Annotated in this window: 57 protein-coding genes (1 of these 57 running past the window's edge); 28 read left to right on the forward strand and 29 right to left on the reverse strand. The window is 63.1% G+C overall.

All coding sequences use genetic code 11. From position 1 onward, the window contains the following. Window positions 1-102: 102 nt before the first annotated feature. On the reverse strand, window positions 103-1,596 hold the full coding sequence (locus tag ABE456_RS13110) for an aldehyde dehydrogenase (RefSeq protein ID WP_003253510.1): 1,494 nt from the start codon (window positions 1,594-1,596) through the stop codon (window positions 103-105). Window positions 1,597-1,792: 196 nt separating this feature from the next. On the opposite strand from ABE456_RS13110, the gene ABE456_RS13115 reads away from it, so the two are divergent. Continuing rightward, window positions 1,793-2,152 (forward strand): cupin domain-containing protein, encoded by a 360-nt coding sequence (locus tag ABE456_RS13115; protein WP_346644298.1) that lies wholly within the window; start codon window positions 1,793-1,795, stop codon window positions 2,150-2,152. 95 nt (window positions 2,153-2,247) lie between these two features. After that, on the forward strand, window positions 2,248-2,451 hold the full coding sequence (locus ABE456_RS13120; protein WP_346644299.1) for a hypothetical protein: 204 nt from the start codon (window positions 2,248-2,250) through the stop codon (window positions 2,449-2,451). Window positions 2,452-2,517: 66 nt separating this feature from the next. On the opposite strand, the gene rpmG is transcribed toward ABE456_RS13120, so the two are convergent. Both rpmG and rpmB read right to left on the reverse strand, forming a co-directional pair. Next, the gene (rpmG, locus tag ABE456_RS13125; RefSeq protein ID WP_003253507.1) at window positions 2,518-2,673 is read right to left on the reverse strand and encodes a 50S ribosomal protein L33; all 156 of its coding nucleotides are present in this window, start codon (window positions 2,671-2,673) and stop codon (window positions 2,518-2,520) included. Window positions 2,674-2,684: 11 nt separating this feature from the next. Beyond that, complete coding sequence (gene rpmB / locus ABE456_RS13130; protein ID WP_003253504.1) at window positions 2,685-2,921, reverse strand: 50S ribosomal protein L28; 237 nt, start codon at window positions 2,919-2,921, stop codon at window positions 2,685-2,687. A 361-nt stretch (window positions 2,922-3,282) separates the two neighbouring features. Between rpmB and ABE456_RS13135 the strand changes: the two genes are divergently transcribed. Next, window positions 3,283-4,872, forward strand: a complete 1,590-nt coding sequence (locus ABE456_RS13135) for an ABC transporter substrate-binding protein (RefSeq protein WP_346644300.1) — start codon at window positions 3,283-3,285, stop codon at window positions 4,870-4,872. A gap of 182 nt (window positions 4,873-5,054) precedes the next feature. Here the strand turns inward: ABE456_RS13135 and radC are convergent, their stop codons facing one another. After that, window positions 5,055-5,735 (reverse strand): DNA repair protein RadC, encoded by a 681-nt coding sequence (radC, locus tag ABE456_RS13140; RefSeq protein ID WP_346644301.1) that lies wholly within the window; start codon window positions 5,733-5,735, stop codon window positions 5,055-5,057. Between the two features lie 127 nt (window positions 5,736-5,862). Here radC and coaBC point away from each other — a divergent pair, with 127 nt between their 5' ends. The 4 genes from coaBC to argB all read left to right on the forward strand — a co-directional run bounded on the left by coaBC (window position 5,863) and on the right by argB (window position 9,983). Beyond that, window positions 5,863-7,074 carry a bifunctional phosphopantothenoylcysteine decarboxylase/phosphopantothenate--cysteine ligase CoaBC gene (gene coaBC / locus ABE456_RS13145; RefSeq protein WP_003253409.1) on the forward strand — a complete coding sequence of 404 codons (1,212 nt, stop codon included), beginning with the start codon at window positions 5,863-5,865 and terminating at the stop codon, window positions 7,072-7,074. Window positions 7,075-7,079: 5 nt separating this feature from the next. Beyond that, window positions 7,080-7,535: a dUTP diphosphatase gene (gene dut, locus ABE456_RS13150; protein WP_110743413.1), complete on the forward strand. Its 456-nt coding sequence runs from the start codon at window positions 7,080-7,082 to the stop codon at window positions 7,533-7,535. 111 nt (window positions 7,536-7,646) lie between these two features. Then, window positions 7,647-9,047: a phosphomannomutase/phosphoglucomutase gene (locus ABE456_RS13155; RefSeq protein ID WP_346644302.1), complete on the forward strand. Its 1,401-nt coding sequence runs from the start codon at window positions 7,647-7,649 to the stop codon at window positions 9,045-9,047. Between the two features lie 30 nt (window positions 9,048-9,077). Then, on the forward strand, window positions 9,078-9,983 hold the full coding sequence (gene argB / locus ABE456_RS13160; protein ID WP_004575216.1) for an acetylglutamate kinase: 906 nt from the start codon (window positions 9,078-9,080) through the stop codon (window positions 9,981-9,983). A 190-nt stretch (window positions 9,984-10,173) separates the two neighbouring features. On the opposite strand, the gene pyrE is transcribed toward argB, so the two are convergent. Beyond that, window positions 10,174-10,815 carry an orotate phosphoribosyltransferase gene (gene pyrE, locus ABE456_RS13165; protein WP_003253405.1) on the reverse strand — a complete coding sequence of 214 codons (642 nt, stop codon included), beginning with the start codon at window positions 10,813-10,815 and terminating at the stop codon, window positions 10,174-10,176. Between the two features lie 80 nt (window positions 10,816-10,895). Here pyrE and ABE456_RS13170 point away from each other — a divergent pair, with 80 nt between their 5' ends. Beyond that, complete coding sequence (locus ABE456_RS13170; protein WP_003253401.1) at window positions 10,896-11,675, forward strand: exodeoxyribonuclease III; 780 nt, start codon at window positions 10,896-10,898, stop codon at window positions 11,673-11,675. Between the two features lie 30 nt (window positions 11,676-11,705). Here ABE456_RS13170 and ABE456_RS13175 read toward each other — a convergent pair whose 3' ends face one another. Both ABE456_RS13175 and rph read right to left on the reverse strand, forming a co-directional pair. Then, window positions 11,706-12,074, reverse strand: a complete 369-nt coding sequence (locus ABE456_RS13175) for a DUF4870 domain-containing protein (RefSeq protein ID WP_003253399.1) — start codon at window positions 12,072-12,074, stop codon at window positions 11,706-11,708. A gap of 23 nt (window positions 12,075-12,097) precedes the next feature. After that, window positions 12,098-12,820 (reverse strand): ribonuclease PH, encoded by a 723-nt coding sequence (rph, locus tag ABE456_RS13180; protein WP_346644303.1) that lies wholly within the window; start codon window positions 12,818-12,820, stop codon window positions 12,098-12,100. 228 nt (window positions 12,821-13,048) lie between these two features. Between rph and ABE456_RS13185 the strand changes: the two genes are divergently transcribed. After that, window positions 13,049-13,912, forward strand: a complete 864-nt coding sequence (locus ABE456_RS13185) for a YicC/YloC family endoribonuclease (protein ID WP_346644304.1) — start codon at window positions 13,049-13,051, stop codon at window positions 13,910-13,912. 13 nt (window positions 13,913-13,925) lie between these two features. Continuing rightward, the gene (gene gmk / locus ABE456_RS13190) at window positions 13,926-14,546 is read left to right on the forward strand and encodes a guanylate kinase (RefSeq protein ID WP_346644305.1); all 621 of its coding nucleotides are present in this window, start codon (window positions 13,926-13,928) and stop codon (window positions 14,544-14,546) included. Window positions 14,547-14,680: 134 nt separating this feature from the next. Here gmk and ABE456_RS13195 read toward each other — a convergent pair whose 3' ends face one another. The 3 genes from ABE456_RS13195 to ABE456_RS13205 form a co-directional block, all read right to left on the reverse strand. After that, window positions 14,681-16,222 (reverse strand): APC family permease, encoded by a 1,542-nt coding sequence (locus ABE456_RS13195; RefSeq protein WP_346644306.1) that lies wholly within the window; start codon window positions 16,220-16,222, stop codon window positions 14,681-14,683. A 119-nt stretch (window positions 16,223-16,341) separates the two neighbouring features. Beyond that, a complete protein-coding gene (locus ABE456_RS13200; RefSeq protein WP_346644307.1) occupies window positions 16,342-17,109 on the reverse strand; it encodes a gamma-glutamyl-gamma-aminobutyrate hydrolase family protein in 768 nt (255 codons plus the stop codon). 4 nt (window positions 17,110-17,113) lie between these two features. Next, the gene (locus tag ABE456_RS13205) at window positions 17,114-18,496 is read right to left on the reverse strand and encodes a glutamine synthetase family protein (RefSeq protein ID WP_003253387.1); all 1,383 of its coding nucleotides are present in this window, start codon (window positions 18,494-18,496) and stop codon (window positions 17,114-17,116) included. A gap of 206 nt (window positions 18,497-18,702) precedes the next feature. Here ABE456_RS13205 and ABE456_RS13210 point away from each other — a divergent pair, with 206 nt between their 5' ends. From ABE456_RS13210 to ABE456_RS13230, 5 genes are all read left to right on the forward strand, one after another. Further along, window positions 18,703-19,575: a LysR family transcriptional regulator gene (locus tag ABE456_RS13210; protein WP_346644308.1), complete on the forward strand. Its 873-nt coding sequence runs from the start codon at window positions 18,703-18,705 to the stop codon at window positions 19,573-19,575. Window positions 19,576-19,815: 240 nt separating this feature from the next. Then, entirely contained in the window at window positions 19,816-20,079 is a 264-nt protein-coding gene (rpoZ, locus tag ABE456_RS13215; RefSeq protein ID WP_003253383.1) for a DNA-directed RNA polymerase subunit omega, read from the forward strand. A gap of 59 nt (window positions 20,080-20,138) precedes the next feature. Further along, on the forward strand, window positions 20,139-22,247 hold the full coding sequence (gene spoT / locus ABE456_RS13220) for a bifunctional GTP diphosphokinase/guanosine-3',5'-bis pyrophosphate 3'-pyrophosphohydrolase (protein WP_346644309.1): 2,109 nt from the start codon (window positions 20,139-20,141) through the stop codon (window positions 22,245-22,247). A gap of 23 nt (window positions 22,248-22,270) precedes the next feature. Then, entirely contained in the window at window positions 22,271-22,651 is a 381-nt protein-coding gene (locus tag ABE456_RS13225) for a RidA family protein (protein WP_009684531.1), read from the forward strand. Window positions 22,652-22,710: 59 nt separating this feature from the next. Beyond that, window positions 22,711-23,442, forward strand: coding sequence for a hypothetical protein (locus ABE456_RS13230; protein ID WP_346644310.1), 732 nt, complete (start codon window positions 22,711-22,713; stop codon window positions 23,440-23,442). A gap of 48 nt (window positions 23,443-23,490) precedes the next feature. Here ABE456_RS13230 and ABE456_RS13235 read toward each other — a convergent pair whose 3' ends face one another. Beyond that, window positions 23,491-24,348, reverse strand: coding sequence for an SDR family oxidoreductase (locus ABE456_RS13235; protein WP_346644311.1), 858 nt, complete (start codon window positions 24,346-24,348; stop codon window positions 23,491-23,493). 190 nt (window positions 24,349-24,538) lie between these two features. On the opposite strand from ABE456_RS13235, the gene exbB reads away from it, so the two are divergent. The 6 genes from exbB (at window position 24,539) to ABE456_RS13265 (ending at window position 31,258) form a co-directional block, all read left to right on the forward strand. After that, window positions 24,539-25,513, forward strand: a complete 975-nt coding sequence (gene exbB / locus ABE456_RS13240; RefSeq protein WP_346644312.1) for a tonB-system energizer ExbB — start codon at window positions 24,539-24,541, stop codon at window positions 25,511-25,513. A 3-nt stretch (window positions 25,514-25,516) separates the two neighbouring features. Continuing rightward, window positions 25,517-25,945 carry a TonB system transport protein ExbD gene (exbD, locus tag ABE456_RS13245; protein ID WP_003253367.1) on the forward strand — a complete coding sequence of 143 codons (429 nt, stop codon included), beginning with the start codon at window positions 25,517-25,519 and terminating at the stop codon, window positions 25,943-25,945. Further along, on the forward strand, window positions 25,942-26,673 hold the full coding sequence (locus tag ABE456_RS13250; RefSeq protein ID WP_346644313.1) for an energy transducer TonB: 732 nt from the start codon (window positions 25,942-25,944) through the stop codon (window positions 26,671-26,673). The genes exbD and ABE456_RS13250 overlap by 4 nt, the downstream gene beginning before the upstream one ends. Before the next feature lie 94 nt (window positions 26,674-26,767). Next, on the forward strand, window positions 26,768-27,694 hold the full coding sequence (locus tag ABE456_RS13255) for a LysR substrate-binding domain-containing protein (protein ID WP_346644314.1): 927 nt from the start codon (window positions 26,768-26,770) through the stop codon (window positions 27,692-27,694). Window positions 27,695-27,697: 3 nt separating this feature from the next. Further along, the gene (gene recG, locus ABE456_RS13260) at window positions 27,698-29,776 is read left to right on the forward strand and encodes an ATP-dependent DNA helicase RecG (protein WP_346644315.1); all 2,079 of its coding nucleotides are present in this window, start codon (window positions 27,698-27,700) and stop codon (window positions 29,774-29,776) included. A 78-nt stretch (window positions 29,777-29,854) separates the two neighbouring features. Further along, a complete protein-coding gene (locus ABE456_RS13265) occupies window positions 29,855-31,258 on the forward strand; it encodes an HDOD domain-containing protein (protein WP_346644316.1) in 1,404 nt (467 codons plus the stop codon). Window positions 31,259-31,376: 118 nt separating this feature from the next. Here ABE456_RS13265 and ABE456_RS13270 read toward each other — a convergent pair whose 3' ends face one another. The 4 genes from ABE456_RS13270 to rubA form a co-directional block, all read right to left on the reverse strand. Further along, window positions 31,377-31,751, reverse strand: a complete 375-nt coding sequence (locus tag ABE456_RS13270; protein ID WP_346644317.1) for a helicase — start codon at window positions 31,749-31,751, stop codon at window positions 31,377-31,379. 148 nt (window positions 31,752-31,899) lie between these two features. Continuing rightward, on the reverse strand, window positions 31,900-32,199 hold the full coding sequence (locus tag ABE456_RS13275; RefSeq protein ID WP_013974808.1) for an HU family DNA-binding protein: 300 nt from the start codon (window positions 32,197-32,199) through the stop codon (window positions 31,900-31,902). Window positions 32,200-32,386: 187 nt separating this feature from the next. Beyond that, entirely contained in the window at window positions 32,387-33,535 is a 1,149-nt protein-coding gene (locus ABE456_RS13280) for an FAD-dependent oxidoreductase (protein WP_346644318.1), read from the reverse strand. 16 nt (window positions 33,536-33,551) lie between these two features. Then, window positions 33,552-33,719: a rubredoxin RubA gene (gene rubA, locus ABE456_RS13285; protein ID WP_016502244.1), complete on the reverse strand. Its 168-nt coding sequence runs from the start codon at window positions 33,717-33,719 to the stop codon at window positions 33,552-33,554. Window positions 33,720-33,951: 232 nt separating this feature from the next. Here rubA and ABE456_RS13290 point away from each other — a divergent pair, with 232 nt between their 5' ends. Together ABE456_RS13290 and ubiA are read left to right on the forward strand one after the other, a co-directional pair. Beyond that, window positions 33,952-34,509, forward strand: a complete 558-nt coding sequence (locus ABE456_RS13290; protein ID WP_346644319.1) for a chorismate lyase — start codon at window positions 33,952-33,954, stop codon at window positions 34,507-34,509. Then, window positions 34,509-35,399: a 4-hydroxybenzoate octaprenyltransferase gene (ubiA, locus tag ABE456_RS13295; protein ID WP_346644320.1), complete on the forward strand. Its 891-nt coding sequence runs from the start codon at window positions 34,509-34,511 to the stop codon at window positions 35,397-35,399. Before ABE456_RS13290 ends, ubiA begins: the two co-directional genes overlap by 1 nt. 100 nt (window positions 35,400-35,499) lie before the next feature. Here the strand turns inward: ubiA and ABE456_RS13300 are convergent, their stop codons facing one another. Next, window positions 35,500-35,871, reverse strand: a complete 372-nt coding sequence (locus ABE456_RS13300; protein WP_346644321.1) for a hypothetical protein — start codon at window positions 35,869-35,871, stop codon at window positions 35,500-35,502. Window positions 35,872-36,044: 173 nt separating this feature from the next. Here ABE456_RS13300 and phoB point away from each other — a divergent pair, with 173 nt between their 5' ends. The 3 genes from phoB (at window position 36,045) to ABE456_RS13315 (ending at window position 39,613) form a co-directional block, all read left to right on the forward strand. Then, window positions 36,045-36,734: a phosphate regulon transcriptional regulator PhoB gene (gene phoB / locus ABE456_RS13305; protein ID WP_003253341.1), complete on the forward strand. Its 690-nt coding sequence runs from the start codon at window positions 36,045-36,047 to the stop codon at window positions 36,732-36,734. 48 nt (window positions 36,735-36,782) lie between these two features. Then, window positions 36,783-38,090, forward strand: coding sequence for a phosphate regulon sensor histidine kinase PhoR (gene phoR, locus ABE456_RS13310; protein WP_346644322.1), 1,308 nt, complete (start codon window positions 36,783-36,785; stop codon window positions 38,088-38,090). A gap of 182 nt (window positions 38,091-38,272) precedes the next feature. After that, window positions 38,273-39,613: a hemolysin family protein gene (locus ABE456_RS13315; RefSeq protein WP_346644323.1), complete on the forward strand. Its 1,341-nt coding sequence runs from the start codon at window positions 38,273-38,275 to the stop codon at window positions 39,611-39,613. A 33-nt stretch (window positions 39,614-39,646) separates the two neighbouring features. On the opposite strand, the gene ABE456_RS13320 is transcribed toward ABE456_RS13315, so the two are convergent. From ABE456_RS13320 to ABE456_RS13355, 8 genes are all read right to left on the reverse strand, one after another. Further along, a complete protein-coding gene (locus ABE456_RS13320) occupies window positions 39,647-40,543 on the reverse strand; it encodes a peptidoglycan DD-metalloendopeptidase family protein (RefSeq protein ID WP_346644324.1) in 897 nt (298 codons plus the stop codon). Between the two features lie 197 nt (window positions 40,544-40,740). Beyond that, window positions 40,741-41,628: a response regulator gene (locus ABE456_RS13325; protein WP_346644325.1), complete on the reverse strand. Its 888-nt coding sequence runs from the start codon at window positions 41,626-41,628 to the stop codon at window positions 40,741-40,743. A gap of 166 nt (window positions 41,629-41,794) precedes the next feature. Then, window positions 41,795-42,565: a phosphate signaling complex protein PhoU gene (gene phoU / locus ABE456_RS13330; protein ID WP_346644326.1), complete on the reverse strand. Its 771-nt coding sequence runs from the start codon at window positions 42,563-42,565 to the stop codon at window positions 41,795-41,797. Between the two features lie 188 nt (window positions 42,566-42,753). Beyond that, entirely contained in the window at window positions 42,754-43,587 is an 834-nt protein-coding gene (gene pstB / locus ABE456_RS13335; protein ID WP_346644327.1) for a phosphate ABC transporter ATP-binding protein PstB, read from the reverse strand. 72 nt (window positions 43,588-43,659) lie between these two features. Further along, the gene (gene pstA, locus ABE456_RS13340) at window positions 43,660-45,276 is read right to left on the reverse strand and encodes a phosphate ABC transporter permease PstA (protein WP_346644346.1); all 1,617 of its coding nucleotides are present in this window, start codon (window positions 45,274-45,276) and stop codon (window positions 43,660-43,662) included. Between the two features lie 71 nt (window positions 45,277-45,347). Further along, complete coding sequence (locus ABE456_RS13345; RefSeq protein WP_346644328.1) at window positions 45,348-47,636, reverse strand: phosphate ABC transporter permease; 2,289 nt, start codon at window positions 47,634-47,636, stop codon at window positions 45,348-45,350. A gap of 139 nt (window positions 47,637-47,775) precedes the next feature. Further along, on the reverse strand, window positions 47,776-48,774 hold the full coding sequence (locus ABE456_RS13350) for a phosphate ABC transporter substrate-binding protein PstS (RefSeq protein ID WP_060499691.1): 999 nt from the start codon (window positions 48,772-48,774) through the stop codon (window positions 47,776-47,778). A 236-nt stretch (window positions 48,775-49,010) separates the two neighbouring features. Further along, the gene (locus tag ABE456_RS13355; protein ID WP_346644329.1) at window positions 49,011-50,300 is read right to left on the reverse strand and encodes an MFS transporter; all 1,290 of its coding nucleotides are present in this window, start codon (window positions 50,298-50,300) and stop codon (window positions 49,011-49,013) included. Between the two features lie 361 nt (window positions 50,301-50,661). Here ABE456_RS13355 and ABE456_RS13360 point away from each other — a divergent pair, with 361 nt between their 5' ends. Together ABE456_RS13360 and ABE456_RS13365 are read left to right on the forward strand one after the other, a co-directional pair. Then, window positions 50,662-51,060 (forward strand): acyl-CoA thioesterase, encoded by a 399-nt coding sequence (locus ABE456_RS13360; protein ID WP_003253317.1) that lies wholly within the window; start codon window positions 50,662-50,664, stop codon window positions 51,058-51,060. Between the two features lie 71 nt (window positions 51,061-51,131). Beyond that, entirely contained in the window at window positions 51,132-52,028 is an 897-nt protein-coding gene (locus ABE456_RS13365; RefSeq protein ID WP_346644330.1) for a D-hexose-6-phosphate mutarotase, read from the forward strand. Between the two features lie 128 nt (window positions 52,029-52,156). Here the strand turns inward: ABE456_RS13365 and ABE456_RS13370 are convergent, their stop codons facing one another. The 5 genes from ABE456_RS13370 to ABE456_RS13390 all read right to left on the reverse strand — a co-directional run. Continuing rightward, entirely contained in the window at window positions 52,157-52,690 is a 534-nt protein-coding gene (locus ABE456_RS13370) for a DUF3299 domain-containing protein (protein ID WP_346644331.1), read from the reverse strand. A 48-nt stretch (window positions 52,691-52,738) separates the two neighbouring features. Then, window positions 52,739-52,984, reverse strand: coding sequence for a GlsB/YeaQ/YmgE family stress response membrane protein (locus ABE456_RS13375; protein ID WP_346644332.1), 246 nt, complete (start codon window positions 52,982-52,984; stop codon window positions 52,739-52,741). A gap of 96 nt (window positions 52,985-53,080) precedes the next feature. Then, window positions 53,081-54,163 carry a 5-(carboxyamino)imidazole ribonucleotide synthase gene (locus ABE456_RS13380; protein WP_346644333.1) on the reverse strand — a complete coding sequence of 361 codons (1,083 nt, stop codon included), beginning with the start codon at window positions 54,161-54,163 and terminating at the stop codon, window positions 53,081-53,083. Window positions 54,164-54,173: 10 nt separating this feature from the next. Next, window positions 54,174-54,665 (reverse strand): 5-(carboxyamino)imidazole ribonucleotide mutase, encoded by a 492-nt coding sequence (gene purE, locus ABE456_RS13385; protein ID WP_003253304.1) that lies wholly within the window; start codon window positions 54,663-54,665, stop codon window positions 54,174-54,176. Window positions 54,666-54,836: 171 nt separating this feature from the next. Further along, window positions 54,837-55,268 carry the 3' portion of a LysR substrate-binding domain-containing protein gene (locus ABE456_RS13390; protein WP_346644334.1) on the reverse strand. It continues 501 nt past the right edge of the window, so 432 of the gene's 933 nt are visible here — the last part of the coding sequence; its start codon lies off the right edge, out of view; it ends in the stop codon at window positions 54,837-54,839.

Genomic DNA, 55,268 nt, shown 5'->3' on the forward strand with positions numbered 1-55,268 from the left:
TGCGCCGCCCGAACGCCACACCCCCCCGCTCCTCCACGAAAGCGCGGAGCCAGGTAGGAGCGGCCGTGTGTCGCGATCGGGCCGCTAAGCGGCCCCCTGGGATTACAGCTTGATCCAGGTCGCCTTCAGCTCGGTGTACTTCTCCAGTGCATGCAGCGACTTGTCACGGCCGTTGCCCGACTGCTTGAAGCCACCGAACGGCGCGGTCATGTCGCCGCCGTCGTACTGGTTGACCCAGACGCTGCCAGCGCGCACGGCACGGGCGGTTTTGTGGGCCTTGGAAATGTCCGAAGTCCAGATACCAGCCGCCAGGCCATACGGCGTGTCGTTGGCAATGGCCACGGCCTCTTCGGCGGTGTCGAAGGCAATTACCGACAGCACTGGGCCAAAGATTTCTTCCTGGGCAATGCGCATGGCGTTGGTCACGCCGTCGAAGATGGTCGGCTCGACATAGGTGCCGCCAGTTTCTTCCAGGGTGCGCTTGCCGCCGGCCAGCAGCTTGGCGCCGTCCTTGTGGCCAGCTTCGATGTACGACAGCACAGTGTTCATCTGCTGGGTATCGACCAGGGCACCGACAGTGGTCTGTGGGTCCAGCGGGTTGCCTGGCTTCCAGCCTTTCAGGGCCTCGACCACCATTGGCAGGAACTTGTCCTTGATCGAGCGCTCGACCAGCAGGCGCGAACCTGCGGTGCACACTTCGCCCTGGTTAAAGGCGATGGCGCTGGCAGCCGCTTCAGCGGCAGCTTGCAGGTCCGGAGCGTCGGCGAAGACGATGTTCGGGCTCTTGCCACCGGCTTCCAGCCAGATGCGCTTCATGTTCGATTCGCCCGCGTAAACCATCAGCTGCTTGGCGATCTTGGTCGAGCCGGTGAACACCAGGGTGTCGACGTCCATGTGCAGGGCTAGGGCCTTGCCCACGGTGTGGCCGTAACCTGGCAGCACGTTCAGTACGCCAGCCGGGATGCCGGCCTCGATCGCCAGTTGGGCGATGCGAATGGCGGTCAGCGGCGATTTTTCGGACGGCTTGAGCACTACTGAGTTACCGGTGGCCAGCGCCGGGCCGAGCTTCCAGCAGGCCATCAGCAGCGGGAAGTTCCACGGTACGATGGCACCCACCACGCCAACCGGCTCACGGGTAACCAGGCCAAGCTGGTCGTGCGGGGTCGGGGCAACTTCGTCGTAGACTTTATCGATGGCTTCGGCGGTCCAGTGAATGGCTTGGGCCGCACCCGGGATGTCGATGCTGGAGGAGTCGCCGATCGGCTTGCCCATGTCCAGGGTTTCCAGCAGCGCCAGCTCTTCGACGTTCTTGCGCAGCAGGTCGGCGAAGCGGATCAGCTTGGCCTTGCGCTTGGCCGGAGCCAGCTGCGACCACACGCCGGAGTTGAAGGTGGCGCGGGCGTTTTCCACAGCGCGGTTGGCATCGGCCAGGTCGCAGCTGGCAACCTTGGCCAGGAAGCGTCCGTCGACCGGGCTCAGGCACTCGAAGGTTTCACCGGATGCGGCATCGGTGTATTCGCCGTTGATGAAGGCTCGGCCTTCGATCTTCAGTTGCTGGGCACGTTGTTCCCAGTCCGCACGGGTCAGGGTGGTCATACGAAACTCCTCCTCTTGTTTAGGTGCAACGCCGCACTGAGGACTCACAGGCGTTGTCAGAATTCTGGCCGGGCGACAAGCGCACACTGGCAAGCGATACCCTAAACCAGCCGGTGTAAACTATCAATATATTTGACACTGAAGGCTCAAAAGCCTACTCATGTTCATTTTATTAAACAAAAACAGGAGCCGCACCATGAGCATTGCCAGCATCATCGACTTCGCCCAGGTCATCACCGAGGCCGAACGCTACCGCCCGGCGGCGGAAAAAATCCTCAAGGGCGAGCCCGAGCAGGCGGTCTACAACCATTATTCCAGCCCATGCGGGCAGTTTGCCGCTGGCGTGTGGGAAGGTGAGGTGGGCCAGTGGACGGTGAACTACACCGAGCACGAATACTGCGAGATCGTCCAGGGCGTTTCGGTGCTGCGCGACCAGGACGGCGGGGCAAAAACCCTGCGTACCGGTGATCGGTTTGTCATCCCCGCCGGCTTCAAGGGCACCTGGGAGGTGCTGGAGCCGTGCCGCAAGATCTACGTGATGTTCGAACAGAAGTAACTGCAGCAGTAACTATGTAGCGCAGGGCGCTTGCAGGCATGCGTGAGGATGGCTCTGCCCATTTCGGGCCATCCAACTTCAACAGGAAGATCACCATGACCAACGAAGAAGTGCTGCGAACCCTCGCCCATCTGGTCGGCACCCCTTACGCACCCGCCCTGAAAGACACCATCTGCGCCCTCACCGGCCGCACCCGGGTGGTCGGGCCCAACGAAATGTGCACCCGCGAGTACGACATCGAGCGCATCCAGATCAAGGCCGGCGCCGACCTGCTGATCCAGGGCTTCGACTTCAACTGACCCTGCTGCAGGCATAAAAAAACCCGCGTCCTTTCGGATGCGGGTTTTTTTCAGGTCGCCGATCAATTACTTGATCTTGGCTTCCTTGTACACCACGTGCTTGCGAACAACCGGATCATATTTCTTGATCTCGATTTTGTCCGGGGTGGTGCGCTTGTTCTTGTCGGTGGTGTAGAAGTGGCCGGTACCGGCACTCGAAACCAGACGGATCAATTCACGCATGATGCTCTCCCTTAAACCTTGGCGCCAGCTTTACGGATGTCAACCAGAACGGCGTCGATGCCGCGCTTGTCGATGATACGCATGCCTTTGGCGGAAACGCGCAGACGCACGAAACGCTTCTCGGATTCAACCCAGAAACGGTGGTGCTGCAGGTTCGGCAGGAAACGACGACGGGTTTTGTTGTTTGCGTGGGAAATGTTGTTCCCGGTTACTGGACCCTTACCAGTAACTTGACAGACTCTCGACATGACTCAGCCCTCTAAAACCACATGCCCAACCCGGCATGGGTTGGCCGCTTAATCTCTCAGTCTTTGGCGCCTGGGCGCCGTGATTCTGGAGGTCTTATCGACCGGATCCGCTGATGCGACAGGCCGAGCCCCTAGAAAAGAGCGCTGCTTTATACCAGAAAGACTTGGCTGCAACAACAGTAGATGTACATTGCCGCAAGCCAGAACGCGCCGGGCCAGCATAGCGGCAGGCCCCGCCAGCCGTCGACCGCTCGTCGCCAGTTTTGCAAAAAAGTGTGTGGTCATTTGCCGGCAGGCGCACTAGGGTAGGCGTTTTCCAGACTGCACTGGCAGATGGGCCACTGACAGCCAAGGAGCCACCATGCGTGCCGCCGCCCTTTCCCTATTGTTCACCTCCTTGTTCGCTGCCGGCGTTGCCCAGGCCGCCCCGCTGAGCGTTTGCAGCGAAGCCAGCCCCGAAGGCTTCGACGTGGTGCAGTACAATTCGCTGACCACGACCAACGCCACCGCCGACGTGCTGATGAACCGCCTGGTGGAGTTCGACGCGGCGCAGGGCAAGGTGGTACCGAGCCTGGCGGCCAGCTGGACGGTATCGGCCGACGGCCTGGTGTACGACTTCACCCTGCGCGACGGCGTGAAGTTCCACAGCACCCCGTACTTCAAGCCCAGCCGTGAACTGAATGCTGACGACGTGCTGTTCAGCTTCCAGCGCATGCTCTACCCGGCGCATGCCTGGCACAAGACAGCGCCAGGCGGCTACCCGCACGCCCAGTCGCTGCAACTGGGCAGCCTGATCAAGGCCATCGAGGCGCCGGCGCCTAACACCGTGCGTTTCACCCTCAGCCACCCGGACGCCACCTTCCTGGCCACCCTGAGCATGGGCTTCGCCTCGATCTACTCCGCCGAATATGCCGACAAGCTGCTCAAGGCCGGCACCCCGGAGAAGCTCAACAGCCAGCCGATCGGTACCGGGCCATTCGTGTTCCAGCGCTTCCAGAAAGACGCCGTGGTGCGCTACCGCGCCAACCCGGACTATTTCGCCGGCAAGCCGGCGGTCGACCCGCTGATCTTCGCCATCACCACCGACGCCAACGTGCGCCTGCAGAAGCTCAAGCGCAGCGAGTGCCAGGTCGCCCTGTCACCCAAACCGCTGGACATTGCCGAAGCGGGCAAGGATGGCAACCTCAAGGTGGCCACCACCCCGGCGTTCATGACCGCCTTCGTCGCCATCAACAGCCAGCACCCGCCGTTGGACAAGCCGGAAGTGCGCCAGGCCATCAACCTGGCCTTCGACAAGCAGGCTTACCTGAAAGCAGTGTTCGAAGAGTCTGCGGTGGCCGCCAACGGCCCCTACCCGCCTAACACCTGGAGCTACGCCAAGGACCTGCCCGGCTACCCGCTGGACCTGAAGAAAGCCAAGGCCCTGCTGGCCAAGGCTGGCCTGGCCGAGGGTTTCAGCACCACCATCTGGACCCGGCCGTCGGGTAGCCTGCTCAACCCCAACCCCAGCCTTGGCGCGCAAATGCTGCAGGCCGACCTGGCCAAGATTGGCATCAAGGCCGAGATCCGCGTGATCGAATGGGGCGAACTGATCCGCCGCGCCAAGGCCGGCGAGCATGACCTGTTGTTCATGGGCTGGGCGGGTGACAACGGCGACCCGGACAACTTCCTCAGCCCACAGTTTTCCTGCGCGGCGGTGGAGTCGGGGACCAACTTCGCGCGCTTCTGCGACAGCCGCCTGGACCAACTGATCAGCGCCGGGCGCACCACCAACGACCAGAGCGTACGCAGCCGGCTGTACCAGCAGGCGCAGACCTTGATTCAGCAGCAGGCGCTGTGGGTGCCGCTGGCGCACCCGACAGCGGCGACCCTGCTGCGCCAGGAGGTCGAGGGCTACCAGGTAAGCCCGTTCGGGCGGCTGGATTTCAGCAAGGTCTCGGTGACCAAGTAAACCTGCACCGGCCTCTTCGCCTTCAAGGGTTACACCGGCCCTTGTAGGAGCGGCCTTGCGTCGCGAAAGGGCTGCGCAGCAGCCCCAGCAATTTGTGCATCTGCGCTGAAACCCCAGGCCTGCTTCGCAGGCCTTTCGCGACACAAGGCCGCTCCTACAAATGACCGCGCCAAACTGCCGCCCTAAGCCACAATCCACCCATGCTCCACCATCGACAACGGCTCCCCGTCACCAATGATGATGTGATCCAGCACCCGCACGTCGATCAACGCCAACCCGCGCTTCAGCGACAGGGTCAGATGCACATCGTCCTGGCTCGGCTCGTTGTTGCCCGAGGGATGGTTATGGCACAGGATCAAAGCCGCCGCGTTATGCAGCAATGCCCGCCGCACCACTTCCCGCGGGTAGACGCTTGCCCGGTCGATCGTGCCCCTGAACAGAATCTCGAACGCCAGCGGCCGATGCTTGGTATCCAGAAACAGGCAACCGAACACCTCACTGGGCTCATGCCGCAGCATCGCTTTCAGGTAGCGCCGCACCGTTTCCGGGCTGTCCATGGCCGACTCACGCTCAATCGAGGTTGCAAGATGCCTGCGCCCTATCTCCAGCAATGCCTGCAGCTGGCTATACCTCACAGGGCCCAGCCCAAGCTCTCCAACAAAGGCCTCCCGGTCGGCCTCCAGCAACCGGCGCAAGCTGCCGAACTTCACCAGCAAGCCTCGCGAAAGCTCCACGACATTACGCCCACGTACGCCTGAGCCGAGAAAAACGGCCAGCAGTTCCGTATCGGTCAGGCTCCCTGCCCCACGCTGCAACAACTTCTCCCTAGGCCGTTCTTCCGCCGGCCACTCCCTGATATTCATCCGCCCCTCTGCCTTTGCTGCGGCCCATTTCGGCCCTGTGTTAATCTATTTCGCCTCGTACATGCGACGTTCTGCCGCAGGCATTTTCAAACGTCGCCGCCCGCTCTCACTGGAAAAAGGCAAGCCTATGCAGCGGCTGTATCGCAAGCGCATCGTTCTCGGCGTGGGTGGCGGCATTGCCGCCTACAAAAGCGCCGAACTGATTCGCCGACTCCTGGAGCACGGCGCGCAGGTGCGCGTCGTCATGACCCGTGGTGGTGCAGAGTTCATCACCCCGCTGACCCTGCAGGCGCTGTCGGGCCATCCGGTGCACATGGACCTGCTCGACCCGGCCGCCGAAGCGGCCATGGGCCATATCGAACTGGCCAAGTGGGCCGACCTGGTGCTGATCGCCCCGGCCACCGCCGACCTGATGGCACGCATGGCCCAGGGCATGGCCGATGACCTGCTGACCACCCTGGTGCTGGCCACCGACGCTACCGTTGCCGTGGCCCCGGCGATGAACCAGGCGATGTGGCGCGACCCGGCCACCCAGGCCAACCTCGAGCTGCTCAAGAGCCGTGGCATCCAGGTGTTCGGCCCGGCCTCCGGCAGCCAGGCCTGTGGCGACGTCGGCCTGGGGCGCATGCTCGAAGCCACCGACCTGGCCTGGTGCGCCGCAGAAAGCTTCAAGCGCCAGGCACTGACCGGCAAGCATGTGCTGATCACCGCCGGGCCGACCCAGGAAAACATCGACCCGGTGCGCTACATCACCAATCATAGCTCCGGCAAGATGGGCTTCGCCCTGGCCGAAGCGGCTGCCGAAGCCGGGGCTCGGGTCACCCTCGTGACCGGCCCGGTGCACCTGCCAACCCCCGACCGGGTCAGCCGTATCGACGTAGTAAGCGCGCGGGACATGCTTGCCGCCTGTGAAGCAGCCATGCCGTGCGACCTGTTCATCGCCTCGGCGGCGGTTGCGGACTACCGCCCGGAAGTGGTTGCCACACAAAAACTGAAGAAAGATCCTACGACCGGCGACGGCATGTTGCTGCAGATGGTGCGCAATCCCGATATCCTTGCCACCATCGCTGGCCGCGCCGACCGCCCGTTCAGCGTCGGCTTTGCCGCCGAAACCGAACACTTGCTCGATTACGCCACGCGCAAGCTCAAGGACAAGAACCTCGACCTGATCGTCGCCAATGATGTGGCCAACCCCAGCATCGGCTTCAACAGCGAAGAAAACGCCTTGACCGTGATCGACCGCCAGCAGCACCAGACCCTCTTCGCGCAGACCAGCAAGGGCAAGATCGCCCGGCAACTGGTCGCCTTCATCGCCGAACGGCTCAACCAGGTTCAATAAGTTACATGCACGCTCTTCAAGCCAAGATCCTCGACCCACGCCTGGGCAGCGAATTCCCGCTGCCGACCTACGCCACCCCAGGTTCCGCCGGCCTCGACCTGCGCGCCCTGCTCAAGGAAGACACTGTCCTCGAACCGGGCCAGACCCTGCTGATCCCTACCGGCCTGTCGATTTACATCGGCGACCCGGGCCTGGCAGCGGTAATCCTGCCGCGCTCGGGCCTGGGCCATAAGCACGGCGTCGTGCTGGGCAACCTGGTCGGGCTGATCGACTCGGACTACCAGGGCGAGCTGATGGTGTCGTGCTGGAACCGCGGCAACACCCCGTTCACCATCGCTGTTGGCGAGCGCATCGCCCAACTGGTGCTGGTACCGGTAGTGCAGGCCCACTTCGACATCGTCGAAGCCTTCGATGAAAGCCAGCGTGGCGCTGGCGGCTTCGGCCATTCCGGCAGCCACTGAGCCGACAAATGACCGTTGGGGCCAAGGATGGCGAACTCTCTGGCGAAACCACCGTCCAAGCGTTCAGTTTGCGCCTGCCCAGAAAGCCTTTGACTAATGGAGCTTCCAGAGATGAACGACATGGCCCACCTGGTCCCCGCCGCATTGCCAGACAGCATTTTCCGCGCGTATGACATCCGTGGCGTGGTCGGCAAGACCCTTCACGCCGAAACCGCCTACTGGATCGGCCGCGCCATCGGCGCGCAAAGCCTGGCCCAGGGCGAACCGCAGGTTTCGGTAGGCCGCGATGGCCGCCTGTCCGGCCCGATGCTGGTCGAACAGCTGATCAAGGGCCTGGTCGACGCCGGCTGCCAGGTCAGCGATGTCGGCCTGGTGCCCACCCCGGCGCTGTACTATGCCGCCAACGTGCTGGCCGGCAAGTCGGGCGTGATGCTGACCGGCAGCCATAACCCTTCGGACTACAACGGTTTCAAGATCGTCATCGCTGGCGACACCCTGGCCAACGAACAGATCCAGGCCCTGCTGACCCGCCTGAAAACCAACGACCTGACCCTGGCCGAAGGCCGCGTGGACAAGGTCGAGATCCTTGACCGCTACTTCCAGCAGATCGTCGGCGACGTGAAGCTGGCCAAGAAGCTCAAGGTGGTGGTGGATTGCGGCAACGGCGCCGCTGGCGTGGTCGCACCACAACTGATCGAGGCCCTTGGCTGCGAAGTGATCCCGCTGTTCTGCGAGGTCGACGGCAACTTCCCCAACCACCACCCGGACCCGGGCAAACCGGAAAACCTCGAAGACCTGATCGCCAAGGTCAAGGAAACCGGTGCCGACATCGGCCTGGCCTTCGACGGTGACGGCGACCGCGTTGGTGTGGTGACCAATACCGGCAGCATCGTCTACCCCGACCGCCTGCTGATGTTGTTTGCCCAGGACGTGCTGGCACGCAACCCGGGCGCCGAGATCATCTTCGACGTCAAATGCACCCGCCGCCTGACCCCGCTGATCGAGCAGCACGGCGGTCGCGCGTTAATGTGGAAAACCGGCCATTCGTTGATCAAGAAGAAGATGAAACAGACCGGTTCGCTGCTGGCCGGCGAGATGAGTGGTCACATCTTCATCAAGGAACGCTGGTACGGTTTCGACGACGGCATCTACAGCGCCGCGCGCCTGCTGGAGATCCTCAGCAAGGCCGGGCAAAGCGCCGAAAACCTGTTCGCCGCCTTCCCGAACGATATTTCCACGCCGGAAATCAATATTGATGTGACCGACGAGGGTAAATTCAGCATCATTGATGCACTGCAACGCGACGCCGACTGGGGCGAAGCCAACCTGACCACCATCGACGGTGTGCGGGTCGACTATGCCCACGGCTGGGGCCTGGTTCGCGCCTCCAACACCACCCCGGTGCTGGTGCTGCGCTTCGAGGCCGACAGCGACGCCGAATTGCAACGTATCAAGGATGTTTTCCGTACCCAGTTGCTGCGGGTTGCCCCTGAGCTGCAACTGCCGTTCTGACCGACTATCTGTTCCTTACAGGAGCCCTGCATGACCCTCGATCGCGATGCCGCTTCCCATGTAGCCGAGGTTTTGTCCGAAGCACTGCCTTACATCCGCCGCTTTGTCGGCAAGACCCTGGTGATCAAGTACGGCGGCAACGCGATGGAGAGCGAGGAGCTCAAGACCGGCTTCGCCCGTGACATCGTGTTGATGAAGGCTGTGGGCATCAACCCGGTGGTGGTCCACGGTGGTGGCCCGCAGATCGGCGACCTGCTCAAGCGCCTGTCGATCGAAAGCCACTTCATCGACGGCATGCGCGTCACCGACTCGGCGACCATGGACGTAGTGGAGATGGTGCTGGGTGGCCAGGTCAACAAGGACATCGTCAACCTGATCAACCGCCACGGCGGCAGCGCCATCGGCCTGACCGGCAAGGACGCGGAGCTGATCCGCGCCCGCAAGCTGACCGTCAGCCGCCAGACCCCCGAGATGACCACCCCGGAAATCATCGACATCGGCCATGTCGGCGAAGTGGTGAGCGTGAATACCGACTTGCTGAACATGCTGGTGAAGGGCGACTTCATTCCGGTGATCGCGCCGATCGGTGTGGGTGCCAATGGTGAGTCGTACAACATCAACGCCGACCTGGTGGCGGGCAAGGTTGCCGAGGCGCTGAAGGCCGAAAAGCTGATGCTGCTGACCAACATCGCCGGCCTGATGGACAAGCAGGGCCAGGTACTGACCGGCCTGACCACCGAGCAGGTCAACGAACTGATCGCCGACGGCACCATCTACGGCGGCATGCTGCCGAAGATCAAGTGCGCGCTGGATGCGGTACAGGGCGGCGTGAACAGCTCGCACATCATCGACGGCCGCGTGCCGAATGCGGTGCTGCTGGAGATCTTCACCGACAGCGGCGTGGGTACCCTGATTACCAACCGCAAGCCACGCTGATCGTTAACCTGTTCGGGCCTCTTCGCGGGTAAACCCGCTCCCACAGGGATTGCACCGCCTTTGAGGGCTGTGGCGATCCTGTGGGAGCGGGTTCATCGAGGCGTCGAACCGCCGCGAAAGGGCCGGAACAGGCGGCACAAAAAAAGGCGACCTTCACAAGAAGGTCGCCTTTTTCATTTCCAGGCCAGGATCAGATCCCGTATTGCGCCCGGTAAGCCTCGACCGCCGGCAGGTGCTGCTTCAGCTGCGGGTCATCGGCCAGGAACTCCAGCACCTGGGTCAGCGAAACGATGCTGACAACCGGGATGCCGAAGTCGCGCTCCACTTCCTGGATCGCCGACAGCTCGCCATTGCCACGCTCTTCGCGGTTCAGTGCGATCAGCACACCAGCGGCCTTGGCCTGCTGGGCGTTGATGATCTGCATGACCTCACGAATGGCGGTACCGGCGGTGATCACGTCGTCGATGATCAGCACGTCACCGGCCAGCGGCGCGCCGACCAGGCTGCCACCTTCGCCATGGTCCTTGGCTTCCTTGCGGTTGAAGCACCATGGCACATCGAGCTGATGCTGGTCGGCCAGGGCCACGGCAGTAGTTGCCGCCAATGGGATACCCTTGTAGGCCGGGCCGAACAGCACATCGAACGGGATCTTGCTGTCGACGATGGCTGCGGCATAGCAACGCCCCAGTTCGGCCAGTGCGGAACCGGTGTTGAACAGGCCGGCATTGAAGAAATACGGGCTGGTACGCCCCGATTTCAGGGTGAATTCACCGAAGCGCAGTACCCCGCGATCGATGGCAAAACGGATAAAGTCGCGCTGATACGGCTGCATGAATAGTCCCGGACACCACGGATTTAGCTAAATGGGTTGAGCTCGGGTATCATACACGCACGAGATTTTTGGGGCCATTTATGCGGATCATCAGTGTGAACGTAAATGGCATTCAGGCTGCGGCCGAGCGTGGTTTGCTCAGCTGGCTGCAAGCCCAGAATGCCGACGTCATCTGCCTTCAGGATACCCGCGCCTCGGCCTTTGAACTCGACGACCCAGCTTTCCAGCTCGATGGCTATTTCCTTTATGCCTGCGACGCGGAGGTGCCTGCCCAAGGTGGTGTGGCCCTGTATTCGCGCATGCAGCCCAAGGCAGTCATCACCGGCCTGGGCTTCGAGACAGCCGACCGCTACGGGCGTTATCTGCAAGCAGATTTCGACAAAGTCAGTATTGCCAGCCTGCTGCTGCCTTCGGGCATGAACGGCGACGAAGACTTGAACCAGAAATTCAAGTTGATGGACGACTTCGCCAAGTACCTGGACAAGCAGCGCCGCAAGCGCCGCGAATACATCTATTGCGGCTCGTTCTACGTGGCGCAGCAGAAGCTCGACATCAAGAACTGGCGTGACAGCCAGCAGTCGCCGGGCTTCCTGGCGCCGGAACGCGCCTGGATGGATGCGATCACGGGCGAGATGGGTTACGTCGATGCCCTGCGCGAGGTCAGCCGTGAAGGTGACCAGTACAGCTGGTGGCCGGACAACGAGCAGGCCGAGATGCTCAACCTGGGCTACCGGTTCGACTACCAGATCCTCACCCCGGGCCTGCGCCGCTTCGTGCGCAACGCCCGCCTGCCGCGTCAGCCGCGCTTCTCCCAGCATGCGCCGCTGATCGTCGACTATGACTGGACGTTGACCATCTAAAAGGCATGGGGCCGCTTTGCGGCCCCAGCTTTATTTGATCGGCCGCCAGATCATCGGGTAACGATACGGCTTGCCCTCATTCGCCCGCACCGCGGCAATGATGATCAGGATCATCACCGCCACCGTCAGCATGGCGAACAGCACCAGCCCGATGAACACGAACATCAGCAAAAAGCAGATGAACCCGGCAATGGTCACGCTGATCTGAAAGTTCAGCGCCTCTTTGCCCTGGGCGTCGATGAAGGGGTCTTGCTCGCGCTTGAGGTGCCACAGCACCAGCGGGCCCAGCAGGTGCCCGAGCGGCACCACCAGGCCCAGCAGCGCGGAGAGGTGGCAGAACATCGCCCACTGCCGGATTTCGGCATTGGGCGGGGTGATCGACAGGTTCGAATCGCTCATGCCCCGCACCTCCCTGGCTGGAATCAGTCGGCCAGTGCGGCCTGCTGCAGTTCGAAGATTTCAGTCATGCCCTTCTGTGCCAGGGCGAGCATGGAGTTGAAGTCTTCAGGCTGGAACGGCGCGCCTTCGGCAGTACCTTGTACTTCGATGAAGCCACCGGCACTGGTCATGACCACGTTCAGGTCGGTTTCGGCAGCGGAGTCTTCCAGGTAGTCCAGGTCGAGCACGGCTTCGCCCTGGTACATGCCCACCGACACGGCAGCAATCATGTGCTTGAGCGGGTTGCCGGCCTTCAGGCCGCCGCGCTTCTTGATAACTGCCAGAGCGTCGCACAGGGCGACCATGGCGCCAGTGATGGACGCGGTACGGGTGCCGCCATCGGCCTGGATCACGTCGCAGTCGACGTACAGGGTGATGTCACCCAGCTTGCTCATGTCCAGCGCGGCACGCAGTGAGCGACCGATAAGGCGCTGGATTTCCAGGGTGCGGCCACCCTGCTTGCCACGGCTGGCTTCGCGCTGGTTACGCTCGCCGGTGGAACGCGGCAGCATGCCGTATTCGGCGGTCAGCCAACCTTGGCCCTGGCCTTTGAGGAAGCGCGGCACACCGTTTTCCACGCTGACCGTGCAGATGACCTTGGTGTCACCGAACTCGACCAGTACCGACCCTTCGGCGTGCTTGGTGTAGTTGCGGGTGATGCGGATCGAGCGGAGCTGATCGGCGGCGCGACCACTTGGACGTTTCATCTGGGATACCTGTACTGGGACTTTGAATCTGCCGAGCATTATAGAGCCCGCAGCCCGGGGAAGACATGCCTATTGTCGCGCGCAGGGCTGCCCGTCGCCTTTTCCTACCACCGCAGCCACCCCTCGGTAACATGGGTGGATTGGGCGCCACGGCCCCACTGCGCTACAATCCTGCGCCTTGCAGCCGAGAGGCTCCCACCGTTCATTCATCTACGCGAGGTACTCCCCATGGTGCACAGCATGACCGCTTTTGCTCGTGTCGAGCGCGCCGGCAGCCAAGGCACGCTGGTCTGGGAGGTGCGTTCGGTCAACCACCGTTACCTGGAGCCGCACCTGCGCCTGCCCGAGGCCCTGCGCGACCTCGAAGGCGGTGTGCGTGAAGGCCTGCGCCAAGGCCTGTCGCGAGGCAAGGTGGAATGTACCTTGCGCCTCAACGAAGACAGCAACGGCAAGCCACTGAAAGTGGACCGCGAGCGTGCCGCACAGTTGGTCGCTGCCGCCGAGGAAGTGGCCGGCCTGATCAAGCAGCCGGCACCGCTGAACCCACTGGAAGTGCTGTCGTGGCCGGGCGTGCTGGTAGCCGACACCAGCGACCCACAGGCGCTGAACGCCGAGGCCATGGCGCTGTTCGACGAAGCACTGGCCGAGCTGAAGGCCGGCCGCCTGCGCGAAGGCCAGGAACTGGCGCGGCTGATCAACGAACGCCTGGACAACATGGCCAGCGAAGTCACCACCCTGCGCGCCCTGGTGCCGCAGATGCTGGCAGCACAGCGACAGAAAATTCTCGACCGCTTCGGCGACATGCAGGCCGAACTCGACCCGCAGCGCCTGGAGCAGGAGATGGTATTGCTGGCGCAGAAAAGCGACGTGGCCGAGGAACTCGACCGCCTCAGCACCCACGTCACCGAAGTGCGCCGGGTGCTCAAGGGTGGCGGCGCCGCCGGCCGGCGCCTGGACTTCCTGATGCAGGAACTCAACCGCGAGGCCAACACCCTCGGCTCCAAGGCCTTCGACCCACGCAGCACGCAAGCGGCGGTCAACCTGAAGGTATTGATCGAACAGATGCGTGAACAAGTACAGAACATCGAGTAAGGCCACCCCGACCATGAACCACAGCAGCGGCACCCTCTACATCGTTTCGGCCCCTTCTGGCGCCGGCAAGACCAGCCTGGTCACCGCCCTCACCAAGGACGACCAGCAGATCCGCGTCTCGGTCTCGCACACAACCCGCGCCATGCGCCTTGGTGAGCAGCACGGGGTGAACTACCACTTCGTCGTCCACGAAGAATTCAAGGCGCTGATCGCGCAAGGCGACTTCCTGGAGCATGCCGAGGTGTTCGGCAACTTCTACGGCACCTCGCGCAGCGCGCTGCAGCAGACCCTGGACCAAGGCTACGACCTGATCCTGGAAATCGACTGGCAAGGCGCCCAGCAGGTGCGCAAGCTGATGCCTCAGGCGTTGTCGGTGTTCATCCTGCCGCCAAGCCAGCAGGCACTGCGCCAGCGCCTGGACGGCCGTGGGCAGGACAGCGAAGAGATCATCGCCGGGCGCATGAAGGAAGCGGTCAGCGAGATGGTGCACTACGACGAATATGACTACGTGATCATCAACGATGATTTCGACGTGGCGCTGGAAGACTTGAAGGCGGTGTTCCGCTCGAATCGCCTGGTGCTGAAGAAGCAGCAACAGCGCAACAGCGGGCTGCTGAAAGAACTGCTCTCCTGATAGACCGCACGGGGCTGCTTTGCATCCCAATCGCGACACAAGGCCGCTCCAACAGGAGGTTGCGCAAGCCTGGCTAACGCGATCTCCTGTAGGAGCGGCCTTGTGTCGCGATAGGGGCGCAAAGCGCCCCCGCTTTATTCCTGCAAAGGCAGGGTAGCCTGCTGGCGCAGGGTAGCCCCGAGGAAGTACGCCGGCGCGCGCATGCGCGATAGCATCATCAGCCCGATGCCGAGCACCGAGATGATCGCGGCAATCACGAACACCAGCCCCAGCCCGCCCACATGCGAGCCGCTGCCGAAGTCCGGCGAGGCGCTGTCGATGGCGGTGCGCAGGAAGATCACCGACAAGATCACCCCACCCACCAGCGGGCACATTCCGCGCATGATGAAGTGGCGCAGGCTGCTGAACAGGCTGTCACGGAAATACCAGACGCAGGCAAATGCCGTAAGCGAATAGTAGAAGCAGATCATCATGCCCAGCGCGGTGATGGTGTCCGCCAGCACGTTCTCGCTCAGGGTACGCATGGTCACGTAGAACAGGCCTGCGGCCAGGCCGGCGCAGATGGTGGCATAGCGCGGGGTTTGCGAGCGCGGGCAGACGCTGGCGAACTTCGGCGGTACTGCGCCATAGTAACCCATGGCCAACAGGGTGCGCGCCGGCGCCACGAAGGTCGACTGCAGCGATGCCGCCGTGCTGGCCAGCACGGCAATGGACATCAGGATCGCCAGCGGCCCCATGACCGGGCCGGCCAGGTGGGCAAACACGTTCTCCTGGATGCGCGGGTTGTTCAGGCCCAGGCCCGTTTCACTGATACCGGCAAACTGCAGGGTGGCGATGGCGGTGAACAGGTACAGGCCGAGGATCAGCATCACGGTCCAGGTGGCGGCCTTGCCTGGCACCTCTTCGCTGCCTACCGACTCTTCGCTGACGGTCAGGCAGGTGTCCCAGCCCCAGAAGATGAATATCGACAGCGACAGCCCGGCGGCAAAGGCCGAGAACGACTCGACGCCGAACGGGTTGAACCAGGCGAAATCGAATTCCAGCGGTGGCGGCGCGGTGATGCCGTCGAAGGCGGCAAAGGCAAAGCCGATCAGCACTACCAACTGCAAGGCCACCAGGCCGTACTGCACGGTCATGGTGGTGGCTATGCCGCGACAGCAGATCCACACCGCCAGGGCGATGAACACGCAACAGGTGGTGATGTTGATCAACAGGTTGTCGGCCAACGCTGCCAGTTCATGCTTGCCGGTGATCTGGCCAAGGAACAGGTAGAAGAAGTCGACCGCCACCCCTGCCAGGTTGGACAGCACGATGGTGGTGGCAACTACCAGCCCCCAGCCGCCGATCCAGCCGATCATCGGGCCGAAGGCTCGCGCCGACCAGGTGAACGAAGTGCCGCTGTCCGGCTCCGCCGAGTTCAGCTCGCGGTAACCCAGGGCCACCAGCAGCATCGGCAGGAAGCCGACGATGAACACGGCTGGCAGGTGGGCACCCACCTCACGCACGGTCGGGCCAAGGGCGCCGGTCAGGGTGTAGACCGGGGCGATGGTGGAAATGCCCAGCACCACGCTGGCCAGCAAGCCCAAACGGCCCTTGGCCAGGCCCTTGCTGCGCTGAGTGTTGCCCGCGTCGGCCGCCACGTCGGGTGGGCGGCCGGCTTCTGTGTAATTGCTCATGAGTATTTGCCGTAAATTTTGGAATTGTTTTCACAGGCCTTGCGTGCAAGGCCCGCTTTCACTCATTGAAAGCTTGCTGTCGGGGGCACGTCATCCGAGACCTTCGGCTGACGTAAGCATCACGCCTGCCGTGCGCCCTCCCGTGCTGCATAGGCAATGCAGGCTTCGCGAAACGCCTGAAACAGGCGCAGCGAGACCGGGTTATCGTTGAACCGCCATTCCGGGTGCCACTGCACGCCAAGCACAAAGCCTGGCGCATCGGGCATGGACACCGCTTCGATCAGGCCATCCGGGGCCCGTGCCTCGACGCGCAGGCCTGGGGCCAGGCGGTCGATGCCCTGGCTGTGCAGCGAGTTGACCTCGAACTGCGCTGCCAGGCCCAGGCGCTCGAACAGCCCGCCAGGCTCAATGCCGACCGGGTGACGAGGGCCGTACTGCACCTCCAGGGGTGCGTCCTCAGGTTCGCGGTGGTCCAGGTAACCGGGCAGCTCCTGCACGCGCTGGTGCAGGCTGCCGCCAAGGGCCACATTCAATTCCTGGTAGCCACGGCAGATGCAGAATACCGGCACACCGGCGGCAATCGCCGCCTGCAGCAACGGCAGGGTCAGGCGATCACGCGCCAGGTCATGCCGGGTACCCGCCGCACTGGGGGCGCCATTGTAATGATGCGGTTCGATATTTGAAGGCGAGCCGGTAAAAACAATGCCGTGCAGGCGGGCCAGCAGCGCTTGCGTGTCGCTGCCGCCGTCACGGGCCGGCAAGATCAGCGGCAGGCCGGCAAAGCCGGCCGCCTCGACATACTTGTCGCCTACCGTGTGCGACGAGTTCTTCCCCACCTGCTGGCGGCAGGCGCTGACACCGATCAAGGGGACCGCAGTTGCGCTCATGGGCTTACACCGTGTGCAGGTACCAGTTGTACTCAAGGTCGGAAATCGACACTTCGAACTCGGCCAGTTCGCTTTCCTTGCAGGCCACGAAGATATCGATGTAGTCCGGGCTGATGTATTGGTTGAGGACTTCGCTGTCATCCAGCGCGCGCAGGGCATCGCGCAGGTTGTTCGGCAGGCTCTGCTCCAGCTGTTCGTAGGAGTTGCCTTCGATCGGCGCCTCGGGCTCGACCTTGTTGGTCAGGCCGTGATGCACACCAGCAAGGATTGCCGCGAGCATCAGGTACGGGTTGGCATCGGCACCGGCTACGCGGTGCTCGAGGCGCACGTTGTCGCTGCTGTCGGTAGGCACGCGTACCGCCACGGTGCGGTTGTCCAGGCCCCAGCTCGGTGCATTGGGCACGTAGAACTGCGCGCCAAAGCGGCGATAGGAGTTGATGTTCGGGCAGAGGAAGGCCATCGACGCTGGCATGGTTTCCAGCACGCCGCCGATGGCGTGGCGCAGCGTGTCACTTTGCAGCGGGTCGTCACTGGCGAAGATGTTCTTGCCGGTTTTCTTGTCCAGCAACGAGATGTGCACGTGCAGGCCGTTGCCCGCCTGGCCCGGGTAGGGCTTGGCCATGAAGGTGGTGTCCATTTCATGGTCGTAGGCAACGTTCTTGATCAGGCGCTTGAGCAGGATCGCGTAGTCGCAGGCCTTCAGCGGGTCGGCCACGTGGTGCAGGTTGACCTCGAACTGCGCCGGGGCGCTTTCCTTGACGATGGCGTCGGCCGGCAGGCCCTGTTCCTTGGCCGCTTCGAGCATGTCCTGCAGGCAGTCGGCATATTCGTCGAGGTCGTCGATCAGGTACACCTGGGTCGACTGCGGGCGCTTGCCGGAAATCGGCGAACGCGGCGGCTGCGGGCGACCGTTGAGGTTGTCCTGGTCGATCAGGTAGAACTCCAGCTCGAACGCGGCGCAGATATCCAAGCCCAGGTCGTCGAACTTGCTCACCACCTGGCGCAATACTTCACGCGGGTCGGCGAAGAACGGCTGGCCATCCAGTTCGTGCATGGTCATCAGCAGCTGGGCGGTGGGGCGCTTCTGCCACGGCTCGTCCGACAGCGTGCCGGGGATCGGGAAGCAGATGCGGTCGGCATCGCCGATGTCCAGGCCAAGGCCGGTGCTTTCCACGGTAGAGCCGTTGATGTCCAGGGCGAACAGCGATGCCGGCAGGTTGATGCCCTTTTCGTACACCTTGTGCAGGCTGGCCCGCTCGATGCGCTTGCCACGTACCACGCCGTTCATGTCGGAGATCAGCAGGTCGACGTACTGCGTGTCCGGATGGGCCTGGAGGAAGTCATTCATCTCGCTGGAAGAACTGGCGCACGGGGTTACCGACGTCATGGCTGTACATCCTATGATTTGCTGCGGCGATGTGGGGATACGGCTGGCGCCTCACGGGCGACGATGGTTGCAGCTGTTGTTCTTTTCACTTTCCCATCGTGGGGATTGGTTACCCGACCGGGCGCATTGATTCCGGGGGGCCGTTTCACTATAAAATGGCCATGACGCAACAGACATTGGCAATTCGGCAAGCAGAGCGTGCACCAATGCAATATCAGATTACCCACGCCGACCTCTCCCTGGTCCTGGCACTGGAACGTGGTCGCTCGCTGGCCAAAGCCGCCGAGCTGCTCAAAGTCGACGTTTCGACCGTGTTCCGTTCGATTCGCCGGCTTGAATCGGCACTCGGTACCGCGCTGTTCGTAAAAAGCCGCAAAGGCTACCTGCCGACCGACACCGCCCAGGCCCTGGCCGAACAGGCCGAACGCGCCGAGCAGGCGCTGGAGGCGGCGCGCATCGCCATGACCAGTGGCGAGCAGGTGGTCAGCGGCACGGTGCGCCTGACCTGTACCGAGGCGGTGATGCACAGCCTGCTGCTGCCGGCGCTGGCTGAGTTCATGCCCAACTACCCGGCCCTGTCGCTGGAGATGGGCACCTCCAATACCTTTGCCAACCTCAGCCGGCGCGATGCCGACATTGCCCTGCGCCTGACCAACACGCCGCCAGAGCACCTGGTGGGCCGCAACCTGGGCTCTACCTCTTATGTAGTCTGCGGCCAGCCGCAGTGGCGCGAGCGCCTGGCCGCGTCGCCTGCCAGCGTGCCGTGGATCGCCCCTGACGACTCGATGCAGGACCACCCCACGGTGGTCTGGCGCAACCAGCAGCATCCGGGGCTGAGCCCGCGCTACCAGTGCAGCGGCATGTCGACCATCGCCCAACTGGTGACTGCCGGCCTGGGTGTGGCGGCGCTGCCGGACTATATGGTGCATGCCTTGCCCGGCGTAGATGCGCTGAGCGGGCCGCTGCCGGGTTGCGATACCCAGCTGTGGCTGCTGACCCGGCCGGATTGCCGGGCGTTGCGCTCGGTGCAGACCTTGTTCGAGGAGCTGACCCCGCGGTTGCGTGACGCGATGCTCTGAGGTTATCGTCAGGCTCAAGTATTCAGGCTGTCTGCTCCGGCCCTTTCGCGGGCTTGTCCGCTCCCACAGGGTACGCGGTCACTGTGGGAGCGGGTTTACCCGCGAAGAAGCAAACACAGGGTTTGAAGGTACCAACCGACAAAACAGCGCTTCCCTATTGGCTGGTGATTTTTTAAACTATCGAGTCCGCCTGCCCATTACTGGGCTGCACGCCCACCGCATTTGCTACTGAGGAAGACCATGGCCCGCGTAACTGTTGAAGACTGCCTGGAACACGTGGATAACCGCTTTGAGCTGGTCATGCTCTCGACCAAGCGCGCTCGCCAGCTGGCGACCGGCGGCAAAGAACCACGCGTAGCGTGGGAAAACGACAAGCCAACCGTTGTTGCCCTGCGTGAAATCGCCGAAGGCATCGTCACCAACGAGTTCATCGCTGCTGAAGAGATCGTCACCGAGGATCCGGTCTTCGCCGCGTTCGAGGACGAGAACAACGAGGCTGTCTGATTGATGCCAGGTCGACGTCGCACGGCGCAAGGCCCTCTTCCTCGGCAGGAGGTGAACCCATGCCGGGTATAGAAGCCTTGGCCGAACGGCTGTCGACCTATCTTGGCCCCGAACAGGTCAACCTGGTCCGGCGCGCCTATTTCTACGCCGAACAGGCCCACGATGGGCAGCGCCGCCGCAGCGGCGAGCCCTACGTGACCCACCCGCTGGCCGTGGCCAGCATCCTCGCCGACATGCACATGGACCATCAGAGCCTGATGGCGGCCATGCTGCACGACGTGATCGAAGACACCGGCATCGCCAAGGAAGCCCTTAGCCAGCAGTTTGGCGAGACCGTGGCCGAACTGGTCGATGGGGTCAGCAAGCTGACCCAGATGAACTTCGAGACCAAGGCCGAGGCACAGGCCGAAAACTTCCAGAAAATGGCCATGGCCATGGCCCGCGATATCCGCGTGATCCTGGTCAAGTTGGCCGACCGCCTGCACAACATGCGCACCCTGGAAGTGCTGTCTGGCGAAAAACGCCGGCGCATCGCCAAGGAAACCCTCGAGATCTACGCCCCCATCGCCAACCGCCTGGGTATGCACACCGTGCGCGTGGAATTCGAGGACCTCGGCTTCAAGGCCATGCACCCGATGCGTTCGTCGCTGATTCACCGGGCGGTGAAAAGCGCACGCGGCAACCGCAAAGAGATCGTCGCCAAGATCGAGCACTCGCTGGCCAACTGCCTGGCCGCCGATGGCATCGCGGGCGAGGTCAGCGGCCGGCAGAAACACCTCTATGGCATCTACAAGAAGATGCGTGGCAAGCGCCGCGCCTTCAACGAGATCATGGACGTGTACGCCTTCCGCATCATCGTCGACAAGGTCGACACCTGCTACCGCGTGCTCGGCGCCGTGCACAACCTGTACAAGCCGCTGCCCGGGCGCTTCAAGGATTACATCGCGATCCCCAAGGCCAACGGCTACCAGTCGTTGCACACCACGCTGTTCGGCATGCACGGCGTGCCCATCGAAATCCAGATCCGCACCCGCGAGATGGAAGAGATGGCCAACAACGGCATCGCCGCGCACTGGCTGTACAAGTCCAACGACGACGAGCAGCCCAAGGGCAGCCACGCCCGCGCCCGCCAGTGGGTCAAGGGCATCCTCGAGCTGCAGCAACGTGCCGGCAACTCGCTGGAATTCATCGAGAGCGTGAAGATCGACCTGTTCCCGGACGAGGTCTACGTGTTCACGCCCAAGGGCCGCATCATGGAGCTGCCCAAAGGCTCCACGGCCGTCGACTTCGCCTACGCGGTGCACACCGACGTCGGCAACAGCTGCATCGCCTGCCGCATCAACCGCCGCCTGGCGCCGCTGTCCGAGCCACTGCAAAGCGGCTCGACGGTGGAAATCGTCAGCGCCCCGGGCGCACGGCCAAACCCGGCCTGGCTCAACTTCGTGGTCACCGGCAAGGCGCGCACGCACATCCGCCACGCGCTCAAGCAGCAACGCCGCTCCGAATCCATCAGCCTGGGCGAGCGCCTGCTTAACAAGGTGCTTACCGGCTTCGACAGCAGCCTGGAGAAAATCCCCCAGGAGCGCATCCAGGCGATCCTCGCCGAGTACCGCCTGGAACTGATCGAAGACCTGCTCGAAGACATCGGCCTGGGCAACCGCATGGCCTACGTGGTCGCGCGCCGCCTGCTGTCGGCCGAAGGCGAGCAGCTGCCGGCGCCGGAAGGCCCGCTGGCGATCCGCGGTACCGAAGGCCTGGTGCTGAGCTACGCCAAGTGCTGCACGCCGATCCCGGGAGACCCGATCGTCGGCCACCTGTCGGCCGGCAAGGGCATGGTCGTGCACCTGGAAAACTGCCGCAACATCAGTGAAATCCGCCACAACCCGGAAAAGTGCGTACAGCTCTCCTGGGCCAAGGACATCACGGGCGAGTTCAATGTCGAACTGCGTGTCGAACTGGAGCACCAGCGCGGCCTGATCGCCCTGCTGGCCAGCAGCGTCAACGCCGCTGACGGCAACATCGAGAAGATCAGCATGGACGAACGCGACGGCCGTATCAGCGTGGTCCAACTGGTGGTCAGCGTGCACGACCGCGTGCACCTGGCGCGTGTGATCAAGAAGCTGCGTACCCTGACCGGTGTGGTCCGCATCACCCGCATGCGTACGTAGTCCGCCAACCGCAAGGAGTCATCATGAGCAAGACCGTCATCAACAGCGACAAGGCCCCTGCCGCCATCGGCACCTACTCGCAGGCGATCAAGGCCGGCAACACCGTGTACATGTCGGGCCAGATCCCGCTGGACCCGAAGACCATGGAGCTGGTCGAAGGCTTCGAAGCCCAGACCGTGCAGGTATTCGAAAACCTCAAGGCCGTGGCTGAAGCCGCTGGTGGTTCGTTCAAGGACATCGTCAAGCTGAACATCTTCCTCACCGACCTGAGCCACTTCGCCAAGGTCAACGAGGTGATGGGCCGCTACTTCGAGCAGCCATACCCGGCTCGCGCCGCCATCGGCGTTGCTGCGCTGCCAAAAGGCGCCCAGGTCGAAATGGACGCCATCCTGGTCATCGAGTGATGCCCCCGGTGACGGGCGCCCTGCCCGTCACCTTCCCTCCTCTGCAAGGTTACCCCGTCATGCGTCAAGCACTGCCCCTCGCGCTGGCAGCCCTGCTACTGGGCGGCTGCGCCAGCCACAAACCCGAAGATTTCAACGGCACCTGGATCAACCAGGACGCCATCACTGCGGCCGTAAAAGGCGGCAGCCTGCGCCAGGCGCTGAATGAGCACGGCCCGGTATTCGAGTGGAAGCTCGATGTCGCCAGCCAGCAGGCCAGCTTCAGCAACGGCTTCGAAGCGGCTGACGGCCAGCTGAGCGCCAATGACAAGCAATGGCAGGCCAGCTTCCAGGGCGGGCAGACCGAGCAACTGTCGCTCGATGGTAACGAGCTGCAAGCCGTCGACCAAAGCGGCGGCAAACAGACTTTCGTGCGGGCCAAGGCACCGGCAACAGCCAACGCGCCGCTGGGCAGCAGCTTCGAGAAGGCGCTGTACCAGGCCTATCTAGGCGGCAACTGGAAAATCGTCGACGGCCAGGGCAAAGGAGCCAGCGTGCGTTTCAGCGACACCGGCAACGTCACTGGCCTGCCTGGGCCAGACCGCTTCGCCCTGTGCTTGGCAGGTGATTGCGCGACCATGGGCGGCAGCAATGACAGCCTGTGGCTGGAGCGCAACCAGCGAGGTGCGCCGTTCATCCTCAAGCGCGATGGCGACAAGCTGGAGATCTTCCAGGCGGTGAACCGTGCGCAGCCAGATGAAATGCCGGAACTGGCAGCGGGCAAGCGCCAGTGGGTGCTGGTACAGAACTGAACCCTTCTGAAATCGCGGCCTTACATACCCGCGAAGAGGCCGGTTGACTCAGCACATTCCTTTCAGGATCGCAGCGTAACCTTCCTTGTAACTCGGATACACCGGCGCCCAGCCCAGCGCCCGCGCCCGGGCATTGCTGCAGCGCTTGCTGCCGGTGCGCCGCACCCGCTGTTCATCGGACCACTCGGTAACTCCCATGTACCCGCGCAGCCAGGCCACCACATCGGCCAGCGGTGCCGGATCGTCATCTACGCCGATGTAGCAGTCGTCCAGCACCTTGCCGTCAGCATCGGCCTGCAACAGGAATGCCAGCAAGCTGGCGGCATCCTCGGCATGGATGCGGTTGCCATACAGCGGCGGCACCTCGGCCACGCGGTAGCCCTGGCGCACCTGGCTCAACAGCCACTCACGGCCAGGCCCATAGATGCCGGTCAGGCGCACCACGCTCGCCGGGATGCCACTGGCCAGCGCCAGCCGCTCAGCCTCCAGCATCACCCGCCCGGAATAGCCCTCAGGCTCGGTCGCCGCGCCCTCCTCGATCCACTCGCCGTCCTTCTGTGCATACACGCTGCTGCTGGAGACGAACAGCAGGCGACGTGGGCGCTGGCCACGCTCGGCCAGCCACGCCAGCACATGGCGCAAGCCGTCTACATAAGCCGCCTGGTAACCCGACTCGTCGTGCTGGCTGGCCGCCACGCAATACACCAGGTAGTCCAGCGAACCCTGTGGCCAGGCTTGCGGAATCGACGCCTCGGCCAGGTCTGCGGCAACCGGCTGAACGCCCGCTGGCAGCTCTCCTACCGAACGGCGCAGGCCGCTCACTTGCCAACCGCGCGCCAGCATCTGCCGGGCAAGGCGCCCACCTACATCACCACAACCCACCACCATCACGGAAAGGTCTGACATCACAAAACTCCCTAGACCAATTGATCAGCCCGGCCACGCTACACGATGGGCGGTTAGACCATAGGTGAAAAAAGCAACAAGATTACTTTTGTTAACAAGAATTACTTGCAATAATGGCCGCCAATTTGTTCTCGGCCTACCTCGAGGCCTTGGAGAACGCTCACTTTTTTCTTCATCAGGTCCGGCCAGCATGACACGTACTCAACCTTCCGCTTCGCCAACCCCGTCGCGCGCCTGGCGCGCCATCGCCGCGCTGACGCTCAGCCTGGTGCTGGCCCCGGTGGCCATGGCCGATGAGCCAACCGCCAATGCCGCCACGCCTGCCGCCGCCGCTGCTCCGGTAGCTGCCCCGGCCGCTGCTGCACAGGCGCCTGCTGCCGACGCCGCTGCTGCCACCCCGGCTGATGCACCGGCTGTGGTAGACCCAAGCGTCGAAGCCCTGGTTGAAGACACCTCGCTGGGCATGGCCCATGACCTGTCCCCATGGGGCATGTACAAAAACGCCGACATCGTGGTGAAGATCGTCATGATCGGCCTGGCCATCGCCTCCATCATCACCTGGACCATCTGGATCGCCAAAGGCTTCGAGCTGATGGGCGCCAAGCGTCGCCTGCGTGGTGAAATCGCCCAGCTGAAGAAATCCACCACCCTGAAGGACGCCAGCGAAGTCTCCAACAAGGAAGGCACCCTGGCCCACACCCTGGTCCACGACGCGCTCGAAGAAATGCGCCTGTCGGCCAACGCCCGCGAAAAAGAAGGCATCAAGGAACGCGTCAGCTTCCGCCTGGAGCGCCTGGTGCATGCCAGCGGCCGTACCATGAGCAGCGGCACCGGCGTTCTCGCCACCATCGGCTCCACCGCGCCGTTTGTCGGCCTGTTCGGTACCGTATGGGGCATCATGAACAGCTTCATCGGCATCGCCAAGACCCAGACCACCAACCTGGCCGTGGTTGCCCCAGGTATCGCCGAAGCCCTGCTGGCCACCGCCCTGGGCCTGGTTGCAGCAATCCCGGCCGTGGTCATCTACAACGTCTTCGCCCGCTCCATTGCCGGCTACAAGGCCCAGGTGTCCGACGCCTCCGCCCAGGTATTGCTGCTGGTCAGCCGTGACCTGGACCACCAGGGCAGCGAACGCGCCGCCCCGCACATGGTGAAAGTGGGGTAAGCCATGGGCCTGCATCTCAACGAAGGTGGCGACGACCTCGCCGAAAACCACGAAATCAACGTTACGCCGTTCATCGACGTGATGCTGGTGCTGCTGATCATCTTCATGGTCGCGGCTCCCCTGGCCACGGTCGACATCAAGGTCGACCTGCCGGCCTCGACCGCCAAACCGGCGCCGAGGCCCGAGAAACCGGTGTTCGTCAGCGTCAAGGCCGACCAGAAGCTGTACGTCGGCGACGATCAGGTAGCGGCACCCGACCAGCTTGGCCCAATGCTCGACGCCAAGACCAAGGGTGACAAGGAAACCACCATCTTCTTCCAGGCTGACAAAGGCGTGGATTACGGTGACCTGATGGAAGTGATGAACAACATGCGCGCGGCCGGCTACCTGAAAGTCGGTCTGGTAGGTCTCGAGACGGCAGCCAAGAAATGACAAAAACGCGCTCAAACATGGCGCGCTACGGTGGCAGCCTGGCGATCGTGCTGGGTGTGCACGTGGTCGCCGTGCTGCTGACGCTCAACTGGTCGGTGCCCCAGGCCATCGAGCTGCCGCCGGCAGCCATGATGGTCGAACTGGCACCGTTGCCGGAGCCTGCGCCACCACCACCCCCGAAAGCAGCTCCGCAGCCACCGGCGCCGGTCGAAGAACCACCGCTGCCGAAGCTGGTGGAGGCACCCAAGCCCAAGATCGCCATCCCCAAGCCGCCCAAACCGAAGGCAAAGCCGCAACCGCCCAAGCCCGAGAAAAAGCCTGAGCCGCCGAAGGAAGCACCGGCGACCGAGCAGACGGTAGACGCACCGCCGAGCAACACGCCACCGCAGAAGTCCGCGGCACCGGCACCGAGCATCGCGTCCAACAGCAACGCCCTGCCAACCTGGCAGAGTGACCTGCTGCGTCACCTGGCCAAATACAAGCGTTACCCGGAAGACGCTCGCCGCCGCGGCCTGCAGGGCATCAACCGCCTGCGCTTCGTGGTCGATGCCGAAGGCAAGGTAGTGTCGTACTCCATGGCCGGTGGTTCGGGCAGCGCTGCGCTGGACCGGGCGACCCTGGAAATGATCCGTCGGGCTGGCACGGTACCCAAGCCACCACCTGAGTTGCTGAACAATGGCACGATCGAAGTCGTGGCACCGTTCGTCTACTCGCTGGACCGCCGCTAAGACTTTTGTTTCTGTCACAAATCGGCAACTCTGATAACGTGCGTCTATCGATTGCAGCCGCTATGCTGGGCCCGCAACTTCATGGACGCACGTTATGACCCTCACAGAATTACGCTACATCGTCACACTCGCCCAGGAACAGCACTTCGGCCATGCCGCCGAGCGCTGCCACGTGAGCCAGCCGACCTTGTCGGTCGGTGTGAAGAAGCTCGAGGATGAGCTTGGCGTTCTGATCTTCGAGCGCAGCAAAAGCGCGGTACGCCTGACCCCGGTCGGCGAAAGCATCGTCGCCCAGGCACAGAAGGTACTGGAGCAGGCCCAGGGCATTCGCGAACTGGCCCAGGCCGGCAAGAACCAGCTGACCGCCCCGCTCAAGGTTGGTGCCATCTACACCGTCGGCCCCTACCTGTTCCCGCACCTGATCCCGCAGTTGCACCGCGTGGCGCCGCAGATGCCGCTGTACATCGAAGAAAACTTCACACACGTACTGCGCGAAAAACTGCGCAATGGCGAACTGGACGCGGTGATCATCGCCCTGCCGTTCAACGAAGCCGACGTACTGACCCTGCCGCTGTACGACGAGCCGTTCTGCGCCCTGATGCCTGCCGACCACCCATGGACGGCAAAAAAAACCATCGACACCGCCATGCTCAACGACAAGAGCCTGTTGCTGCTCGGTGAGGGCCACTGCTTCCGCGACCAGGTACTGGAAGCCTGCCCTACGCTGAACAAAGGCGGTGAAGGTGCCAAGCACACCACGGTCGAATCAAGCTCGCTGGAAACCATCCGCCACATGGTGGCCTCGGGCCTTGGCGTGTCGATCCTGCCGCTGTCGGCGGTCCACAGCCACCATTACGCCCCCGGGGTCATCGAAGTACGCCCGCTGACCGCACCGGCGCCATTCCGCACCGTGGCTATCGCCTGGCGCGCCAGCTTCCCGCGGCCCAAGGCCATCGAGATCCTCGCCGACTCGATCCGCCTGTGCTCGGTAGCCAAAGCCCCTGCGGAACAGCCGGCCTGAGCCATGAGTGAGCTGTCGAAGGTCCCGGTCACGGTGCTAAAAGGGGTTGGCGAGGCCATGGCGGAAAAACTCGCCAAGGTCGGCCTGGAAAACCTGCAGGATGTGCTGTTCCACCTGCCCCTGCGCTACCAGGACCGTACCCGAGTGGTGCCGATAGGCCAGCTGCGCCCAGGCCAGGATGCGGTGATCGAAGGCGTGGTCAGCGGTACCGACGTGACCATGGGCAAGCGCCGCAGCCTGGTGGTGCGCCTGGGCGACGGCAGCGGCGTGCTGACCCTGCGCTTCTATCATTTCAGCAACGCGCAGAAGGAAGGCCTCAAGCGTGGTACCCACCTGCGCTGCTACGGCGAAGCCCGCCCCGGCGCTTCGGGCCTGGAGATCTACCACCCCGAGTACCGCGCACTGAACGGTGACGAACCACCGCCGCCAGTCGATCAGACTTTGACACCGATCTACCCGTCCACCGAAGGCCTTACCCAGCAACGCCTGCGTCTGCTGTGCCAGCAGAGCCTGGGCTTGCTCGGCCCGCGCAGCCTGCCCGACTGGCTGCCCGACGAACTGGCCCGCGACTACCAGCTGGCACCGCTGGACGATGCCATCCGCTACCTGCACAACCCGCCAGCCGACGCTGATGTCGACGAACTGGCCTTGGGTCACCACTGGGCCCAGCACCGCCTGGCCTTCGAAGAGCTGCTGACCCACCAGCTGTCGCAACAACGCCTGCGCGAAAGCCTGCGCAGCCTGCGTGCGCCGGTGCTGCCCAAAGCCAGGCGCCTGCAGGCGCAATACCTGGCCAACCTGGGCTTCCAGCCGACCGGCGCGCAGCAGCGGGTGGCCAACGAAATTGCCTACGACCTCAGTCAGCACGAGCCGATGATGCGCCTGGTGCAGGGCGACGTGGGTGCCGGCAAGACCGTGGTTGCCGCCCTGGCCGCGCTGCAGGCCTTGGAGGCCGGCTACCAGGTGGCGTTGATGGCACCTACCGAGATCCTTGCCGAACAACACTTCATCACCTTCAAACGCTGGCTGGAGCCGCTGGGCATCGAAGTGGCCTGGCTGGCCGGCAAGCTCAAAGGCAAGGCCCGGGTCAGCGCCCTGGAGCAGATCGCCAACGGGGCACCGATGGTGGTCGGCACTCACGCACTGTTCCAGGAAGAGGTGAAGTTCAAGCACCTGGCTCTGGCGATCATCGACGAGCAGCACCGCTTTGGCGTGCAGCAGCGCCTGGCCTTGCGCAAGAAGGGCGTGGCCGGCGAGCTGTGCCCGCACCAGCTGATCATGACCGCCACGCCGATACCGCGCACCCTGGCCATGAGCGCCTACGCCGACCTGGATACTTCGGTGCTTGACGAGCTGCCGCCCGGGCGCACCCCGGTGAACACCGTGCTGGTGGCTGACAGCCGCCGCTTCGAAGTGGTCGAGCGGGTACGCGCCGCCTGCGCCGAGGGGCGCCAGGCTTATTGGGTGTGCACCCTGATCGAAGAGTCCGAAGAGCTGACCTGCCAGGCCGCCGAAAGCACCTACGAGGAGCTTGGCAGTGCCCTGGGCGAGCTGCGGGTGGGGCTGATCCACGGGCGCATGAAACCGGCGGAAAAGGCCGAGATCATGGCCGAGTTCAAGGCCGGCAACCTGCAGTTGCTGGTCGCCACCACGGTCATCGAGGTGGGCGTGGACGTGCCCAACGCCAGCCTGATGATCATCGAGAACCCCGAGCGCCTGGGCCTGGCCCAGTTGCACCAGTTGCGTGGCCGGGTCGGCCGGGGCAGCGCGGTCAGCCATTGCGTGCTGCTGTACCACCCGCCATTGTCGCAGATCGGTCGCGAGCGCCTGGGCATCATGCGTGAGACCAACGACGGCTTCATCATTGCCGAAAAGGACCTGGAGCTGCGTGGCCCGGGCGAAATGCTCGGCACCCGCCAGACCGGCCTGCTGCAGTTCAAGGTCGCCGACCTGATGCGCGACGCCGACTTGCTGCCGGCCGTGCGTGACGCTGCTCAGGCCCTGATCGCGCGCTGGCCGGAGCACGTCAGCCCGCTGCTCGACCGGTGGCTGCGCCATGGTCAGCAATATGGCCAAGTGTGATCCCAGTCCCATAATGGATCCAGATTTGCCACTAGGCTGGTTATACTTCGCGTTTAAAAGAATCAGTGGATACGGACCATGACTGAAGTTGCCCTGGACACCGCAACCCCACACGCACCCTCTGTCATCAGGCTGCTGCTCGAAAAACTCGGCGTGGCCTACCGCGAGGTGGTCGAACACCCGCACCTGCCGGCGGCGGCGCGGGTACAGGCCGTACTGCTCGACGATGAGGTCGGTGCCCTGATGGTGCTGTTCCCGCAGAGCCAGCTACTGGACCTGAACCGCCTGGCCGAGCTGACCGGGCGCAAGCTCACTGCGGTGTCGGTGCCACGCCTTAAGCAGATGCTCGACAAGCACCAGCTCAAGGCCCTGCCGGGGATCCCGGCACTGACCAGCTCGCCATGCCAATACGAAAAGAGCCTGCTCGACGCCGACATTGTGTATATCCAGTCGGGTGAAGCCGGCCTGCTGCTGGAAATCGAGCGCGCGCCATTCAAGCGCATGCTGGCCAAGGCCAGCGCCAGCAGCTTTGGCCAGGATGTCGAGGCAATTAGCCCCAACCTGGACCGCCCCGATGACGACACCCGGGAAATTACCAATGCGGTGCAGGCCTTCACGGCCCGGCGCATCCAGAAGCGCCTGGAAGAAACCATCGAAATCCCGCCGCTGGCCGATACTGCGCAAAAAATCATCAAGCTGCGGGTAGACCCCAACGCCAGCATCGACGACATCACCGGCGTGGTCGAGACTGACCCGGCCCTGGCTGCGCAAGTGGTGAGCTGGGCGGCGTCGCCCTACTACGCCTCGCCGGGCAAGATCCGCTCGGTGGAAGACGCCATCGTGCGCGTGCTGGGCTTCGATCTGGTGATCAACCTGGCCTTGGGCCTGGCACTGGGCAAGACCCTGAGCCTGCCGAAGGATCACCCGCAGCAGGCCACGCCATACTGGCAGCAGTCGATCTACACCGCCGCCATCATCGAAGGCCTGACCCGTGCCATGCCACGGGCAGAGCGCCCAGAGGCTGGCCTGACCTATCTGGCCGGGCTGCTGCACAACTTTGGCTACCTGCTGCTGGCACACGTGTTCCCGCCGCACTTCTCGCTGATCTGCCGACACCTGGAGGTCAACCCGCACCTGAACCACACCTACGTGGAACAACACCTGCTGGGCATCAGCCGCGAGCAGATCGGCGCCTGGCTGATGAAGCTGTGGGACATGCCGGAAGAGCTGTCGACCGCGCTGCGCTTCCAGCATGACCCGGCCTACGATGGCGAGTTATCGGCGTTCCCCAACCTGGTGTGCCTGGCGACTCGCCTGCTGCGCTCGCGGGGGATTGGCTCGGGGCCGCTGGAGGAGATTCCGGACGACTTGCTGGAGCGTCTGGGCATTGCCCGGGACAAGGCTGAGGATGTGGTGAACAAAGTGCTGGAGGCTGAGAGCCTGTTGCGTGAGCTGGCTTCGCAGTTCCACGCACCGCATTAAGGCCATTGGGGCGGCCTTGCAGCCCTATCGCGACGCAAGGCCGCTCCCACATGCATACACCGATCAATGTGGGAGCGGCCTTGCGTCGCGATAGGGCCGCAAAGCGGCCCCAGCAATTTCAGCCTTTCTTCTTTGGCTTCAGGTACTTCATCAACCCCTGGAACCACATCACCAACGCCGGATTGCCTTTGATCTGGATGTTCTTGTCCTGAATCCCCTGCATGAACGCCAACTGCTTGTTACCTGCCTGCATCGTGGCAAAGCCATAGGCCGCGTCCTTGAAGGCAATGGCGAAGGCCGGCTGCGAGTGCGCGCCGCCCTTGCTGCTGACGCGCTCGTTATTGACGATGAAGTGCCGGGCAACCTTGCCGTCCAAGGTCTGCATCTGGAACACCAGGTCCTTGCCCTTGAGCTGCTGCTGGAACGCCGGGTTGTTACGGCTGGCCCTGGCCATCAACAGCCCCATGGCCCAGAGAAGAAAGCGAAACTTCATCAACGCGCCTCGAATTAAAAGTGACTAAGGCGCGCAGTTTATCCTTTTCCCGAACTATTTATGCAAATTCGAAACATTTTGCCTGCAGAAAGCACAACGGGCGCCCTGAGGCGCCCGCTTGGCTGACACTGGGGTTGTCAGGGTGCGATCACTTGCCCTTCTTGGCCGGCTTGACGGGTGCGTTGACGCTGTCGCGCAGGTTCTTGCCTGGTTTGAACGCCACGGTGTTGCTGGCCTTGATCTTGACCGGCTCACCGGTTTGCGGGTTCTTGCCGGTACGCGCGCCGCGATGACGTTTTTCGAAGGTGCCGAAACCGACCAGGGTCACGGTGTCCTTGTCCAGGGCACCGGTGATGCTGTCGAGAATCGCGTTCAAAACCTGATTGGCCTTTTCCTTGGTCAGATCGGCCTTTTCGGCGATGACGGCGGCGAGTTCTGGTTTGCGCATAGTGAAGCCTCTTTGACGGAATTCTTGTTGTTATGCCGTGCTGCCTCTGCGAGCAGCGCTCAAGGCACCGCAGGCTCTAATCTGCGGCAGACGGGAGTGAGAATGGCACGTGCTCAGGGGCCGCGCCAGTATCTGGGCGGCCATTGTGCAGGCAACAACAGGATAAATCCGACAGAACGCGCGCTATTTACGCCATAACCGCTGGTAACTGGCGATTCAGCGCCAGCTTGTCCATCACCGCTGCTCCAGTCAGGGCATAGCCCAGCAGCTTGCCGTCGGCATCCAGGCACAGCACCTTGAGGTCACTGCCTTGCCCCTCTACCTGCCAGCTGCCTTCACAGCCCTGTGGCGGTGGCGAGACCACCAGCGGGCAGGCCGGGGTTTTCACGGTGATCGGCATCGGCCCGTAGGCAACTGCCGTTGGCTTGCCGGCCAAGGTTTGCGCCAGGGCACGGGCACAGCTCATCAGCGGCATCACATAGAGCAGGTTGATGCCATCGACCTCGGCACAGTCGCCAAGGGCGAAAATGTTGGCATGCGAGGTGCGCAACTCGCGGTCGACGCTGACGCCGCGGTTGGTCTGCAGGCCGGCCGCAGCGGCCAGGTCGGTGCGAGGGCGCAGGCCGATGGCCGAAACCACCAGGTCGCAAGCGATTACGCTGCCATCTGACAGGTGCGCCTCCAGGCCTTGAGGTACCTGCTGCAGGCGGGTCAGCACCGGCCCTAGGTGGAAGCGCACGCCCAGGCCTTGCAGGCCGGCCTGTACAGCGCTGGCAGCCGCCGGGTGCAGCAGGGTCGGCATTACCTGCTCGCATGGCGCCACCACATCGACCTGAAAGCCGCCCAGGCTCATGTCGTTGGCAAATTCACAGCCGATCAGGCCGGCACCGAGGATTAGCACGCGCTGCTTGCCGACAGCGGCGGCACGGAAGCGGGCGTAGTCTTCCAGGTCATTGATCGGGAACACCAGGTGGCTGCCGTCGCCTTCAATCGGTACCTGCACGGTCTGCGCGCCCCAGGCCAGCACCAGGTCGCGGTATTCCACGGCCTCTTCACCGATCCAAAGGCGCTTATGGCCCGGGTCGATACCGCTGATGCGGGTATGGGTGCGGATTTCGGCTTTCAGTTGCTCGGCCATGGCGCCCGGCTCGGCCATGCACAGGCCATCGGCATCCTTCTGCTTGGCATAGCCCATGGAGAGCATGGGCTTGGAATAGGAACGACCATCGTCGGCGGTGATCAGCAGCAGCGGCGTCTGCGCATCGAGCTTGCGAAATTCACGGGCCAGGTTGTAGCCCGCAAGGCCGGTACCGATGATTACCACAGGGGACGTCATGTCGTGCTTGCCTCGCTTAGCCGATGGAGATCATTTCAAAGTCGCTTTTGCCGACGCCGCAGTCGGGGCACAGCCAGTCATCAGGCACATCCTCCCAACGGGTGCCGGGGGCGATGCCGTCGTCGGGCCAGCCTTCGGCTTCGTCGTAGATCAGGCCGCAGACAATACATTGCCACTTTTTCATGGGGGGTAGTTTCCTCGGTTCAGGCTGGGGCTTTGTGTTGCTGCTGATGGCCTCTTCGCGGGCGCGCCCGCTCCCACAGGAATTGTGCATAACTTGTGGGAGCGGGCATGTCCGCGAAAGGGCCGACGCGCAATTCATGGGGGGCTTTGTAGCGGCCCTGTCCCCAGTATGCAAGCAGTCGGGGCAATCATGCTAAGCTCGCCGCCTCTCTGGTTGTAACAAGCAGACCGACGTGTCGTACGAATCCCCGCAAGCAGCCGCTGTCGCGTGGCTGCCGTATTCACAGCTGGCCATCGACATCGACCAGCCTACCCTTGACTGGCTGTTCGACGAGGGCTCGCTGACCCGCCGCCTGACCCGCCTGTCCAACGATCACTTCTCCGTCACCCCGCTGTTCGAGGGCTGGCAGCCGCTGCGCGATGACGAATGCCAGGCTCTGGGCATCGCTGCCGGTGCCGAAGGCTGGGTGCGCGAGGTGTACCTGCGTGGCCATGGCCAACCCTGGGTGTTCGCCCGCAGCGTGGCCAGCCGCAGCGCCCTGGAGCGCGGTGGGCTGGACCTGGAAACCCTGGGCAGCCGCTCGCTGGGCGAGTTGCTGTTCTGCGACCAGGCATTTATCCGCCACCCGCTCGAAGTGTGCAGTTACCCACAGGCCTGGCTGCCGCCCGAAGCCGCCCATGCGGCGCTTTGGGGCCGCCGCTCACGCTTTGAGCGTGGCGGCCTGGACCTGCTGGTGGCAGAAGTGTTCCTGCCGGCATTGTGGCAAGCGGCCAAGGAGGAAAACCGCTGATGTACCTGCAACTGCTCAAGTCGCTCAACCGCCTGCATCCGCGGGCCTGGGACTTCGTCCAGCTCAGCCGCATGGACCGGCCGATCGGTATCTACCTGCTGCTATGGCCGACCCTGTCGGCGGTGTGGATCGCCGGCAACGGCTCACCCACCCTGGCCAACGTGCTGATCTTCGGCCTCGGCGTGGTGCTGATGCGCGCTGCGGGTTGCTGCATCAACGACTTTGCCGACCGCAAGGTGGACGGCCACGTCAAACGCACCGCCGACCGCCCCCTGGCCAGTGGCCGGGTGCGCCCACGCGAGGCGCTGGCGCTGTTCGCCATTCTGGTCGGGGTAAGCTTCCTGCTGGTGCTGTGCACCAACAGCCAGACCGTGTGGCTGTCATTTGGCGCGGTGGCGCTGGCGTTCTGCTACCCATTCATGAAGCGCTACACCTATTACCCGCAGGTGGTACTGGGGGCGGCGTATTCCTGGGGCATTCCCATGGCCTTCACTGCCGCCGGTGGCGAGCTGCCGGCCAGCGCCTGGCTGCTTTATATCGCCAACCTGCTGTGGACAGTGGGTTACGACACCTACTACGCCATGGTCGACCGTGATGACGACCTGAAGATTGGCGTGAAGTCGACGGCGATTTTGTTCGGCGAGGCTGACCGAACCATCATCCTGACCCTGCAGCTGCTGTCACTGGGCTGCCTGCTGCTGGCGGGTAGCCGCTTTGACCTGGGTGGCTGGTTCCACCTGGGGCTGTTGGGTGCAGCGGCGTGCTTTGCCTGGGAGTACTGGTCGACGCGCAAGCTGGACCGGGAATCGTGCTTCAAGGCGTTTCTGCACAACCACTGGGCGGGGTTGCTGGTGTTCGTCGGGGTGGTGCTGGATTACGCACTGCGCTAAAGCTCACCGCCCTGTGGGAGCGGGTTTACCCGCGAATGCGATGTTCGCTACACCGCAGCATTCGCGGGTGAACCCGCTCCCACAGGGCCACATTTCGGCCTTACGGCTTGGCAACGTGCCAGACGTCTTTCATACCGTCACCGGTCATGTCACCGGCCTTCTTGTCTTTGATGAACGTATACAGCGGCTTGCCGTCATAGGCCCACTGCTTGGTGCCATCATCGCGCATCACCACCGTCCACTTGTCCTTGGCCGGTTCGTCATCGGCCTTGACCATCAACGGCGGCCAGTTCTTCGCGCATTCGCCATTGCACATCGACTTGCCACCTGCATCCTTGTCAAAGGTATACAGGGTCATGCCGGCATGATCGACCCACATGCCGCCCTTCTCCGTGGCATGGTGGGCCGACGCCACCCCCGGGAGCGCCAGCGCAGCGAAAAGGGCCATCCAGCTCAGCGTTTGTCGTGTCATTGGATTCACCATTGTTTCGGGGGGAATTGAGTTCAGGTTGCCACAACCGCGGCCCTTTCAAGCCTAGTTCAGTCACGGAATGTCGCCAGAACGGCCAACACCCTGTCACACAGCTGCAATAATTCCGTTATCTAATGCGGGCCAAGACACCGTATCCAGGAGAGGTTTTGAGCATGGTTGGCAGGAACATTCTGATCGTCGACGACGAAGCGCCTATTCGCGAGATGATCGCCGTTGCCCTGGAAATGGCCGGCTATGACTGCCTGGAAGCGGAAAACTCTCAACAGGCCCACGCGATCATCGTCGACCGCAAACCGGACCTGATCCTGCTCGACTGGATGCTCCCGGGCACCTCCGGCATCGAGCTGGCCCGCCGCCTCAAACGCGATGAGCTGACCGGCGACATCCCGATCATCATGCTCACTGCCAAGGGTGAGGAGGACAACAAGATCCAGGGCCTGGAAGTGGGCGCTGACGACTACATCACCAAGCCGTTCTCGCCGCGAGAACTGGTAGCGCGCCTGAAAGCCGTGCTGCGCCGCACTGGTCCGAGCGACAGCGAGGCACCGATCGAAGTCGGCGGCCTGCTGCTCGACCCGATCAGCCACCGCGTGACCATCGACGGCAAACCGGCCGAGATGGGCCCCACCGAATACCGCCTGCTGCAGTTCTTCATGACCCACCAGGAGCGCGCCTACACCCGTGGCCAGCTGCTCGACCAAGTGTGGGGCGGCAACGTGTATGTCGAGGAGCGCACCGTCGACGTGCACATCCGTCGCCTGCGCAAGGCGCTGGGTGAAGCCTACGAAAATCTGGTACAAACCGTCCGGGGCACTGGCTACCGCTTCTCGACCAAGAGCTGATCGAGTTCAAAAGCGCCAAGCTGCACGTTGTTGTACAAGGACCGTCAATTGAACCAGAACTGGCACGCGACCCTGATTCGCCACCTGCTGCTGCTGATCACCGTCTGCCTGATCGGTGGGCTGATCAGCGGCTATTATGGCTGGAGCCTGGCCATCGGCCTGGCGCTGTACCTGGGTTGGACCCTCAAGCAACTGCTGCGCCTGCACGACTGGCTACGCAACCACCAACCTGACGAAGCACCGCCCGATGGCTATGGCCTGTGGGGCGAGGTGTTCGACAGCATCTACCACCTGCAACGCCGCGACCAGCGCGTGCGCGGCCGCCTGCAGGCGGTGATCGACCGGGTGCAGGAGTCCACCGCCGCGCTGCGTGACGCCGTGATCATGCTCGACAGCGACGGCAACCTGGAATGGTGGAACCGTGCCGCCGAGACCCTGCTGGGCTTCAAGACCCCTCAGGACGGCGGCCAGCAGGTGACCAACCTGGTGCGTCACCCGCGCTTCAAGGAGTACTTCGAGGCGGAGAACTACCTTGAACCGCTGGAAATCCCCTCGCCGATAAACGACCGCATGCGCGTGCAGCTGCACATCACCCGCTACGGCAACAACGAGCACCTGATGCTGGTGCGCGATGTCACCCGCATCCACCAGCTGGAACAGATGCGCAAGGACTTCGTCGCCAACGTGTCCCATGAGCTGCGCACACCACTGACGGTGATCACCGGCTACCTGGAAACCCTGCTGGACAACGTCGAAGACGTGAACCCGCGCTGGGGCCGGGCGCTGCAGCAGATGAGCCAGCAAGGCTCGCGCATGCAGACCCTGCTCAACGACCTGCTGCTGCTGGCCAAGCTGGAAGCCACCGACTACCCATCGGACAACCAGCCAGTTGCGGTCGATGCCTTGCTCGCCGCGATCAAGAACGACGCCCAGGCCCTGTCTGGGCCACGCAACCAGCGCATCACCCTCGAAGCCGCGCCTGGCGTGAAGCTGAAAGGCAGCGAGTCGGAGCTGCGCAGTGCCTTTTCCAACCTGGTGTTCAACGCAGTCAAGTACACCCAGGACGAAGGCAGCATCCGCATCCGCTGGTGGGCCGATGCCCAGGGCGCGCACTTGTCGGTACAGGACTCGGGGGTGGGTATCGACGCCAAGCACCTGCCACGCCTGACCGAACGCTTCTACCGGGTGGATTCCAGCCGTGCGTCGAATACTGGCGGCACCGGGCTGGGGCTGGCGATCGTCAAGCACGTACTGATGCGCCACCGCGGCAAGCTGGAAATCAGCAGCGTGCCGGGGCATGGCAGTACCTTTACCTGTCACTTTGCGCCGGCACAATTGGCTAACGGCAAGGCCTGAAGGGGCCAGGTTGTCGCCGACCTTGTGGGCGCTGGCTTGCCGGCGATGGGCCGCAAAGCGGCCCCAATGAATCCAGCACCCTTTGCTTTTGCGGCCCCAGCCGCTACATTGGATCCCCTGTGCCAGCAAGAGCTGGCACTTTTTTTCTCTCTCTCAAAGACGGACCCCGTAAAAACTCCATCATGGACCCTTCCCCTGGTATCAGCCTCACCTCGCTATTCGCCGATTTCGGCATGATCATCTTTGCCTTGCTCCTGGTGCTGCTCAACGGCTTCTTCGTTGCTGCCGAGTTCGCCATGGTCAAGCTGCGCGCCACCCGCGTCGAGTCCATCGCCGAGCTGCATGGCTGGCGTGGCAGCATCCTGCGCAAAGTGCACAACCAGCTCGACGCCTACCTGTCGGCCTGCCAGCTGGGCATCACCCTCGCCTCCCTGGGCCTGGGCTGGGTCGGCGAACCGGCCTTTGCCCACCTGCTCGAGCCGCTGCTCGCATACTTTGGTGTCGACACTCCCGAGCTGATCAAGGCGATCTCGTTCTTCGTCGCCTTCTTCGTCATCTCGTACCTGCACATCGTGGTCGGCGAGCTGGCGCCCAAGTCCTGGGCGATCCGCAAGCCCGAGCTGCTGTCGCTGTGGACCGCTGTGCCGCTGTACCTGTTCTACTGGGCGATGTACCCGGCCATCTACCTGCTCAATGCCAGCGCCAACACCATCCTGCGCATTGCCGGCCAAGGCGAGCCTGGCCCGCACCACGAGCACCACTACAGCCGTGAAGAGCTCAAGCTGATCCTGCACTCCAGCCGTGGCCAGGACCCGAGTGACCAGGGCATGCGCGTGCTGGCTTCGGCCGTGGAAATGGGCGAGCTGGAGGTGGTCGACTGGGCCAACTCGCGCGAAGACATGGTCAGCATCGACGCCCATGCGCCGCTGAAGCAGATCCTGGCCCTGGTGCGCCGTCACAAGTTCAGCCGCTACCCGGTGTACGACGCCGAGCGCGAGGATTTTATCGGCCTGCTGCACATCAAGGACTTGCTGCTGGAGCTGGCCGAACTGGAGCACCTGCCCGAAACCATCGACCTGGACGACCTCGCCCGGCCGCTGGAACGCGTGTCGCGGCACATGCCGCTGGCACAACTGCTGGAGCAGTTCCGCAAAGGTGGCGCGCACTTCGTGCTGGTGGAGGAAGCCGATGGCAAGGTTATCGGCTACCTGACCATGGAAGACGTGCTGGAAGTGCTGGTGGGCGATATCCAGGACGAGCACCGCAAGACCGAGCGCGGCATCCTCGCCTACCAGCCGGGCAAACTGCTGGTGCGCGGCGACACGCCACTGTTCAAGGTCGAGCGCCTGCTGGGTATCGACCTCGACCACATCGAGGCAGAAACCCTGGCAGGGCTGGTCTACGAGACACTCAAGCGCGTGCCTGAAGAAGAGGAAGTGCTGGAGGTCGAAGGGCTGCGCATCATCATCAAGAAGATGAAAGGGCCGAAGATCGTGCTGGCCAAGGTGCTCAAGCTGGATTGAGGACCATGGGCCTGCAAAGCAGGCCCGACAATCTCAAGGGTTACCCGCAGTAAAGTCGGGCAACCCGCTGATCGGCCTGTCGAACCGGTAAGGTATCGATTCCAGCGCCAACCCCACATTGCGCTGCACCACGAAATGCAGGTGCGGCCCGGTGCTGTTGCCGGTATTGCCCGACTTGGCCAGCATCTGCCCCTGGCGTACCCGCTGCCCCTCTGCCACCACCACCGAGCCGCGCATCAGGTGCAGGTACACGCCCATGGTGCCGTCCGGGTGCAAGATCCTGACAAAGTTGCCCGACGGGTTGGGCTCGCGTCCGCTCTGGCTGTTCTGCGTCTTCACCACCACCCCTTCCCGCGCCGCAATGATCGTGGTGCCTTCTGGCATGGCGATGTCCATGGCGTAGCGCCCTTTCGGCCCAAAATGGCTGACACGGCCATTAGGGCCTTGGGTTACACGAAACGGCCCACCAATCCACGGGAACGCATAGCGGAAGCCTAGCGGCCGCTTGCCCGGGTCCCCCATGGCCTGCAGCAGGGTTGAACGGTAGTTCAGCAGCAGGCCGGGCCGCCCCCTGAGTACGCTGAGCATCTGCGTGGTGCGCGGTGGTAGCAGCCGGCGCACGATACGCGGTGCATCACCGCCCTGCGCGTTAACCAGGTTGTCCAGGCGCAGCTCCACTTCCACCGGCACATGCAGCTCGTTGCGGGCCGAGAAGCTCACGCCACCGTCGAACGTTTTCGCGTTCAGCAGTACCTGGCCTTCAAGCGTTTCGACCATGGGTTCACGGAGCACCAAGGGTTTGGCGCCGGGGCCAGGCCGGTCGGAATAGGAAATGACACCGGACTCGTCGGTGATCTTGTAGAGGGTCACACCCAGGCTCGACGCCGAGGCCATGAGCAATGCACAGAACAGCAGCAGGCGCGCGGGCATGATAGTGGCTTTTTGACAGTTATGATTTGTCGAAGCCTAGCAGCGGGTTTGCTGGCGGGTATTGCAGTTGGTCGGATGGCTCAGGGCTGCGCAGCAGCCCCAGGATTTTTGCATCGCCGCATGAATTGCTGGGGCTGCTTTGCAGCCCTTTCGCGACACAAGGCCGCTCCTACACAAAGCGCGGTGTGAGGCTGGGGTCAAGCACCCGGGGTGAAGTGCTTCTGCGCAGTCCCGCGGGCAATCAGCCGCGACAGGTAGTCGAGTTTCTGCGCATCCTGGTCGACGAACTTGAACGTCAGTTGCAGCCAGTCACTGTCGGGCTTGGGCTCCAGCGCCGCGACGGCATGCAGGTAGCCGTTCAGGCGGGCGACTTCGGCGCTTTCGCCCTGCTCCAGGTCCAGCACCGCGCCTTCCAGCACCTGCGGTAACGCTTCGCCACGGCGCACCACCAGCAGCGCTTCCTTCAGGCTCAACGCCTTGATCACGCACGGCTGCATGCCGCTGGCCAGGCGCAACTGGCCCTGGCCACGGCCGGTTGGCGCGGCGGTTGGCGTGGGTGCAGTGACCAATGGCTTGGCCGGCGCCGGTGCGGGCGCAGTCACCTTGGCCACTTCCGGCTTGCCGGCGGTCAGCGCATTCAGCGAATCGTTGGCAAACGCCGAGTTGACCCGCGCCGGGCCGATGGCCATCAGGCTGTCGAGCTTGCCGATCTTGGTCAGCGCCTTCTTCACCTTGGTCAGCAACTGCTCGTTGGTGAATGGCTTGCCGACAAAGTCGGAAACACCCGCCTGGATCGCCTGAATGACGTTTTCCTTGTCGCCACGGCTGGTCACCATGATGAACTGCAGGTTTTTCAACGCAGGCTGCTGACGGCACCAGGTGAGCAGTTCCAGGCCTGACATTTCCGGCATCTCCCAGTCGCACAGGACCAGGTCGAACACTTCCTTGCCGAGCATGGCCATGGCCTTGCGACCATTGACGGCGTCGTCGATGGCCATACCCGGGAAGGCATTGCGCAGGCACTTGCGGACCAGGTCACGGATAAACGGGGCGTCATCAACGACCAGCACATTCACTTTACTCATCGATACTCCTTTTGAATCCCGACTAGCCTACTGCCAATTAATGGCCATTTGCTACAACCCTCGGCCACGCCGGGACTTCTTCACATCGTTCGCGGGTGCCTGCCGGCTCCTCGACCGCAAACGAAAACGCCCGGCCAAGGCCGGGCGTCGATGCTCGGGAGCAACCTTACTTATCGTCAGGTTCGCCCGGAACATTAGCCTTTTCGCCGTCGGCGACAGCGGTACCCTGCACTTCTGCAGTCATGCGCTTAAGGCCCATGTGGCGCACGTCGGTGCCGCGCACCAGGTAGATCACCAGCTCGGAGATGTTGCGTGCATGGTCGCCGATACGCTCCAGCGAGCGTAGCACCCAGATCACGCTGAGCACCCGCGAGATCGAGCGCGGGTCTTCCATCATGTAGGTCACCAGCTCACGCAGGGCAGTCTTGTACTCGCGGTCGATGGTCTTGTCGTACTGGGCCACCGACAGCGCCAGGTCGGCGTCGAAGCGGGCAAAGGCGTCCAGCGCATCGCGCACCATGTTGCGCACCTGGTCGCCGATATGGCGCACCTCGACGTAGCCACGCGGGGATTCGCCTTCCTCACACAGCTGGATGGCACGGCGGGCGATCTTGGTCGACTCGTCACCGATGCGCTCCAGGTCGATCACCGACTTGGAGATGCTGATGATCAGGCGCAGGTCGGAGGCCGCCGGCTGACGACGGGCCAGAATGCGCAGGCACTCTTCGTCGATGTTGCGCTCCATCTGGTTGATCTGCTCGTCAACCTCGCGCACTTGCTGGGCCAGGCCCGAGTCGGCTTCGATCAGCGCGGTAACGGCGTCGTTGACTTGCTTTTCAACCAGGCCGCCCATGGCCAGCAGGTGGCTGCGCACCTCTTCGAGCTCGGCGTTGAACTGCTGGGAAATGTGATGTGTAAGGCTTTCTTTGTTGATCATCGTTCGCTCCGCGAAGAAGCTGCAAGCTTCAAATTGTTCGTCTTGTTCCCTGGCGCCGCCCCAGCATGAAAACCCTGTGGGAGCGGGTTCACCCGCGAACACCGGCGAAGCCGGTGCCAGGCACCGAGCCGCCTGCTTCGCGGGTAAACCCGCTCCTACAGGGGCCAGGTGCTCATCACGAGCGGCGCTTAGCCGTAGCGACCGGTGATGTAGTCTTCGGTCTGCTTCTTCGCCGGGTTGGTGAACAGGGTGTCGGTATCCCCGAATTCGACCAGTTTGCCCATGTACATGAACGCGGTGTAATCCGAAACACGGGCCGCCTGTTGCATGTTGTGGGTGACGATGACGATGGTGTACTTGGATTTCAATTCGTAGATCAGTTCTTCGACCTTCAGGGTCGAGATCGGGTCCAGTGCCGAGCACGGTTCGTCGAGCAGCAGCACTTCCGGCTCCACGGCGATGGTACGGGCGATCACCAGACGCTGCTGCTGGCCACCGGACAGGCCCAGTGCCGAATCGTGCAGACGGTCCTTGACCTCGTCCCACAGCGCCGCGCCCTTCAGTGCCCACTCAACCGCTTCGTCGAGCACACGCTTCTTGTTGATGCCCTGTATGCGCAGGCCATAGACCACGTTCTCGTAGATGGTCTTGGGGAACGGGTTGGGCTTCTGGAACACCATGCCCACACGGCGACGCAGCTCGGCCACGTCTTCGCCCTTGCGGTAGATGTTGTTGCCGTACAGGTTGATGGCACCTTCCACGCGGCAACCGTCAACCAGGTCGTTCATGCGGTTGAAGGTACGCAGCAGGGTCGACTTGCCGCAGCCGGACGGGCCGATGAAGGCGGTCACACGCTGCTTGGGGATGTTCATGCTGACGTCGAACAAGGCTTGCTTGTCGCCGTAGAACAGGCTCAGGCCAGGCACTTCGATGGCCACGGTTTCTTCGGCCAGGCGCAGGCTCTGCTTGTTGCGGCCCAGGGCAGACATGTCGATGCCGTGGGTATGGGAATCTTGCTGCATGGTCAACTCCATACGCTATCTATTCGTTTCAAAGGGCCGCCCGGCTTGCGGGCGGCACGCTTGCAATCAGGGTCAGCTGTCCAGCGCCTTGTACTTCTCGCGCAGGTGGTTACGGATCCACACCGCCGAGAGGTTGAGGGCTGCGATCACCAGTACCAGCAGCAGCGCCGTGGCATAAACCAGCGGCCGCGCGGCTTCGACGTTGGGGCTCTGGAAGCCGACGTCATAGATGTGGAAGCCCAGGTGCATGATCTTCTGGTCCAGGTGCAGGTACGGGTAGTTGCCGTCCACCGGCAGCGATGGCGCCAGCTTCACCACACCCACCAGCATCAGCGGCGCCACTTCACCGGCGGCACGGGCCACGGCGAGGATCATGCCGGTCATCATCGCCGGGCTGGCCATGGGCAGGACGATCTTCCACAGGGTCTCGGCCTTGGTCGCGCCCAGCGCCAGCGAACCCTCGCGCACGGTACGCGGGATACGCGCCAGGCCTTCTTCGGTGGCCACGATTACCACCGGCACCGCCAGCAGCGCCAAGGTCAGCGATGCCCACAGCAGGCCCGGGGTACCCAGGGTCGGCGCCGGCAGCGATTCGGGGAAGAACAAACGGTCGATCGAGCCACCCAGCACGTAGACGAAGAAGCCCAGGCCGAATACGCCGTAGACGATCGCCGGTACACCGGCCAGGTTGTTCACCGCAATGCGGATCAGGCGGGTCACCGGCCCCTGCCGGGCATATTCGCGCAGATAGACGGCAGCCAGCACACCGAACGGGGTGACGATCACGGCCATGATCAGGGTCATCATCACGGTACCGAAGATGGCCGGGAAGATGCCGCCTTCGGTATTGGCTTCACGCGGGTCGTCGCTGAGGAACTCCCAGACCTTGGCGAAGTAGGTCCCCAGCTTGGTGAATGCGGACATGCCATTCGGCTGGATGGCGTGCACCACCTTGCTCAGGTTGATTTCCACTTCACGACCGTTGCCATCGCGGGCCACCAGGCTGTCGCGGGAAAAGGCCTGGTGCAGGCCGCTGAGGCGGTCTTCGATGGCCTTGTAGCGGCTGTTCAGCTCGGCGCGGTCGGCATCCATGTCGGCCTGGGCGGCGGCGTCCAGCTTGCCGTCCAGTTCCAGCTTGCGGGCATGCAGGCGCAGGCGCTCAAGGCCATGGTTGATGGCACCGATGTCCTTCTTCTCCAGCTGCTGCAGCTCGCTGTTGAGCTGGCTGGCACGTTTGAGGCGGGTTTGCAGCTCGTTCCAGGCGGCAGGGCCCTCGGCAACCACGCGGCCTTCTTCCTTGACGCTGACCAGGTAACCGTAGAAGTTGCCCCACTCGCGGCGCTCCAGGGCAATCAGGTCGGCCGGGCGCTTTTCGTCGACCAGCCAGTCGCCGACCACCCAGGTGAAGTCGCTGCCGTTGAGGTCGCGGTTACCCACCTTGATCAGCTCGCGGGTCATGAACTCCGGGCCCTGGTCAGGTACCGGCAAGCCGGCGCCCTTCAGGCGGGCACGGGGTACCTCTTCCTTTTGTACCACCTCGCCGATGACAACGTGATCAGCTTGGCCCGGCACCTTGTAGGTGGCCTGGACAAGATCGGCCGGCCAGAAGTGGCCCAGGCCACGCACGGCGATCACCGCCAGCAGGCCAACGGTCATGATCACCGCCATGGCCACCGCGCCGCCGCTCATCCAGACGCCTGGGGCGCCGCTCTTGAACCAGCCTTTTAGGGAATCCTTTTTCACGGATCGCTACCTTTCTATCAAAGCGACGAGTATTTCTTGCGCAGACGCTGGCGAATCAGCTCGGCCAAGGTGTTCATGACAAACGTGAACATCAGCAGCACCAGGGCGGCCAGGAACAGCACGCGATAGTGGCTGCCACCAACTTCCGATTCCGGCATTTCCACGGCCACGTTGGCAGCCAGGGTGCGCATGCCCTCGAACAGGTTCAGCTCCATCACCGGGGTGTTGCCGGTGGCCATCAGCACGATCATGGTCTCGCCCACCGCTCGGCCCATGCCGATCATCAGCGCCGAGAAAATACCTGGGCTGGCGGTAAGGATGACCACGCGGGTCAGGGTCTGCCAGGGCGTCGCCCCCAGCGCCAGGGAGCCCAGGGTCAGGCTGCGTGGCACGCTGAACACGGCGTCTTCGGCAATCGAGTAGATGTTGGGGATGACCGCGAAGCCCATGGCGATACCCACCACCAGGGCGTTGCGCTGGTCGTAGGTTATCCCCAGGTCATTGGTGATCCACAAGCGCATGTCGCCGCCGAAGAACCAGCTTTCCAGGTGTGGGCTCATGGTCAGGGCGAACCAGCCAGTGAACAGGATGACCGGGATCAGGATCGCAGCTTCCCAGCCATCCGGCACACGCAGGCGGATCGACTCTGGCAGGCGGGTCCAGGTGAAGCCGGCCAGCAGGATACCGAATGGCATCAGCAGGAACAGGCTGAACACACCCGGCAGGTGGCCTTCCAGGTACGGGGCGAGGAACAGGCCGGCGAAGAAGCCGAGGATCACCGTCGGCATCGCTTCCATCAGTTCGATCACCGGCTTGACCTTTCGGCGCATGCCCGGGGCCATGAAGTAGGCGGTGTAGATGGCGGCGGCAATGGCCAGCGGGGCCGCCAGGATCATCGCGTAGAACGCGGCCTTGAGGGTACCGAAGGTCAGCGGCGACAGGCTCAGCTTGGGCTCGAAGTCGGTGTTCGAAGCGGTCGATTGCCAGACGTATTTCGGCTCGTCGTAGTTCTCGTACCACACCTTGCCCCACAGCGCGCTGAAGGAAATTTCCGGGTGCGGGTTGCGCAGGCTCAGCCGCAGCAGCTTGCCGCCTTCTTCGATGATGATGCGGTTGGCACGTGGCGACAGGGCCAGGATACCCGGGCCTTCGGCAGCCGGCTCGACCAGCAGGGTACGGTGCGCGGTGCTGTGGAACACGCCCAGCTTGCCTGCGGCGTCCAGGGCGATGAAGCCCTTGCGGCGCTCCTCGGCATCGACCTGCACGATTGGCGCATTGCCCATCTGGAAGGTACGGATCTGCTTGAAGCGCGATTCGCCATCCGGGTCGCGGGCCATGAACCACTGGGCCAGGCCACCTTTGGAGTCACCGATGATCAGCGAGATGCCACCGACCAGCTGGGCTGTGGCGGTGATTTCGGTGTCGGCACTTTCCGACAGCTTGTAGCGGCCATTGAGGCTCTTGTCGCGCAGGCTGAACACGTCCGCAGTAGCGCGGCCGTTGATCACGTACAGCCATTGCTGACGCGGGTCGATGAAGATGTTCTTCACCGTTTCGGTCATCTGCGGCAATGCGATGCGGTTCTGCTCGGTGGTGACCTCTTCGGTCATCATGTTTTCCGTGCGGGTCAGCTCGACCACCTGCAGGTGCGCGCCGGTGGACCCGGCCAGCAGCAGGGTATCGCCATTGACGTTGACGCTGACGTGGTCCAGCGCACGGCCCTGTTCATCGAGCACGAACGGCTGCTCGCCGTACGGGTAGTCGATGCCTGGGGTGATGGTTTTCTTGTTGTCCGGGTAGGTGATCTTGTAGGTGTGGTGGAACACCAGCGCCTGGCCATTGGACAAGCCCAGCACCACCAGCGGGCTACCCGGCTGATCGGCACTGATCGACGTGACCTGGGTGTCTGCCGGCACCGGCAGGTCGACACGCTTGAGCTCGCTACCGGTCTTGGTATCGAAGAACAATGCCTGGCCCTTGTCCGAAACACGCATACCCACCAGGTTCTGCTCTTCAAGCGCGATCATCAGCGGCTTGCCGGCATCCTGCTGCAACCAGGTCGGCGCCAGGGCTTTCTTACTGGTCAGCTCGGCGCCCTGGAACAGTGGCAGCACCACGTAGGCCAGGTAGAAGAAGATCAGGGTGATTGCCGCCAATACGGCAAGCCCGCCCACCAGTACATACCAGCGGGTCAGGCGGTCCTTGAGCGCGCGCATGCGGCGCTTGCGTTGCAACTCGGGCGTATTGAAGTCAATGCGCACGGGTTGGGAGTTTTGGGTCATGTTGGAATTGGCCAGATCATTCATGCGCACACCCTAGCGGTCCCGTGTGACAAAAACATTACAAAGTGGTGACGCACGAAAGCCCGCCGCACAGGGAGCCTGGCTTCGGGCTGGAAACTCGTGGAAGAGGCCGGGCATCAGCTCCGGCCGCCCCCTCAGTTACTTACTTTTTTGCGACGTTACCGGCGTGCGACAGGCCCAGGTCAGCCAGGGTCTTGTCGACGACTTTGGCCGGCAGCGGGATGTAGCCATCCTTCACCACGACCTGCTGGCCAGCTTGCGACAGCACCAGCTTGACGAACTCGGCTTCCAGCGGGGCCAGAGGCTTGTTCGGGGCCTTGTTGACGTAGACGTACAGGAAGCGCGACAGCGGGTAAGTGCCGTTGAGGGCGTTGGTTTCGTTGTCTTCAACGAACTCGCCGCCTTCTTTCTTGGCCAGGGCTACAGTCTTGACGCTGGCGGTCTTGTAACCGATGCCAGAGTAGCCGATGCCGTTCAGCGAGGAGCTGATCGACTGCACGACCGAAGCCGAGCCAGGCTGTTCGTTGACGTTAGGCTTGAAGTCGCCTTTGCACAGGGCTTCTTCCTTGAAGTAGCCATAGGTGCCCGATACCGAGTTGCGGCCGAACAGCTGGATTGGCTTGTTGGCCAGGTCACCGGTCACACCGACGTCACCCCAGGTCTTGATCTCGGCCTTGCCACCGCACAGGCGAGTGGAAGAGAAGATGGCGTCAACCTGGGCCATGGTCAGGCCTTTGATCGGGTTGTCCTTGTGTACGAACACTGCCAGGGCGTCAACGGCGACCGGGATGGCGGTCGGCTTGTAGCCGTATTTCTGCTCGAAGGCTTGCAGCTCGACATCCTTCATCTTGCGGCTCATCGGGCCGAGGTTGGCGGTGCCTTCGGTCAGCGCGGGTGGCGCGGTGGAGGAGCCGGCAGCCTGAATCTGGATGTTTACGTTCGGATATTCCTTCTTGTAGGCCTCGGCCCACAGAGTCATCAGGTTCGCGAGGGTATCGGAACCGACGCTGGAGAGGTTGCCCGATACACCGGTGGTCTTGGTGTAGGTCGGGATCGCAGGATCGACAGCGGCTACCGCGTTGGCGGTTGCAACGCCAGCGGCGGCAAAGGTAAGGGCCGCCATCAAACGCTTCAGTTTCATGCCTTGCTCCTAGCAGGAATATTGGGGTGTTGGATGGAACGGACCCAAGTATCGATAGGCCGCATGAATACGATATGACTTGAATGTGACAATTGGATGAAAGGCCATCACTGAAAGCAGGCCCGCCCTCTTCACGGCTAAAGCCGCTCCCACAGGTACTGTGCCAACCCTGAGGCCTGTGCACTTCCCTGTAAGAGCGGCTTTAGCCGCGAAGAGGCCTGCAGACGTGGCGCAGATCAGCGCTTGTTGGCGAGCAGGTACAGGCCCACGGCCAGACCAACGGCACACAAGCCTGCCACATAGTAGGCAGGCGCCATCGGGCTCACCTTCAGCAGCGCCGTAACTACCATTGGCGTCAGCCCGCCGAAGATGGCGTAGGCGACGTTGTACGAGAACGACAGGCCACTGAAGCGCACCACCGCCGGGAACGCCTTGACCATTACATAAGGCACTGCACCAATCACGCCCACGCACAGGCCGGTCACCGCATACAGCGGGAACAGCAGCTCTGGCCGGGTAGGCAGGCTGTGATAGAAGGCCCAGGAACTGGCCAGCAGCAACAGGCTGCCGATCACGAACACCCGGCCCGCGCCAAAGCGGTCTGCCAGGCTGCCAGCGCCGATGCAGCCGAAGCTGAGCAGCACGATCGCCAGGCTGTTGGCCTTGAGCGAATCGGTGGGACTGATGTGGTAGATGCTCTGCAGCAACGCCGGCGTCATCAGGATGACCACCACGATGGCGGCCGACAGCATCCAGGTCAGTAGCATCGACAGGATGATCGCACCGCGATGGTCACGCAGCACGGCGCGCAGCGGCAATTCCTCGGCCAGCGCCTTGCGCTGCTGCATCTCGGCGAACACCGGGGTTTCGTGCAGCCAGCGGCGCAGGTACACCGAGAACAGGCCGAACACACCGCCGAGCAGGAACGGGATACGCCAGGCGTAATCGGCCACTTCTGCCGCGCTGTAGACACTGTTGATCAGGGTCGCCACCAGCGAGCCGAGCAAGATGCCCGCGGTCAGGCCGGCAGTGAGGGTGCCGCAGGCGTAGCCGGTGTTGCGCTCTGGCACGTGCTCGGAAACGAACACCCAGGCGCCCGGTACCTCGCCACCGATCGCCGCGCCCTGGATCACGCGCATCAGCAGCAACAGGACCGGCGCCCACATGCCGATCTGCGCATACGTCGGCAGCAAGCCCATGACCAGCGTTGGCAGGGCCATCATGAAGATGCTAAGGGTGAACATCTTCTTGCGCCCGAGCAGGTCGCCGAAGTGGGCCATGATGATGCCGCCCAGCGGCCGCGCCAGGTAGCCGGCGGCGAAAATGCCGAACGTTTGCATCAGCCGCAGCCACTCGGGCATGTCGGCCGGGAAGAACAACTTGCCGACCACCGTGGCGAAGAACACAAAGATGATGAAGTCGTAGAACTCCAGCGCGCCGCCCAGAGCGGACAGTGAGAGGGTCTTGTAGTCACTGCGGGTCAGCGGCCGCGAGGGCTGCTCGATACTGCTCGGCACGGAAGTCATCGCTCGTTGTTCTCTTTGTAGGGCATGCAGGCCGCTTGGCGCGCGGCTTCTGGATTGGGAGACAGGCGAAGATAGCAAATTGCCGAGCCGCGCTGAAAGCGATACAAAAACCACACAGATATTCATGAATGCGCGGTCGTCGCTGGCCGTTATGCTCTATATACTGGCAATTCGTAGGAAACGGTTGCTCCTAACGTAGGATGTTGTGCGAAAACGCCGGTCTTTATTGTCAGACGGTTTCGCAGAGTTTCCCTACGGCCGCCCAGTGAAACGAAATCGGCGTAGTATGTTTCAAGCTGAATCGTTTACCCGGCCTTTGCGCCACACCAACGAAAGCGTCACGGGTCAGAGGCCCCATCGCATGATTGAGCTCGAACAAGAAGATCCTATCCCGCAAGGCGACCTGGCCTTGCAGATCACCGCGCTGCCGCGTGAAACCAACGGCTTTGGCGACATCTTCGGCGGCTGGCTGGTTGCCCAGATGGACCTGGCGGGCACCGCCATGGCCAGCCGTGTCGCTGGCGGCCGAGTCGCCACCGTTGCCATCGACCGCATGGCCTTCCTGGTGCCGGTCGCGGTAGGTGCACAGCTGTCATTCTATACCCAGACCCTGGAAATCGGCCGCAGCTCGATCCAGATGATGGTCGAAGTGTGGAGCGATGACCCGTTGTCCAGCGAATGGCGCAAGGTGACCGAAGCAGTATTCGTCTTTGTCGCCATCGACGGCAGTGGCCGCACCCGCTCCGTGCCTCGTCGCTGAGCCTCGCCGGCGGTAAACTCATTGCATGTGCCCGGGTCCAAGGCCCACTGGCAATCAATGAGACGAATGCAATGGCTACCTACCAGGTCGTAACCGAGCAACATGGCGAACTCAACTGCTGGCGTATCAGCAGCGACCGCGCCGAACTCCTGATCGCCCAGCAGGGCGCGCAGATCCTCAGCTACCAGCGGGTGGGCGAGCCACCGCTGCTGTGGCTGAGCGACCAGGCCATCTTCCGCAAGGGCAAGTCGGTACGCGCCGGGGTACCGGTGTGCTGGCCGTGGTTTGGCAACTTGCAGCGCAACCCAGAGGCCGTGCAGGCCATGTACCAAGGTGAGCAGGCGCCTGCCCACGGGCTTGCGCGTGCACGCGACTGGCAGTTGCTGGGGATCGAGGAAGTGGGCGAGAGCCTGCGGATAGAGTTCGAACTGCCTGAAGCGCAAGGCGACCTGCCCGGCTGGCCGCATGACGTGGAGCTGAAGCTGGTGGTCGAGCTGGGCGAGGACCTCAAGCTGAATCTGACCAGCCGCAACATGGGCAATACCCCGGTTACCATCAGCCAGGCCCTGCATAGCTACTTCGCGGTCAGCGATGTGCGCCAAGCGCGGGTCGAGGGGGTTGAGGGGCTGGGCTACATCGAGACCCTGGCTGACTGGGAACAGCGGCAACAGCAGGGGCCGCTGGGGTTTGCCGGCGAGACAGACCGGATCTACCTGGCAACCCCGCAGACGCTGAGCATTGTCGACCCGCATTGGGAGCGGCGGATTACCTTGACCAGCAGTGGCTCGCGCTCGGCGGTGATCTGGAACCCCTGGACCGAGCGGGCCAAGGAGCTGCCGGATATGGCCGATGACGGCTGGCAGCGGATGCTGTGCATCGAGACGGCGAATGTGTGGGATGACCTGGTGGAGTTGAAGCCTGGGGGCAGTCATTCGCTGAGCGTGGTGGTGGCTAGCGAAGCGCTTTGAGCTGAGGCACCCGGGACCGCTGCGCGGTCCTTTCGCGACACAAGGCCGCTCCTACTGGCGATCGCGTGTCCTTGTAGGAGCGGCCTTGTGTCGCGATGGGCTGCAAAGCAGCCCCTCTTTTCAAGGAATCAGAGGTCAGCGTCCTCCACCACCCTCACCTTCCCCGCATCCAGCGCATAGGCTGCATCGGCCAAATCATTGCTGACCTTCTCCACCTTCAGTTTGCCGCTCACCCACAGCGGTGTGTAGATGTCATCGATCTTCAGGCCTTTGGGGTAGCGCACCAGCACCAGCTGGTTCGGCGGCGGTGGTGGTACGTGTATGCACGCGCCCGGGTACGGCACCAGGAAGAACAGCGTGCTGTTGCCCTTGGCGTCGCTTTCCAGCGGCACCGGGTAGCCACCCAGACGGATGTCCTTGCCGTTCATGGCTGGCACGGTCTTGGTCGAATACATCACCGCCGGCAGTCCTTTGCTCTGCTTGAGGCCGCCCTTGTCGGTAAAGGTGCCCATGGCTTCTGGCGAGTTGTGGTCGATTTCGGGCATTTGCTCGAGCGCCTTCTGGTCCGACTTGGGCATCAGCTCCAGCCAGTCGGTTTCAGGCAATTCGGCATGGGCCAGGGCACTGGCCAAGAGGAGTGGGGCGAGGAAAAAGGCACGCATGAAAATGCTCGGCAACTCGGGTGAATTGCCGGGCATTCTAACCAGTATTCAGCGTTTCTTGATGAATCCGTAAATCAGCAGAAGGATCACCGCACCGACCAGCGCACCAACAAAGCCTGCAGCTTGGCCCGCCTGGTAGATCCCCAGCGCTTGGCCGCCATAGGTGGCCAACAGGGAGCCGGCAATACCCAGCAGGATGGTCATGATCCAGCCCATGCTGTCGTCGCCCGGTTTGATGAAGCGGGCCAGCAGGCCGACGATGAGGCCGATGAAGATGGTTCCGATGATGCCCATGGCAATCCCTCTGCAGTGGAAATGGAACAAGCCAAAGCCTAGACAGCGCTTTGGCTTGTTGCCATCTCTGAGGGCAAACCGCAGAAAGAAGTTCGATCAGTTGCTGATCAGGGCTTCTACTTCGGCAATCTTGCGCTCGAGGGTGGCCATGTCCTGGCAGCGCAGGGTGGCGTGGCCAACCTTGCGGCCGACCTTGAAGGCCTTGCCGTAGTGGTGCAGGTGGCAGTCATCAATGGCGATAACCTTGTCCACGGCCGGCACTTCACCGATGAAGTTGAGCATCGCGCTCTCGCCCACCTTGGCGGTCGAGCCCAGCGGCAAGCCGGCTACGGCGCGCAGGTGGTTCTCGAACTGGCTGCACTCGGCGCCTTCAATAGTCCAGTGCCCGGAGTTGTGCACGCGCGGGGCGATTTCGTTGGCCTTCAGGCCACCGTCAACTTCGAAGAACTCGAAGGCCATCACGCCGACGTAATCCAGCTTTTGCAACACACGGCCGACATAGTCTTCGGCCAGGGCCTGCAGCGGGTGCGCCTGGCTGGCCACCGACAGGCGCAGGATGCCGCTCTCGTGGGTGTTGTGCACCAGCGGGTAGAAGCGGGTTTCGCCATCACGGGCACGCACGGCCACCAGCGACACTTCGCCGGTGAACGGCACGAAGCCTTCCAGCAGGCATGGCACGCTGCCCAGTTCGGCGAAGGTATCGACCACGTCTTCTGGCGTGCGCAGTACCTTCTGGCCCTTGCCGTCATAACCCAGGGTGCGGGTTTTCAGCACGGCCGGCAGGCCGATGCTGGCCACCGCCGCGTCCAGGTCGGCCTGCGAGAGGATGTCGGCGAAGGCCGGGGTGGGGATACCCAGGTCGCGGAACATGCTCTTTTCGAACAGGCGGTCACGGGCGATGCGCAGCGCTTCGGCGCTGGGGTACACCGGCACGAACTGCGAGAGGAAGGCCACGGTCTCGGCCGGCACGCTTTCGAACTCGAAGGTGACCAGGTCGACTTCGTCGGCCAGCTGGCGCAGGTGGTCCTGGTCGCCATAGTCGGCACGCAGGTGCTCGCCCAGCGGCGCGGCGCAAGCGTCTGGCGCCGGGTCGAGGAAGGCGAAGTTCATGCCCAGCGGGGTGCCCGCCAGGGCCAGCATGCGGCCCAGCTGGCCGCCACCGATTACACCGATCTTCATGGGTTGAGCCTCAAGCCTGGCGCGGGTCTGGGTTGTCCAGCACGGTGTCGGTCTGTTCCGTGCGGAACTGCTTCAGTGCCGCGTGGTACTGCGGGTACTTGGCACCGAGGATGCTGGCCGACAGCAGCGCAGCGTTGACTGCACCGGCACGGCCGATGGCCAGGGTGGCAACCGGCACGCCGGCTGGCATCTGCACGATCGACAGCAGCGAATCGACGCCCGACAGCATCGACGACTGCACCGGCACGCCCAACACCGGCAGGTGGGTCTTGGCGGCGCACATGCCTGGCAGGTGGGCTGCGCCACCGGCACCGGCGATGATCACCTCGATGCCACGGCCTTCGGCCTCCTCGGCATACTGGAACAGCAGATCCGGGGTGCGGTGGGCGGAAACCACCTTCACTTCGTAGGGAATGCCGAGTTTTTCCAGCATATCGGCGGTGTGGCTAAGGGTGGACCAATCGGACTTGGAGCCCATGATCACGCCAACCAGTGCACTCATCGTCGAGCCTCTTCGCTTGTGCGCCCTTGGGCGCGTCAAAAAACAACAAGCCACGCGGGACGACCGGCGTGGCTTGTTTGCTGATCAGGACCGGACGCATCCGGTCGAAAGGCCGCGCAGTATACCGTAAGGTGGTGCGTTTAAGGCACCCCGGCGACCAACTGTCGGGCCTTATTTTTCGGGGCTTTGGCTGACTTTTGGGTCAACCGCCGCCGCACCCTCGAGCTTGCGCCACAACAGCCTGACGTTGGCCTTGCGTACCAGGGCGCAGCGGTACAGGCGGATTTCCAGCGGCACATGCCACTGGCTACCGCCGCAGACCGCCAGTTCGCCCCGTTCCAGCTCGCCACGCATCGACAGGCGCGGCACCCAGGCGATGCCCATGCCCTCCAGCGCCATGCTCTTGAGACTGTCGGCCATGGCGGTTTCATACACAGTGGTGTAGCGCAGGTTGCGCTGGCGTAGCAGCAAGTTGACCGAGCGCCCGAGGAACGCACCAGCAGAATAGGCCAGCAACGGCACGCTGCCCTCGCCTTCCAGGTCGAACAACGGCTTGCCCTCGGCATCCACGGCGCACACCGGCAGCATTTCGGTGTTGCCCAT

Origin of the sequence: Pseudomonas sp. TWI929, from assembly GCF_039673335.1 — a bacterium.
In the GTDB taxonomy this organism is placed as follows: domain Bacteria; phylum Pseudomonadota; class Gammaproteobacteria; order Pseudomonadales; family Pseudomonadaceae; genus Aquipseudomonas.

Excerpts from the sequence above, each read along its gene's own strand:
- ABE456_RS13135 (WP_346644300.1), top strand. The coding sequence starts at position 3,283 with ATGCGTGCCGCCGCCCTTTCCCTATTGTTCACCTCCTTGTTCGCTGCC.
- pstB (WP_346644327.1), bottom strand. The coding sequence starts at position 43,587 with ATGCAGCAAGATTCCCATACCCACGGCATCGACATGTCTGCCCTGGGC.
- ABE456_RS13230 (WP_346644310.1), top strand. The coding sequence starts at position 22,711 with ATGCGTCAAGCACTGCCCCTCGCGCTGGCAGCCCTGCTACTGGGCGGC.
- ABE456_RS13155 (WP_346644302.1), top strand. The coding sequence starts at position 7,647 with ATGAACGACATGGCCCACCTGGTCCCCGCCGCATTGCCAGACAGCATT.
- exbB (WP_346644312.1), top strand. The coding sequence starts at position 24,539 with ATGACACGTACTCAACCTTCCGCTTCGCCAACCCCGTCGCGCGCCTGG.
- ABE456_RS13205 (WP_003253387.1), bottom strand. The coding sequence starts at position 18,496 with ATGACGTCGGTAACCCCGTGCGCCAGTTCTTCCAGCGAGATGAATGAC.
- ABE456_RS13120 (WP_346644299.1), top strand. The coding sequence starts at position 2,248 with ATGACCAACGAAGAAGTGCTGCGAACCCTCGCCCATCTGGTCGGCACC.
- exbD (WP_003253367.1), top strand. The coding sequence starts at position 25,517 with ATGGGCCTGCATCTCAACGAAGGTGGCGACGACCTCGCCGAAAACCAC.
- ABE456_RS13370 (WP_346644331.1), bottom strand. The coding sequence starts at position 52,690 with ATGCGTGCCTTTTTCCTCGCCCCACTCCTCTTGGCCAGTGCCCTGGCC.
- ABE456_RS13185 (WP_346644304.1), top strand. The coding sequence starts at position 13,049 with ATGGTGCACAGCATGACCGCTTTTGCTCGTGTCGAGCGCGCCGGCAGC.
- rph (WP_346644303.1), bottom strand. The coding sequence starts at position 12,820 with ATGAAACGTCCAAGTGGTCGCGCCGCCGATCAGCTCCGCTCGATCCGC.
- ABE456_RS13225 (WP_009684531.1), top strand. The coding sequence starts at position 22,271 with ATGAGCAAGACCGTCATCAACAGCGACAAGGCCCCTGCCGCCATCGGC.
- radC (WP_346644301.1), bottom strand. The coding sequence starts at position 5,735 with ATGAATATCAGGGAGTGGCCGGCGGAAGAACGGCCTAGGGAGAAGTTG.
- phoU (WP_346644326.1), bottom strand. The coding sequence starts at position 42,565 with ATGATCAACAAAGAAAGCCTTACACATCACATTTCCCAGCAGTTCAAC.
- spoT (WP_346644309.1), top strand. The coding sequence starts at position 20,139 with ATGCCGGGTATAGAAGCCTTGGCCGAACGGCTGTCGACCTATCTTGGC.
- ABE456_RS13195 (WP_346644306.1), bottom strand. The coding sequence starts at position 16,222 with ATGAGCAATTACACAGAAGCCGGCCGCCCACCCGACGTGGCGGCCGAC.
- ABE456_RS13275 (WP_013974808.1), bottom strand. The coding sequence starts at position 32,199 with ATGCGCAAACCAGAACTCGCCGCCGTCATCGCCGAAAAGGCCGATCTG.
- pyrE (WP_003253405.1), bottom strand. The coding sequence starts at position 10,815 with ATGCAGCCGTATCAGCGCGACTTTATCCGTTTTGCCATCGATCGCGGG.
- argB (WP_004575216.1), top strand. The coding sequence starts at position 9,078 with ATGACCCTCGATCGCGATGCCGCTTCCCATGTAGCCGAGGTTTTGTCC.
- ABE456_RS13300 (WP_346644321.1), bottom strand. The coding sequence starts at position 35,871 with ATGACACGACAAACGCTGAGCTGGATGGCCCTTTTCGCTGCGCTGGCG.
- ABE456_RS13345 (WP_346644328.1), bottom strand. The coding sequence starts at position 47,636 with ATGAATGATCTGGCCAATTCCAACATGACCCAAAACTCCCAACCCGTG.
- ABE456_RS13235 (WP_346644311.1), bottom strand. The coding sequence starts at position 24,348 with ATGTCAGACCTTTCCGTGATGGTGGTGGGTTGTGGTGATGTAGGTGGG.
- rpmG (WP_003253507.1), bottom strand. The coding sequence starts at position 2,673 with ATGCGTGAATTGATCCGTCTGGTTTCGAGTGCCGGTACCGGCCACTTC.
- ABE456_RS13265 (WP_346644316.1), top strand. The coding sequence starts at position 29,855 with ATGACTGAAGTTGCCCTGGACACCGCAACCCCACACGCACCCTCTGTC.
- ABE456_RS13115 (WP_346644298.1), top strand. The coding sequence starts at position 1,793 with ATGAGCATTGCCAGCATCATCGACTTCGCCCAGGTCATCACCGAGGCC.
- pstA (WP_346644346.1), bottom strand. The coding sequence starts at position 45,276 with ATGAGCGGCGGCGCGGTGGCCATGGCGGTGATCATGACCGTTGGCCTG.
- ABE456_RS13200 (WP_346644307.1), bottom strand. The coding sequence starts at position 17,109 with ATGAGCGCAACTGCGGTCCCCTTGATCGGTGTCAGCGCCTGCCGCCAG.
- ABE456_RS13280 (WP_346644318.1), bottom strand. The coding sequence starts at position 33,535 with ATGACGTCCCCTGTGGTAATCATCGGTACCGGCCTTGCGGGCTACAAC.
- rubA (WP_016502244.1), bottom strand. The coding sequence starts at position 33,719 with ATGAAAAAGTGGCAATGTATTGTCTGCGGCCTGATCTACGACGAAGCC.
- ABE456_RS13355 (WP_346644329.1), bottom strand. The coding sequence starts at position 50,300 with ATGACTTCCGTGCCGAGCAGTATCGAGCAGCCCTCGCGGCCGCTGACC.
- ABE456_RS13250 (WP_346644313.1), top strand. The coding sequence starts at position 25,942 with ATGACAAAAACGCGCTCAAACATGGCGCGCTACGGTGGCAGCCTGGCG.
- coaBC (WP_003253409.1), top strand. The coding sequence starts at position 5,863 with ATGCAGCGGCTGTATCGCAAGCGCATCGTTCTCGGCGTGGGTGGCGGC.
- ABE456_RS13175 (WP_003253399.1), bottom strand. The coding sequence starts at position 12,074 with ATGAGCGATTCGAACCTGTCGATCACCCCGCCCAATGCCGAAATCCGG.
- ABE456_RS13315 (WP_346644323.1), top strand. The coding sequence starts at position 38,273 with ATGGACCCTTCCCCTGGTATCAGCCTCACCTCGCTATTCGCCGATTTC.
- ABE456_RS13325 (WP_346644325.1), bottom strand. The coding sequence starts at position 41,628 with ATGAGTAAAGTGAATGTGCTGGTCGTTGATGACGCCCCGTTTATCCGT.
- ABE456_RS13365 (WP_346644330.1), top strand. The coding sequence starts at position 51,132 with ATGGCTACCTACCAGGTCGTAACCGAGCAACATGGCGAACTCAACTGC.
- purE (WP_003253304.1), bottom strand. The coding sequence starts at position 54,665 with ATGAGTGCACTGGTTGGCGTGATCATGGGCTCCAAGTCCGATTGGTCC.
- gmk (WP_346644305.1), top strand. The coding sequence starts at position 13,926 with ATGAACCACAGCAGCGGCACCCTCTACATCGTTTCGGCCCCTTCTGGC.
- dut (WP_110743413.1), top strand. The coding sequence starts at position 7,080 with ATGCACGCTCTTCAAGCCAAGATCCTCGACCCACGCCTGGGCAGCGAA.
- ABE456_RS13360 (WP_003253317.1), top strand. The coding sequence starts at position 50,662 with ATGATTGAGCTCGAACAAGAAGATCCTATCCCGCAAGGCGACCTGGCC.
- ubiA (WP_346644320.1), top strand. The coding sequence starts at position 34,509 with ATGTACCTGCAACTGCTCAAGTCGCTCAACCGCCTGCATCCGCGGGCC.
- ABE456_RS13270 (WP_346644317.1), bottom strand. The coding sequence starts at position 31,751 with ATGAAGTTTCGCTTTCTTCTCTGGGCCATGGGGCTGTTGATGGCCAGG.
- ABE456_RS13170 (WP_003253401.1), top strand. The coding sequence starts at position 10,896 with ATGCGGATCATCAGTGTGAACGTAAATGGCATTCAGGCTGCGGCCGAG.
- ABE456_RS13380 (WP_346644333.1), bottom strand. The coding sequence starts at position 54,163 with ATGAAGATCGGTGTAATCGGTGGCGGCCAGCTGGGCCGCATGCTGGCC.
- recG (WP_346644315.1), top strand. The coding sequence starts at position 27,698 with ATGAGTGAGCTGTCGAAGGTCCCGGTCACGGTGCTAAAAGGGGTTGGC.
- rpoZ (WP_003253383.1), top strand. The coding sequence starts at position 19,816 with ATGGCCCGCGTAACTGTTGAAGACTGCCTGGAACACGTGGATAACCGC.
- phoB (WP_003253341.1), top strand. The coding sequence starts at position 36,045 with ATGGTTGGCAGGAACATTCTGATCGTCGACGACGAAGCGCCTATTCGC.
- ABE456_RS13255 (WP_346644314.1), top strand. The coding sequence starts at position 26,768 with ATGACCCTCACAGAATTACGCTACATCGTCACACTCGCCCAGGAACAG.
- ABE456_RS13320 (WP_346644324.1), bottom strand. The coding sequence starts at position 40,543 with ATGCCCGCGCGCCTGCTGCTGTTCTGTGCATTGCTCATGGCCTCGGCG.
- ABE456_RS13110 (WP_003253510.1), bottom strand. The coding sequence starts at position 1,596 with ATGACCACCCTGACCCGTGCGGACTGGGAACAACGTGCCCAGCAACTG.
- rpmB (WP_003253504.1), bottom strand. The coding sequence starts at position 2,921 with ATGTCGAGAGTCTGTCAAGTTACTGGTAAGGGTCCAGTAACCGGGAAC.
- ABE456_RS13375 (WP_346644332.1), bottom strand. The coding sequence starts at position 52,984 with ATGGGCATCATCGGAACCATCTTCATCGGCCTCATCGTCGGCCTGCTG.
- ABE456_RS13210 (WP_346644308.1), top strand. The coding sequence starts at position 18,703 with ATGCAATATCAGATTACCCACGCCGACCTCTCCCTGGTCCTGGCACTG.
- ABE456_RS13350 (WP_060499691.1), bottom strand. The coding sequence starts at position 48,774 with ATGAAACTGAAGCGTTTGATGGCGGCCCTTACCTTTGCCGCCGCTGGC.